This is a genomic window from Dokdonella immobilis (assembly GCF_900115085.1).
GTDB classification, from domain to species: domain Bacteria; phylum Pseudomonadota; class Gammaproteobacteria; order Xanthomonadales; family Rhodanobacteraceae; genus Dokdonella; species Dokdonella immobilis.
The window spans coordinates 57,672-114,464 of record NZ_FOVF01000004.1; the positions used below are offsets into that span (position 1 = coordinate 57,672).

At 66.0% G+C, this 56,793-nt stretch carries 53 protein-coding genes (1 of these 53 cut by a window edge); 19 read left to right on the plus strand and 34 right to left on the minus strand.

The window, feature by feature from the left end:
- From hmgA to hppD, 3 genes are all read right to left on the minus strand, one after another.
- Positions 1–29 carry the beginning of a homogentisate 1,2-dioxygenase gene (gene hmgA, locus BM125_RS04350; RefSeq protein ID WP_092405286.1) on the minus strand. The gene continues 1,279 nt to the left of window position 1, outside the view, so only the first 29 of its 1,308 coding nucleotides appear in the window; its start codon is at positions 27–29; the stop codon falls past the left edge of the window.
- Positions 30–127: 98 nt separating this feature from the next.
- The gene (locus tag BM125_RS04355) at positions 128–439 is read right to left on the minus strand and encodes an endonuclease domain-containing protein (protein ID WP_217647801.1); all 312 of its coding nucleotides are present in this window, start codon (positions 437–439) and stop codon (positions 128–130) included.
- A 136-nt stretch (positions 440–575) separates the two neighbouring features.
- The gene (gene hppD / locus BM125_RS04360) at positions 576–1,673 is read right to left on the minus strand and encodes a 4-hydroxyphenylpyruvate dioxygenase (RefSeq protein WP_092405288.1); all 1,098 of its coding nucleotides are present in this window, start codon (positions 1,671–1,673) and stop codon (positions 576–578) included.
- 85 nt (positions 1,674–1,758) lie between these two features.
- Here hppD and BM125_RS04365 point away from each other — a divergent pair, with 85 nt between their 5' ends.
- Positions 1,759–2,214: a MarR family winged helix-turn-helix transcriptional regulator gene (locus BM125_RS04365; protein WP_175497908.1), complete on the plus strand. Its 456-nt coding sequence runs from the start codon at positions 1,759–1,761 to the stop codon at positions 2,212–2,214.
- Positions 2,215–2,592: 378 nt separating this feature from the next.
- Here BM125_RS04365 and BM125_RS04370 read toward each other — a convergent pair whose 3' ends face one another.
- Positions 2,593–4,107 carry a peptide MFS transporter gene (locus tag BM125_RS04370; protein ID WP_092405290.1) on the minus strand — a complete coding sequence of 505 codons (1,515 nt, stop codon included), beginning with the start codon at positions 4,105–4,107 and terminating at the stop codon, positions 2,593–2,595.
- 111 nt (positions 4,108–4,218) lie between these two features.
- The gene (locus BM125_RS04375) at positions 4,219–5,064 is read right to left on the minus strand and encodes a tryptophan 2,3-dioxygenase (RefSeq protein ID WP_092405292.1); all 846 of its coding nucleotides are present in this window, start codon (positions 5,062–5,064) and stop codon (positions 4,219–4,221) included.
- 348 nt (positions 5,065–5,412) lie between these two features.
- Between BM125_RS04375 and pdhA the strand changes: the two genes are divergently transcribed.
- From pdhA to BM125_RS04390, 3 genes are all read left to right on the plus strand, one after another.
- Positions 5,413–6,489: a pyruvate dehydrogenase (acetyl-transferring) E1 component subunit alpha gene (gene pdhA, locus BM125_RS04380; protein WP_092405580.1), complete on the plus strand. Its 1,077-nt coding sequence runs from the start codon at positions 5,413–5,415 to the stop codon at positions 6,487–6,489.
- 77 nt (positions 6,490–6,566) lie between these two features.
- The gene (locus tag BM125_RS04385; RefSeq protein WP_092405294.1) at positions 6,567–7,547 is read left to right on the plus strand and encodes an alpha-ketoacid dehydrogenase subunit beta; all 981 of its coding nucleotides are present in this window, start codon (positions 6,567–6,569) and stop codon (positions 7,545–7,547) included.
- A 17-nt stretch (positions 7,548–7,564) separates the two neighbouring features.
- Positions 7,565–8,941, plus strand: coding sequence for a dihydrolipoamide acetyltransferase family protein (locus BM125_RS04390; protein WP_092405296.1), 1,377 nt, complete (start codon positions 7,565–7,567; stop codon positions 8,939–8,941).
- Positions 8,942–9,304: 363 nt separating this feature from the next.
- Here the strand turns inward: BM125_RS04390 and ribBA are convergent, their stop codons facing one another.
- The 14 genes from ribBA to pssA form a co-directional block, all read right to left on the minus strand.
- Complete coding sequence (gene ribBA / locus BM125_RS04395) at positions 9,305–10,429, minus strand: bifunctional 3,4-dihydroxy-2-butanone-4-phosphate synthase/GTP cyclohydrolase II (RefSeq protein WP_092405298.1); 1,125 nt, start codon at positions 10,427–10,429, stop codon at positions 9,305–9,307.
- A gap of 134 nt (positions 10,430–10,563) precedes the next feature.
- Positions 10,564–11,178, minus strand: coding sequence for a riboflavin synthase (locus tag BM125_RS04400; RefSeq protein ID WP_092405300.1), 615 nt, complete (start codon positions 11,176–11,178; stop codon positions 10,564–10,566).
- The gene (ribD, locus tag BM125_RS04405) at positions 11,179–12,264 is read right to left on the minus strand and encodes a bifunctional diaminohydroxyphosphoribosylaminopyrimidine deaminase/5-amino-6-(5-phosphoribosylamino)uracil reductase RibD (protein WP_092405582.1); all 1,086 of its coding nucleotides are present in this window, start codon (positions 12,262–12,264) and stop codon (positions 11,179–11,181) included.
- Positions 12,265–12,321: 57 nt separating this feature from the next.
- Entirely contained in the window at positions 12,322–12,840 is a 519-nt protein-coding gene (gene nrdR / locus BM125_RS04410) for a transcriptional regulator NrdR (protein ID WP_092405302.1), read from the minus strand.
- Between the two features lie 174 nt (positions 12,841–13,014).
- On the minus strand, positions 13,015–14,268 hold the full coding sequence (glyA, locus tag BM125_RS04415; protein ID WP_092405304.1) for a serine hydroxymethyltransferase: 1,254 nt from the start codon (positions 14,266–14,268) through the stop codon (positions 13,015–13,017).
- Positions 14,269–14,549: 281 nt separating this feature from the next.
- Complete coding sequence (rimI, locus tag BM125_RS04420; protein ID WP_092405306.1) at positions 14,550–15,014, minus strand: ribosomal protein S18-alanine N-acetyltransferase; 465 nt, start codon at positions 15,012–15,014, stop codon at positions 14,550–14,552.
- A gap of 54 nt (positions 15,015–15,068) precedes the next feature.
- The gene (locus BM125_RS04425) at positions 15,069–15,554 is read right to left on the minus strand and encodes a hypothetical protein (protein ID WP_092405308.1); all 486 of its coding nucleotides are present in this window, start codon (positions 15,552–15,554) and stop codon (positions 15,069–15,071) included.
- Positions 15,544–16,173 carry an ABC-type transport auxiliary lipoprotein family protein gene (locus tag BM125_RS04430; RefSeq protein ID WP_092405310.1) on the minus strand — a complete coding sequence of 210 codons (630 nt, stop codon included), beginning with the start codon at positions 16,171–16,173 and terminating at the stop codon, positions 15,544–15,546. The genes BM125_RS04425 and BM125_RS04430 overlap by 11 nt, the downstream gene beginning before the upstream one ends.
- A complete protein-coding gene (locus tag BM125_RS04435; protein WP_092405312.1) occupies positions 16,170–17,096 on the minus strand; it encodes an MlaD family protein in 927 nt (308 codons plus the stop codon). The genes BM125_RS04430 and BM125_RS04435 overlap by 4 nt, the downstream gene beginning before the upstream one ends.
- Positions 17,097–17,452: 356 nt before the next feature.
- Positions 17,453–18,253: an ABC transporter ATP-binding protein gene (locus tag BM125_RS04440; RefSeq protein ID WP_092405314.1), complete on the minus strand. Its 801-nt coding sequence runs from the start codon at positions 18,251–18,253 to the stop codon at positions 17,453–17,455.
- Positions 18,250–19,047: an MlaE family ABC transporter permease gene (locus BM125_RS04445; RefSeq protein WP_092405316.1), complete on the minus strand. Its 798-nt coding sequence runs from the start codon at positions 19,045–19,047 to the stop codon at positions 18,250–18,252. The genes BM125_RS04440 and BM125_RS04445 overlap by 4 nt, the downstream gene beginning before the upstream one ends.
- The gene (locus tag BM125_RS04450) at positions 19,035–19,388 is read right to left on the minus strand and encodes an STAS domain-containing protein (protein ID WP_092405318.1); all 354 of its coding nucleotides are present in this window, start codon (positions 19,386–19,388) and stop codon (positions 19,035–19,037) included. The genes BM125_RS04445 and BM125_RS04450 overlap by 13 nt, the downstream gene beginning before the upstream one ends.
- Positions 19,385–21,091 (minus strand): ATP-binding SpoIIE family protein phosphatase, encoded by a 1,707-nt coding sequence (locus tag BM125_RS04455; RefSeq protein ID WP_092405320.1) that lies wholly within the window; start codon positions 21,089–21,091, stop codon positions 19,385–19,387. The genes BM125_RS04450 and BM125_RS04455 overlap by 4 nt, the downstream gene beginning before the upstream one ends.
- Positions 21,088–21,879: a CDP-diacylglycerol--serine O-phosphatidyltransferase gene (gene pssA, locus BM125_RS04460; protein WP_092405322.1), complete on the minus strand. Its 792-nt coding sequence runs from the start codon at positions 21,877–21,879 to the stop codon at positions 21,088–21,090. The genes BM125_RS04455 and pssA overlap by 4 nt, the downstream gene beginning before the upstream one ends.
- A 145-nt stretch (positions 21,880–22,024) precedes the next feature.
- Here pssA and BM125_RS04465 point away from each other — a divergent pair, with 145 nt between their 5' ends.
- From BM125_RS04465 to BM125_RS04500, 8 genes are all read left to right on the plus strand, one after another.
- Positions 22,025–22,426 (plus strand): DUF4124 domain-containing protein, encoded by a 402-nt coding sequence (locus BM125_RS04465; protein WP_092405324.1) that lies wholly within the window; start codon positions 22,025–22,027, stop codon positions 22,424–22,426.
- Positions 22,427–22,838: 412 nt separating this feature from the next.
- A complete protein-coding gene (locus BM125_RS04470) occupies positions 22,839–23,507 on the plus strand; it encodes a LemA family protein (protein WP_092405326.1) in 669 nt (222 codons plus the stop codon).
- Between the two features lie 11 nt (positions 23,508–23,518).
- Positions 23,519–24,412, plus strand: a complete 894-nt coding sequence (locus BM125_RS04475) for a TPM domain-containing protein (protein ID WP_092405328.1) — start codon at positions 23,519–23,521, stop codon at positions 24,410–24,412.
- The gene (locus BM125_RS04480) at positions 24,412–24,918 is read left to right on the plus strand and encodes a TPM domain-containing protein (protein WP_092405584.1); all 507 of its coding nucleotides are present in this window, start codon (positions 24,412–24,414) and stop codon (positions 24,916–24,918) included. Before BM125_RS04475 ends, BM125_RS04480 begins: the two co-directional genes overlap by 1 nt.
- Positions 24,918–25,847 (plus strand): TPM domain-containing protein, encoded by a 930-nt coding sequence (locus BM125_RS04485; protein WP_175497909.1) that lies wholly within the window; start codon positions 24,918–24,920, stop codon positions 25,845–25,847. The genes BM125_RS04480 and BM125_RS04485 overlap by 1 nt, the downstream gene beginning before the upstream one ends.
- Positions 25,848–26,386: 539 nt before the next feature.
- Entirely contained in the window at positions 26,387–28,084 is a 1,698-nt protein-coding gene (locus tag BM125_RS04490) for a proline--tRNA ligase (protein WP_092405586.1), read from the plus strand.
- 51 nt (positions 28,085–28,135) lie between these two features.
- A complete protein-coding gene (locus BM125_RS04495; RefSeq protein WP_175497910.1) occupies positions 28,136–28,909 on the plus strand; it encodes a TVP38/TMEM64 family protein in 774 nt (257 codons plus the stop codon).
- Between the two features lie 157 nt (positions 28,910–29,066).
- Positions 29,067–29,282 (plus strand): DUF4287 domain-containing protein, encoded by a 216-nt coding sequence (locus BM125_RS04500; RefSeq protein WP_092405334.1) that lies wholly within the window; start codon positions 29,067–29,069, stop codon positions 29,280–29,282.
- 108 nt (positions 29,283–29,390) lie between these two features.
- Here the strand turns inward: BM125_RS04500 and BM125_RS04505 are convergent, their stop codons facing one another.
- From BM125_RS04505 to BM125_RS04515, 3 genes are all read right to left on the minus strand, one after another.
- Positions 29,391–30,869, minus strand: coding sequence for a dihydrolipoyl dehydrogenase (locus BM125_RS04505; RefSeq protein WP_092405336.1), 1,479 nt, complete (start codon positions 30,867–30,869; stop codon positions 29,391–29,393).
- Between the two features lie 120 nt (positions 30,870–30,989).
- Positions 30,990–33,818: a serine/threonine-protein kinase gene (locus tag BM125_RS04510; RefSeq protein ID WP_092405338.1), complete on the minus strand. Its 2,829-nt coding sequence runs from the start codon at positions 33,816–33,818 to the stop codon at positions 30,990–30,992.
- On the minus strand, positions 33,815–34,390 hold the full coding sequence (locus BM125_RS04515) for an ECF-type sigma factor (RefSeq protein ID WP_092405340.1): 576 nt from the start codon (positions 34,388–34,390) through the stop codon (positions 33,815–33,817). Before BM125_RS04515 ends, BM125_RS04510 begins: the two co-directional genes overlap by 4 nt.
- 330 nt (positions 34,391–34,720) lie before the next feature.
- On the opposite strand from BM125_RS04515, the gene ppa reads away from it, so the two are divergent.
- Positions 34,721–35,257, plus strand: coding sequence for an inorganic diphosphatase (gene ppa, locus BM125_RS04520; RefSeq protein WP_092405342.1), 537 nt, complete (start codon positions 34,721–34,723; stop codon positions 35,255–35,257).
- A 50-nt stretch (positions 35,258–35,307) separates the two neighbouring features.
- Here the strand turns inward: ppa and BM125_RS04525 are convergent, their stop codons facing one another.
- The 5 genes from BM125_RS04525 to BM125_RS04545 form a co-directional block, all read right to left on the minus strand.
- Positions 35,308–35,583 carry a GNAT family N-acetyltransferase gene (locus tag BM125_RS04525; protein ID WP_092405344.1) on the minus strand — a complete coding sequence of 92 codons (276 nt, stop codon included), beginning with the start codon at positions 35,581–35,583 and terminating at the stop codon, positions 35,308–35,310.
- Between the two features lie 138 nt (positions 35,584–35,721).
- Entirely contained in the window at positions 35,722–36,366 is a 645-nt protein-coding gene (locus BM125_RS04530) for a serine/threonine protein kinase (protein ID WP_139224851.1), read from the minus strand.
- Positions 36,367–36,396: 30 nt separating this feature from the next.
- Positions 36,397–36,912, minus strand: a complete 516-nt coding sequence (locus BM125_RS04535) for an RNA polymerase sigma factor (RefSeq protein ID WP_092405588.1) — start codon at positions 36,910–36,912, stop codon at positions 36,397–36,399.
- A gap of 305 nt (positions 36,913–37,217) precedes the next feature.
- Complete coding sequence (locus BM125_RS04540) at positions 37,218–38,234, minus strand: DUF2333 family protein (protein ID WP_092405348.1); 1,017 nt, start codon at positions 38,232–38,234, stop codon at positions 37,218–37,220.
- Between the two features lie 242 nt (positions 38,235–38,476).
- Complete coding sequence (locus BM125_RS04545; protein ID WP_175497911.1) at positions 38,477–41,191, minus strand: TonB-dependent receptor; 2,715 nt, start codon at positions 41,189–41,191, stop codon at positions 38,477–38,479.
- Between the two features lie 309 nt (positions 41,192–41,500).
- Between BM125_RS04545 and BM125_RS04550 the strand changes: the two genes are divergently transcribed.
- Complete coding sequence (locus BM125_RS04550) at positions 41,501–44,137, plus strand: alpha-amylase family glycosyl hydrolase (RefSeq protein WP_092405352.1); 2,637 nt, start codon at positions 41,501–41,503, stop codon at positions 44,135–44,137.
- Between the two features lie 33 nt (positions 44,138–44,170).
- Here the strand turns inward: BM125_RS04550 and BM125_RS04555 are convergent, their stop codons facing one another.
- The gene (locus tag BM125_RS04555; RefSeq protein WP_139224852.1) at positions 44,171–44,899 is read right to left on the minus strand and encodes a DUF6445 family protein; all 729 of its coding nucleotides are present in this window, start codon (positions 44,897–44,899) and stop codon (positions 44,171–44,173) included.
- Positions 44,900–45,284: 385 nt separating this feature from the next.
- On the opposite strand from BM125_RS04555, the gene BM125_RS04560 reads away from it, so the two are divergent.
- Complete coding sequence (locus tag BM125_RS04560; protein ID WP_175497912.1) at positions 45,285–45,878, plus strand: DUF1579 family protein; 594 nt, start codon at positions 45,285–45,287, stop codon at positions 45,876–45,878.
- A gap of 24 nt (positions 45,879–45,902) precedes the next feature.
- Here BM125_RS04560 and BM125_RS04565 read toward each other — a convergent pair whose 3' ends face one another.
- Positions 45,903–46,400, minus strand: coding sequence for a DUF3224 domain-containing protein (locus BM125_RS04565; RefSeq protein ID WP_245778787.1), 498 nt, complete (start codon positions 46,398–46,400; stop codon positions 45,903–45,905).
- A gap of 341 nt (positions 46,401–46,741) precedes the next feature.
- On the opposite strand from BM125_RS04565, the gene BM125_RS04570 reads away from it, so the two are divergent.
- On the plus strand, positions 46,742–46,921 hold the full coding sequence (locus tag BM125_RS04570; RefSeq protein ID WP_139224853.1) for a hypothetical protein: 180 nt from the start codon (positions 46,742–46,744) through the stop codon (positions 46,919–46,921).
- 84 nt (positions 46,922–47,005) lie between these two features.
- Here the strand turns inward: BM125_RS04570 and BM125_RS04575 are convergent, their stop codons facing one another.
- The 4 genes from BM125_RS04575 to BM125_RS04590 all read right to left on the minus strand — a co-directional run bounded on the left by BM125_RS04575 (position 47,006) and on the right by BM125_RS04590 (position 53,796).
- Positions 47,006–48,547 (minus strand): autotransporter outer membrane beta-barrel domain-containing protein, encoded by a 1,542-nt coding sequence (locus BM125_RS04575; protein ID WP_092405362.1) that lies wholly within the window; start codon positions 48,545–48,547, stop codon positions 47,006–47,008.
- Between the two features lie 102 nt (positions 48,548–48,649).
- Positions 48,650–50,050 carry a hypothetical protein gene (locus BM125_RS04580; RefSeq protein ID WP_139224854.1) on the minus strand — a complete coding sequence of 467 codons (1,401 nt, stop codon included), beginning with the start codon at positions 50,048–50,050 and terminating at the stop codon, positions 48,650–48,652.
- 421 nt (positions 50,051–50,471) lie between these two features.
- Positions 50,472–53,126: a serine/threonine-protein kinase gene (locus BM125_RS04585; RefSeq protein ID WP_092405366.1), complete on the minus strand. Its 2,655-nt coding sequence runs from the start codon at positions 53,124–53,126 to the stop codon at positions 50,472–50,474.
- Positions 53,127–53,244: 118 nt separating this feature from the next.
- A complete protein-coding gene (locus BM125_RS04590; protein ID WP_092405368.1) occupies positions 53,245–53,796 on the minus strand; it encodes an ECF-type sigma factor in 552 nt (183 codons plus the stop codon).
- Positions 53,797–54,019: 223 nt separating this feature from the next.
- Between BM125_RS04590 and BM125_RS04595 the strand changes: the two genes are divergently transcribed.
- Positions 54,020–54,199 carry a hypothetical protein gene (locus tag BM125_RS04595; protein ID WP_092405370.1) on the plus strand — a complete coding sequence of 60 codons (180 nt, stop codon included), beginning with the start codon at positions 54,020–54,022 and terminating at the stop codon, positions 54,197–54,199.
- Between the two features lie 110 nt (positions 54,200–54,309).
- Complete coding sequence (locus tag BM125_RS04600; protein WP_092405372.1) at positions 54,310–54,489, plus strand: hypothetical protein; 180 nt, start codon at positions 54,310–54,312, stop codon at positions 54,487–54,489.
- A gap of 210 nt (positions 54,490–54,699) precedes the next feature.
- Here the strand turns inward: BM125_RS04600 and BM125_RS04605 are convergent, their stop codons facing one another.
- On the minus strand, positions 54,700–55,194 hold the full coding sequence (locus tag BM125_RS04605) for a fasciclin domain-containing protein (RefSeq protein WP_092405374.1): 495 nt from the start codon (positions 55,192–55,194) through the stop codon (positions 54,700–54,702).
- A gap of 185 nt (positions 55,195–55,379) precedes the next feature.
- Between BM125_RS04605 and BM125_RS04610 the strand changes: the two genes are divergently transcribed.
- A complete protein-coding gene (locus BM125_RS04610; RefSeq protein WP_092405376.1) occupies positions 55,380–56,348 on the plus strand; it encodes a MerR family transcriptional regulator in 969 nt (322 codons plus the stop codon).
- Positions 56,349–56,793 lie beyond the last annotated feature (445 nt).

The window sequence follows — 56,793 nt, forward strand, 5'->3', positions numbered from 1 at the left end:
TGGTAGGAAGCTGTTTCAGTGATGATCATCGCTTTTGCTCAATAGCCCCTCTCCCGCCGGGAGAGGGGTTTGGGTGAGGGTTCGGACTGGAAAGGTTATGAACAATTGCCTCGAGAACTGCATCTATTCACCAGACTACGTCGTTGTTCCAGAATCGAACGACCGGCCAGCCTTGCTGTTCGAGTAGAGCCGTTCTGCCTGCATCCACTGAATCCGAATGCTGCGAGCCGTCGAGTTCGAAGATCAAGCGACGTTCAAGACAGCAAGAATCCGCGACAAAGGGTGGGATGGGATGCTGACGACGAAACTTGAAGTTCAGGATCTGCCGACCGCGAATTCGAGCCCACAGCTTGCGTTTCGCTTCAGTCAATTCGCTTCGCAAGCGCCTTGCGCTCGCCAACGTATCGGTAGGCAATGGTGGCTTGATCCCTTCCGGCATATCGACTGACCCAGGCTTTCCAACATCTTCGCGCCGAAAATCTTGTCGCTCGAATGGGCTTCCACCAGTGGGCGCCGATTCTCGGCAATCCGTACCCTCACCCCAACCCTCTCCCGGGGGGAGAGGGAGCTCAAGCTCAGAGCACGCCGCGGCGCATCTGGTCGCGTTCGATCGACTCGAACAGGGCCTGGAAGTTGCCTTCGCCGAAACCCGGGTTGCCCTTGCGCTGGATGATCTCGAAGAAGATCGGGCCGATGCAGTTCTGGGTGAAGATCTGCAGCAAGAGCTTCTTCTTGGTTTCGGCATCGGCATCGATCAGGATGCGGTTCTTCGCCATGCGCGCGACGTCTTCGCCGTGGTTCGGGATGCGCTCGTCGATGACCTCGTAATAGGCATCCGGCGTATCGAGGAATTCGACGCCCTGCGCGCGCATGGCCTCGATGGTCGAATAGATGTCGTCGGTGAAGCAGGCGATGTGCTGGATGCCCTCGCCGTGGTACTCGTTGAGATACTCGTTGATCTGCGATTTCTCGTCCGAGGACTCGTTGAGCGGGATGCGGACCATGCCGTCCGGCGCGGTCATCGCCTTGGACACCAGTCCGGTCTTGGCACCCTTGATGTCGAAGTAGCGGATTTCGCGGAAGTTGAACAGGCGCTCGTAATAGTCCGACCACTTCTGCATGTTGCCGAAGTAGAGATTGTGGGTAAGGTGATCGATGAAGGTCAGGCCGAATCCCTTCGGGTTCTGTTCGGCGCCGGCAATCGGCTCATAGTCGGCGGCGTAGATGTCCCCCGCATCGCCGTAGCGATCGACCAGGTACAGCATGCAGTCGCCAATGCCCTTGACCACCGGCGCGTCGACCGCCTTGCTCTCGGCCTTCTCACCGATCGCCTCACCACCATTGGCGATGACCCGGCTGCAGACTTCGTCGGCAGGCTTGCTGACGCGGATCGCGAAACCGCAGGCGCTCGGTCCGTGCGCCCTGGCAAAATCCGCCGCGAACGAGTCCGTATCCTCGTTGATCAGAAAGTTGACCGTACCCTGCCGGTAGACCGTGATCGGCCGGCGCTTGTGCTTGAGCACGGCAGTGAATCCCATCCTGCGGAAATAGGCGTGCAGCTTCATCGGCTCGGGCGAGGCGAACTCGACGAATTCGAATCCGTCGATTCCCATCGGATTCTCGAACGTCGTAACCTGCATGCCGGTGTTCGCGGTCTGAAGCTGGGCGTTCATGGCGGAATCCTCGCTGTTCGTTCGGCTGCCTGGTGAACCTGCCATAATAGTTACACCTGAAACCATCCGCAAGAGGCAAGGCCCCATGCCCGGTCACGCGCTGCTCGAACTCGAGACTTTCCTGCCCTACCGCCTCTCGGTGCTTTCGAACACGCTGAGCCAGGCCATCGCGAAGGTCTACGAGAAGCGTTTCGACCTCTCGGTCACCGAATGGCGGGCCATGGCCGTACTGGGCTACTGCGCCAACCTCTCCGCCCGCGAAGTCGCGGAACGTACGGCCATGGACAAGGTGGCGGTCAGCCGCGCGGTCGCCCGGCTGCTGGCCAAGGGGCATATCGAACGCGGCACGGCCCGCCATGACAAGCGCCAGTCGGTGCTGCGCCTGTCCGAGGAAGGCTGGAAGATCTACGACCAGGTGGCGCCGCTGGCGCTCGAACACGAGCAACGCCTGCTCGCCCACCTGAACGAGGAGGAACGCCAGTGGCTGGCGCGCATCCTCGATACCCTGTGGCAGGCCGAGCTGGTCGAGTCGAAGCGCTGAAGCAACGACGAAGCAGCAACGCGGGAACGGCCATCGAAGCCCGCGTCACGATTCGTGCTCTTCGTAGGAGCGCCTTCAGGCGCGATGCGCTTCGCCGGACCTGAAGAAATGGCATCGCGGCTAAAGCCGCTTCCAACAACGAAGCCGCAACGCAAGGACCGCCATCGAATCCCGCGCCACGCAACGCAAGCTTTTGGCCCCGTAGGAAGAGCCTTCAGGCTCGACGCTTTTCGATAACGTGCGAGAAAAAACATCGCGGCTGAAGCCGCTCCCAACAACGAAGCGACAACGCAGCCGCGGCCAGCGAAGCCCGCGCCTCCCGACGCAGGCTCATGCCAGCAAGCGCACCGATACCCGATGCGCCCTGGAATACGGCCCCTACTTCACCCCATGCATGAGCTTGTTGATCAGCGGTGCGATCAGGAACAGGAAGATGCCGGCGCCGAGCAGCAGCCAGAAGCTGAAGGTGAATCCGCTCAGGGCCGAGGCCACGGTCATGCCGGTTTCACCGCTGACCTCACCGGCGAAGATGCCGGACAGGTTGTTGCCGATGGCCGTGCTGAGGAACCAGCCGCCCATGGCCAGGCCGACGAAACGGATCGGCGCGAGCTTGGTCACCATCGACAGACCGATCGGCGACAGGCAGAGCTCGCCGGCAGTCTGCAGCACATAGACCAGGACCAGCGGCCAGAACGGGATCAGACCATCGGCCCCGACCAGGTTCTTCAGCGCATACATCAGCACGAGAAAGGCGATCGCATTGCCGAGCAGGCCGAGACCAAACTTGCGCGGGATCGATGGCTCCATCTTCTTGCGGCCGAGATAGCCCCAGATCATTGCTGCGATCGGCGCGAGCAGGACGATCGCGACCGGATTGACCGACTGGAACCAGCCGACCGGGAATTCCCAGCCGCCGAACATCTTGCGGTCGACGATGCCTTCGGCAAGGAAGTTGAACGAGCTGCCGGCCTGCTCGAAGAACATCCAGAACAGCACGTTGAACAGGAAGATGATCAGCATGGCGATGACCCGATGGGTCTGCACCTTGCCTTCGCGAATCGCCTCGACCAGCAGCATCACGGCGAGGCCGACGAACAGCGTCGCCAGCAACCAGGCAAGGATTTCGGCGCCGACCCTGTCGATGAGCAGGTAGACGATCGGCACCGAAACGGCGGCACCGACGATCACCCCAATCATGCTCTTCATGCCATTGCGGTCCGCCGGCGGTTCGCCGATGCCCTTGAGCTGGGCGCGACCGAACCAGAACCAGAGGAAGCTGATGATCATGCCGGCGCCGGTGGCGGCAAACACGACCTTGTAGTTCTGCTGCATCGGCGTGTCGGTGATCACGCTGGCCAGCCAGCCGGTGACCAGCGGGGCGACCAGCGCACCGGCGTTGATTCCCATGTAGAAGATCGTGAAGCCGCGGTCGCGACGATCGTCGCCGACGCCATAGAGCTGGCCCACCATGGTCGAAATGTTCGGTTTGAACAGGCCGTTGCCGACGATGACGAGGGACAGACCGAACACGAACAGGTCCTGGTTGGGCAGCATGATCGTGAACAGGCCGGCGGCCATGATCAGGGCGCCGAGCAGGATCGAACGCTGGTAGCCGATGATGCGATCGGCGACATAACCACCGAACAGCGCGGTGGCATAGACCAGGGCCAGGAAGGCGCCATAGGTGCGGCTCGCATACCCTTGCCCGGAGGCATCGCCGTCGAAGAACTGGGCCACGATGTAGAGGGTCAGCGCCCAGCGCATGCCATAGAACGCGAAGCGTTCCCAGAACTCGGTCATGAACAGCATCCACAATGGCCGCGGATGGCCCAGCGCGTCCTTGAACTCGTATGGCGGTGGAGCCGGTGTCGCGGAATCGGTGGCGCCGGTCATGCAGTTCTCCCTCGATGAACAGTGGTTAACCGATTGAGGATTACCGACTGCGCAGGTCCCCGTCAAATCAAAGCGCTCCTGCTGCGCCGCAGCATCCGCAAGATTCCACGTTCAGCTACCGATAACGGTACGCACGTCGAGCAGTTCCGGGAAGAAGGTCAGTTCGAGCGCCTTCTTGAGGAACGCGACGCCCGAAGACCCGCCCGTTCCTCGCTTGTGCCCGATGATGCGCTCGACCGTCTTCATGTGGCGGAAGCGCCAGAGCTGGAACGATTCCTCGACATCGACGAGTTGCTCGCAGAAGTGGTACTCCGCCCAGAATTCATCGGCGTTTTCGTAGATGCGCTTGAACACCGGCACGAGATCGGCGCGGTAGCGATGCGGCTGCGACCAGTCGCGCTCGACGCAACCGGCCGGGATGGCATGGCCGGAACGATGCAGGTAGCGCAGGAATTCGTCATACAGGCTCGGCGATTCGAGGGCCCGGCGCAGTTCGGCCTGGCGCGGTGGATCGTGTTCGAACACGGCGAGCATGTCGGCATTCTTGTTGCCGAGCAGGAACTCGATCATTCGGTACTGGTGCGACTGGAATCCCGAGGCCGGACCGAGCACGTGGCGGAACTCCTGGTATTCGGTCGGCGTCAGCGTTTCGAGGACGGCCCACTGCTCGAACAGCTGGCGCTGGATCTGCTTGACCCGGGCCAGGATCTTCAGGCACGAGTCAGTCTGGTCGATCGCGAGCAGACCGATCGCCGCCTGCAGTTCGTGGATGACCAGCTTCATCCACAGTTCGCTGACGTGGTGCTGGACGATGAACAGCAATTCGTCGTGGTGCGGCGGATTGCTGATCGGACGCTGTGCCGAGAGCAGGGTCTCCAGTTGCAGATAACCGCCGTAGGTCAGGCGATCACGCAGATCGATTTCGATGCCTTGTTCGAGTTCGCGCCGGTTTTCCATGGTTCGAGCGGTTTCCGTGAGGGCAAGGAGCAGGCCAAGCTACCCGAGCCGGAACACCATCGCCAGTCCCGGCCATTCGCCCGCGCAGGGTCGGCCCATTGCTGCGGCGGGCCTTGCGCGTCGACGCAGCGCTTGCTATCAAGTACGGACTCGTCGTGGCGCAGGGCCACGCATCGGCGCAGTCTCGAGCCGTCCGGCACTGGATCCGGATTCCGCACGAAACGTTCGCACCGTTCCCGCAGACCCGTCGGCTGTCCGGACGGTGCGCCGCGACGACACGTCACAGCTCCGGCCGATGCTTGGCCAATTCGCGCCGTCATTGCGAGGCGCGGTCCAGTGGAGAAACCCGTGCCCATAGCCGCCACCTTCGAAATCGAATACCTGCAATACCTCGACGCCGAGGGCAAGCTGGTCCGCGACGACCTGCCCGCATTCGCCCGCGACACCAAGCAACTGGTCAAGCTGTACCAGGAAATGCTCATGGTGCGTGTGTTCGATGCCAAGGCGATCGCCCTGCAGCGCACCGGAAAACTCGGCACCTACGCGCCTTGCCTCGGTCACGAGGCCACCTATCTCGCGATCGGCAGCACCATGCAGGAAGACGACTGCTTCGCGCCAAGCTATCGCGAATACGGCGTGCAGTTCCATCGCGGCGTCAAGCCTCGCGAATTGCTGATGTACTGGGGCGGCGACGAGCGCGGCAGCAATTTTTCCGGCCCGGCCCATGACTTCGCCTGGTGCGTGCCGATCGGCACGCAATGCCTGCACGCGGCCGGTTCCGCACTCGCCTTCAAGATCCGCAAGGAGCCGCGCGTCGCAGTCTGCACGATTGGTGATGGCGGTTCCTCGAAGGCCGATTTCAACAGCGCACTGAACGTCGCCGGCGCAATGTCGCTGCCGCTGGTCGCCGTGATCGTCAACAACGGTTGGGCAATCTCGGTGCCGCGCGACGCGCAGACCGGGGCCCGGACCCTGGCCCAGAAGGGCATCGCCGCCGGCCTCGAATGCCTGCAGGTCGACGGCAACGACCTGATCGCGATGCGCGCGGCCATGGACCACGCGCTCAAGCGCGCCCGCCACGGCCATGGCGGCATGGTCATCGAGGCGGTCACCTACCGCCTGTCCGACCACACCACGGCCGACGATGCGCGTCGCTACCGTTCCGAACAGGAGGTCAAGGACGCCTGGGCGCGCGAACCGCTGCGCCGCATGAAGGCCTACCTGATGTCGCTCAATGCCTGGACCGAGGACGAGGAGACGGCCTGGAAGGCGCAGTGCACGAAATACGTCGATGCCGAGGTCAACGCCTATCTCGAGACGAAGGCGCAACCGGTCGAGGCGATGTTCGACTACACCTATGCCGAACTGCCGGCCGACCTGCTCGCCCAGCGCGAAGAGGCGATCGCCTGGGAGAAGCGCACGTGAACCATACCGTCATGATCCGCAGCGCGCGGCGATCGCCGCAAAACGTCCGTTTGGGCTAGGCAAGAGGGAACGAAACCATGGCCCAAATCACCCTGATCGAAGCAGTCACCCAGGCCCTGGCCTGGGAAATGAAACATGATCCGAGCGTGGTCGTGCTCGGCGAGGATGTCGGCGTCAACGGCGGCGTGTTCCGCGCCACGCTCGGCCTGCTCGACAAGTTCGGCGCCGAGCGCGTGATCGATACGCCGCTCGACGAGACCACGATCGGTGGCATCACGGTCGGTCTCGCCGCGCAGGGCATGAAACCGGTCGCCGAAGCCCAGTTCGAAGGCTTCATCTACGGCATGCTCGAACAGATCATTTGCCACGCCGCGCGCCTGCGCAATCGCACCCGCGGGCGCATGAGCGTGCCGGCTGTGTGGCGCGCGCCCTGGGGCGGCGGCATCCGCGCCCCCGAGCATCATTCCGAAGCAAACGAAGCGCTGTTCACGAACGTGCCGGGCCTGCGCGTGGTCCTGCCATCTTCACCCGGTCGTGCCTATGGCCTGCTGCTCGCTTCGATACGCGATCCCGATCCGGTCATCTTCTTCGAACCCAAGCGTATTTACCGCCAGTACAAGGAAGAAGTGCCCGACGATGGCGAAGCGCTGCCGCTCGATGTCTGTTTCGTTTTGCGCGATGGCAGCGACGTGACCCTGGTGACCTGGGGCGCGCAGGTCAAGGAAACCCTCGAGGCCGCCGATGCTCTGGCCGAGGAAGGCATCAGCGCCGAAGTCATCGACGTGGCCACCCTGAAGCCACTCGACTTCGACACGATCCACGAATCGGTGCGCAAGACCGGGCGCTGCGTGATCGTCCACGAAGCACCGCGCACGGCCGGATTCGGTGCCGAGATTTCCGCCCGCCTGGCCGAGCATGCACTCTACGACCTCGTTGCCCCGGTCGAGCGGGTGACCGGATACGACACCCACATCCCGCTGTTCCGCCTCGAAATGAAATACCTGCCGAGCGTCGAGAAGATCGTCGCCGCGGCGAAACGCACCCTGGCCGTGAGCTGAGCCGACGGAGTCGATGCATGAGCGAGACCAAGACATTCCATCTTCCCGATCTCGGCGAAGGCCTGCCCGACGCGACCATCGTCGAGTGGTTCGTCAAGCCCGGCGACGTGGCCACCCTCGATGAACCGCTGGTCTCGATGGAGACGGCGAAGGCCGTCGTCGAGGTGCCCTCGCCGTTCTCGGGCAAGGTCGTCAAGCAGCACGGCAAGGCCGGCGACGTGATCGAGACCGGCGCAGCGCTGATCGATATCGAACTCGATCCGAACCTGCCGCAGCGCGCCGACGCCGAGTCGACCGGGCATCACCACGGCCCGCCGAAACCGGCCAAGGCCAAGGTGGATGCCGAGAATGCCGCGGAAATATCCGATGCGCCGGCAACCGCCGAAGACGAGCGCGCCGACTCGGGCACCGTGGTCGGGGCCATGGAAGCCGGCGATCGCGTGCATGCCGAGCAGGCCTCGAGCGTCGGTGGCGTCAAGGCCGTGCCGGCCGTGCGCGCACTGGCCAGGAAGCTCGGCGTCGACCTCGGCCGGGTCAGGCCGAGCGGCGCCGACGGCGTCGTCACCCTGAAGGACGTGAAGGCGGCCGCGGAGTCGGGAACGGCGCGGATCGGAACCTCACCTGCGCCAGCGCGGACTTCGCCTGAGCAATCCACGCCGCACGCCGCGGCCGCACCTTCGCGTTCCGCGGGCGAACGCACGGCGCTGTCCGCGTCGGGCAAGCCGATGCGGACCACGCCACCGACGCAGACCGCGAGCGGACAACCGGAACAGCTCAAGGGCGTGCGTCGCAACATGGCCCGCGTCATGGCCGCCGCGCACGCGCAGGTCGTGCCGACAACGCTCTGCGACGACGCCGACATCCACGCCTGGGCGCCGGGCAACGACATCACCGTGCGCCTGATCCGCGCCCTCGTCCGCGCCTGCCAGGCGGTCCCTGCCCTGAACGCCTGGTTCGATGGCGAGAACCTGACCCGCACCCTGCATCCGCAGGTCGACATCGGCATCGCCGTCGACACCGACGACGGGCTGTTCGTACCGGCGCTGCGCAATGCCGACGTGCTCGACGCGAACGGCATCCGCCAGGCCATCAATCGCCTGCGCGACCAGGTCAGCAACCGCAGCATCCCGGCCGAGGAACTCAAGGGCTACACGATTTCGCTGTCGAACTTCGGTATCTTCGCCGGGCGTTATGCGACGCCGATCGTGGTGCCGCCGACCGTGGCCATCGTCGCCGCCGGCAAGGGCCGCCACCAGATGACCCCGGTCATGGGCGGATTCGAATCGCACAAGGTCATCCCGCTGTCGCTGACCTTCGACCATCGCGCTGCGACCGGCGGCGAAGCGGCGCGCTTCCTGCGCGCCATGCTCGACGACCTGGCGCTGCCGAACTAGCGTGCTCCGTCGCGGCGGCAAGCCTGCCTCGCCTCATGGCGGTGGGGGATGCATTGGCGCGAAAGGAATCAAAGACACTGGATCCCTGCCTGCGCAGGGATGACGAGCCAAAGGGCTGAAGGTGCCGTGCAGGTTCGCCGACTCCGACCGTCGCAAACCCCAGCCTGGCGAAATCCGCTGGTCTCCGGATTCGATCCACGCTCGAACGGCTTCTTTTCTACCCATTGCCCCCAAGGCCGTGCGAGGGAAATCCGTTTGTCCCCGGATCGATGTCCGGGGCAGGCTCTGAGCCAGTCGAGGGATGAACGGCAATCTTCGGGAAATCCGTTCGCCGCCGGACCAGGTCCGACGGCGAACGGTTGGTCAGGAATTTTTCCGGGAATCCTGGCGGCTCGCGGCGGCGTCCTCGTAGCCGACGATCTCGAGGTCGAAGCCGGCCAGGCCGACCAGCTTGCGCGGCGTGCCGAGCACGCGCAGATGGCGCACGCCGAGGTCGGCGAGGATCTGCGCGCCAATGCCGTTGCGGCGCCATTCGCGGGCCGGGTCGCCATCCCGGTTCGGCGGCGTTCCGGCCAGGCAGTCGAGCAAGGCTTCGGTCTCGCCCGCTTCGCTGAGTACGACGACCACGCCGCGATCCTCGTCGGCCACGCGGCGCAGGGCCGCGGTCACGGTCAGGCCGAGATCGTCGCGGCGCAGATGCAGCACGTCCGACAGCGTATTGCGCACGTGCACCCGGGTCAGCACGGGCTTGCCATCGGCCACGTCGCCGCGCACGAGGGCGAAGTGCAATGCCTTGTGCAGCAAATCGCGCCACACCACGAGGCGGAATGCACCGAATTCGGTGTCGACTTCGACGTCGCGCACGCGCTCGATCGTGTTTTCCGTTTGCAGGCGATAGCGGATCAGGTCGGCGATCGTGCCGATGCGCAGCCCATGCTTGCGCGCGAATGTCTCGAGGGCCGGACGCCGCGCCATGCTGCCGTCTTCATCCATGATCTCGACGATCACGCCGGCCGGCTCGAGGCCGGCCATGGTGGCGAGGTCGCAGGCCGCCTCGGTGTGTCCGGCGCGCACCAGCACGCCGCCGGTCTGCGCGGCCAGCGGAAAGATGTGGCCGGGCTGGGCCAGGTGCTCGGGGCGCGCGTCCTTCGCCACCGCGGTGCGGATCGTGTGCGCGCGGTCGTAGGCCGATATGCCCGTGGTCACGCCCTCGGCCGCTTCGATCGAGACTGTGAAGTTGGTGTGATGCGAGGAGGTATTGTTGTGCACCATCGGCTTCAGGCCGAGCTGCCGGCAACGCGCCGCGGTCAGGGTCAGGCAGACCAGTCCGCGCGCCTCGCGGACCATGAAGTTGATGTCTTCCGGACGCACCTTTTCGGCCGCCATGACGAGGTCGCCTTCGTTTTCGCGGTCCTCGTCGTCGAGGATCACGACCATGCGGCCGGCGCGGATGTCGTCGAGGATGTCGGGGATCGTGTCGAAGCTCATGGCGGGTGTCCGTCAAATGGCATGAATGGCGCTTGCTACCTGGAAGTATGGCTGCCGGGGTTGTAGGAAGCGGCTTCAGCCGCGATGCTCTTCGTTGGACATCAGCAGCAGGAGCATCGCGGCTGAAGCCGCTCCTACAGGGGTTGTGTCTCGGTGTCGCGGAATTCGATCAGGCGCTCGGCGTAGCGCGCCATGCGATCGACCTCGATATTGACGGCATCGTCGATGTGGCGCTCGCGGAACGTCGTGACCTCTTGCGTGTGCGGTATCAGGTTGACGCCGAAGCGCAGGCCTTCGACCTCGTTGACGGTCAGGCTGACGCCATCGATGCAGATCGAACCCTTGCCCGCGATGTAGCGCGCCAGCGTCGCCGGAACCTCGAAAGTCCAGCGCTGCGAACGCGCATCGGCCTGGATATCGACGACGCGACCGAGGCCGTCGACATGGCCCGAAACGAGGTGGCCGCCGAGGCGGTCGCTCAGGCGCAGCGCCTTTTCGAGATTGACCGCCGCACCGGGTTCGAGCGCGCCGAGCGTGGTCAGCCTGAGGGTCTCCAGCGAGACGTCGGCGGAAAACCGATCGGTCGTGATGTCGAGTGCGGTCAGGCAGACGCCGGCGACGGCAATGCTGTCGCCGCTGCGCACGTCATCGAGCGCCAGCGTTGCGGTCTCGAAAACCATGCGCCGGTCGCCGCCGCGGATTTCGCTGGACGCAAGATGGCCGATGGCCTGGACGATTCCGGTGAACACTCAATTCTCCTCGGGACGCAGCAGCCAGCGGCTGTCCGTCCCCAGCATGCGCTGGTCGACGGTCTTCAGCTTCCAGCGCGCCGACATGTCGGTCAGCTGCGGCAGCCCCAGCAACGGGTTTGCGCGATCGCCCAGCAGCACCGGCGCGATGTACAGCAGAAGTTCGTCGACCAGGCCTGCGGCCAGCAACGCACCGCACAGGGTTGGGCCAGCCTCGACCTGGATCTCGTTGACCTGGCGCCGCGCCAGTTCGCCGAGCACGGCCTTCAGATCGAGACGATCGCCGGTCATTTCAACGCCGACGCGCTCGGCCGGACCGAAGTCGCGCTCGACTGGCGCGCCATCACGGGCATGCACGAGCAGGGTCGGCGCAGTTCCGTCGAGCACGTGGGCATCCGCCGGCAGGCGCAGCCGACTGTCGAGAATCACGCGCAGCGGCGCGACCGCTGCAGCATCGGCGTCGTGTTCCGCGGCGTGTGGCAGGCGCACAGTCAGTCGCGGATTGTCCGCGCGCACGGTGCCGAGCCCGGTCAGGATCGCCGAACTACGCGCACGCCAGCGTTGCACGTCGGCACGCGCCGCCTCGCCGGTGATCCATTTCGATTCGCCATTGGCCAGCGCGGTGCGCCCGTCGAGACTCATCGCGAGCTTGAGCCGGACCCAGGGTCGGCCACGCTCGATGCGCGAGAAGAAACCGCGATTGAGCTCGCGCGCGAGCGGCTTCATCAAACCGGTTTCGACCGCGATAGCCGCAGCGCGAAGGCGTTCGATACCGCGCCCGTCGACCTCGGCAAACGGATCCTCGTGGGCGATCACGACGCGGGAGATGCCGGCGGCGACCAGGGCATCGGCACAGGGCGGCGTGCGGCCGTGGTGGGCGCAGGGTTCGAGCGTCACATAGGCAGTGGCGCCACGCGCCTGCGCCCCTGCTTCGGCCAGCGCGAATACCTCGGCGTGCGGGCCGCCCGCGCGTACATGCCAGCCGCGGCCGACCACATCCTCACCCTGCGCGATGACGCAACCGACGCGCGGATTCGGCTGGGTCGTGAACAGGCCGCGTTCGGCCAGGCGCAATGCCGCGGCCATGTGCGCGTGGTCGATCGCGCTGCAGTCGCTCATCGGATCACCGGCACGATGCGCTTTTCAGCCCTTGCCCTTGCGCGCCATCGAGCCGCCGAGCAGGGGCAACTGCATGCCCTCGAGGGCCGGCAGGTCGCGTTCGAGCTTTTCGATCTCCTCGCGGAAGGCCTGCACGTCCTCGAAGCTGCGATAGACCGAGGCGAAGCGCACATAGGCCACCTGGTCGAGCTTCTTCAGTTCGCGCATGACGAACTCGCCGACCCGCAGCGAGGCTACTTCGCGTTCGCCGCTGCGGCGCAGGTCGTCGATGACGACGCGCACGGCGGCGTCGACCTCGTCGCTGGACACCGGCCGCTTCTGCAGGGCGCGATCGAAACTGGTGCGCAACTTGCGCTCGTCGAAGGCCTCGCGACGGCCGTCGGACTTGACCACCGCCGGCAGCTTCAGTTCGGCCGTCTCGAAGGTGTTGAAGCGCTCCCCGCAATGCTCGCACTCGCGCCGCCGTCGGATCGTCGCGCCATCATCGGAGACGCGCGAATCGATCACCCGGGTGTCTTCATGCTGGCAGAACGGGCAGTGCATCAGTGAGCCGGGATTCGGGATTCGGGATTGGGGATTCGAAACAGCGAGTGAGAGGGAATCTTGAAGGCAGACCGGGAGCATGCGGAGAACGGGCTTCTATCGAATCCCGAATCCCGAATCCCGAATCCCGGCTTCAGCCCGAATCCCGAATCCCGAATCTCGAATCCCGGCCCCCTAGCCATACACCGGATACGCCCTGCACTGCTCGGTGACCTTGTCACGCACGGCGCTGATGACGGTGTCGTCGTTCGGGGCGTCGAGGACGTCGGCGATCCAGCCGGCGAGATCGGCGCAGTCCTTTTCGCCATAGCCGCGCGTGGTCACGGCCGGCGTGCCGATGCGCAGGCCCGAGGTCACGAAGGGCGAGCGCGGATCGTTCGGCACGGCGTTCTTGTTGACCGTGATGTGGGCCTTGCCGAGCGCGGCTTCGGCATCCTTGCCGCTCGACTCGCGGCCGATCAGGTCGATCAGCATCAGGTGGTTCTCGGTGCCGCCCGAGACGATCTTGTAGCCGCGCGCCATCAGCGTCTTCGCCATGGCCTTGGCATTGGCCACGACCTGGGCCTGGTAGGCCTTGAACTCGGGTTGCAGGGCTTCGAGGAAGGCGACCGCCTTGGCCGCGATCACGTGCATCAGCGGGCCACCCTGGATGCCCGGGAAGACGATCGACTGCAGCTTCTTTTCGAGCTCCTCGCCGAGGCCCCTGGCGATGATGAATCCGCCGCGCGGGCCACGCAGGGTCTTGTGCGTGGTTGAGGCGACCACGTGCGCATGCGGCACCGGGCTCGGATAGACACCGGCCGCGATCAGGCCGGCGACGTGGGCCATGTCGACGAAGAAGATCGCCCCGACCTTGTCGGCGATTGCGCGCATGCGCGCCCAGTCGACCACCTGCGAATAGGCGCTGAAGCCGCCGACCAGCATCTTCGGCTTGTGCTCGACGGCCAGGCGCTCGACCTCGTCGTAGTCGATCAGGCCGTGTTCGTTGACGCCATATTGCACGGCGTTGAACAGCTTGCCCGAGATGTTCGGCTTGGCGCCGTGGGTCAGGTGGCCGCCGTGGGCCAGGCTCATGCCGAGGATCGTGTCGCCCGGCTTGAGCAGGGCCAGGTAGACCGCCTGGTTGGCCTGCGAGCCCGAATGCGGCTGCACATTGGCGTAGTCGGCGTCGAACAGCTGCTTGAGGCGGTCGATGGCGAGGCGCTCGGCGATGTCGACGTATTCGCAACCGCCGTAATAGCGCTTGCCCGGGTAGCCCTCGGCGTATTTGTTGGTCATCACCGAACCCTGCGCTTCGAGCACGCGCGGACTGGCGTAGTTCTCCGAGGCGATCAGTTCGACGTGATCTTCCTGGCGGGTAGCTTCGGCCTGGATCGCTGCTGCCAGTTCAGGATCGAAACCCTCTATTCGCAAACCCTTGGAAAACATCGACAAACCCTTGGCGGCCGTGGCGGGATGCGCATGTTACCGCGTTGCAGCAGGGATGTCGGAATCCGCGCCCCTGGGGCCAGATCCGGCGGGCGAAGGAGGGCCTGATCAGGCAGCAAAGGCGTCATGGCGTGCAGAAAACCGTCCACATCTGCACCGTGGCGAAGTGAGGGCTGCTCGCCTGGACGAGCCGCACAACGCATAGGGGGAGCGGTCTGGCCGCTACTTTTTAACGCCGAATCAATCGGTTAGGCGTCATCGCTTTTTGGCCAGATCCTGCCCTAGCGGCCCAGGGAAGGCGGCCAGGTCTCATGCCCGGGCGCCAGCAGTTCCATGGCCATGACGATGGCATCCTCGCGACCGCGCGGCCCCGGGTAGTAGTTCGGGCGCTTGCCGATCTCGTTGAAGCCGGCGCTGTCGTAGAGGGCGATCGCGGTGGTGTTGGAGGGGCGGACCTCGAGGAACACCCGTTCGGCCCGATGCCAGCGGGCCAGGTCGAGCATTCTCGACAGGACACGGCGGCCATGGCCGCGGCCCTGCTCGGCCGGCGCGACGCACAGGTTGAGGATATGCGCCTCGCCGCCGGCCACCGAGAGCACGCCGTAGCCGATGATTTCGGCCGAACGCTCGAGCACCCAGCATTCGTAGCCGGCGGCCAGACAGTCGCGAAAGATCCCGAAGGTCCACGGGAACGGATAGGCGGACAGTTCGATGCGCGAGATCGCTTCGAGGTCCTCGCGCCGCATGGCGCGAAAACTCGAGATCGGCTCCTGCAGGTTGGCAACCACGGCCGCGTCCGCTCAGTCCGGGTGGCGGGCGCGTGGGAACTGCCGTGCGAGGCGCTTGATCTCGCCCCACAGAGCCTGCTTGGCTGCCGCCTCGCCCACCAGAGTCGGCGCGGCGCCGGCAACGACCCAGGCGATTTCATTCTGGCGCTGTGCAGGCAGGGCCGCGCCGAGGTCGCGGGCCAGGCGCTCGCCGAGCACGATCAGACCGCGCGCGTCGGCGATGGCACCGACATCGGCATGACTCGTCTGCACGGCCAGCCCGGCCAGCCGGCAGGCGCGCTGCAGATCGGCCAGGAAGCGTGTGGGGGCACTCTCGTGGCCGATGATCAGGATGTCGGTCGGGGCGTCCGCGCCCTGCCGTGAAGTGGCATCGGACAATGCCGGCGCTGGCGCAGGCGCAGTTGCATCGCTGGCCGGCTGCACGCGCGCAGCCGCGCGCGGCAGATAGACATCGACGCCGATCTCGGCGAGCAGGCGCAGGCCGTACTCATCGAGCATGCTCGAGTTCCTGGCTCTTGATCAGGTCGGCGTGGAACTCGACGAAGATCTGGTCGACCGCCGCGAACATCGCTTCGGTGGCCGAGATCAGGCGCTTGTCGGCCGCCGGCACGTCGGCGTGGTAGATCTCGTTGGTGAGAGGAGTACCGTCGGGCCGGTCGGCGCGCAACCTCAGCACGACACTGGCGATGTGGCCGCCCTCGGGCGTCGGCACGCGCTCGAAGCGCAGGATCTCGCCGCTGATGCGCACCGCACCCTGGCTCGCGGCGAGCGCCTGGATCACCAGCGGTGCCATGTTGGCTTCGCGCAGTTCGATCTGCAGGCGGCGCTGCAAGAGGCGCGTCGGCGGATCGGTCCAGAGCTGGTAGTGGAACTGTCGCAGTTCCTCGGCAGCGGGATCGAGCGCGTAGATCAGGGCGCGGTCGGCATACAGGCCGTTGGCTTCGAACAGGCCGACCACGATCGGATCGACGAACACGGGCTTTTCGCTGCGCGGAAGCTGCTGCGGCTTGCTCATGCGGAAGTAGGTGTGGTCGGGCACGCCCGGCACGTTGCCGCAACCGGCAAGGAAGAGTGCGGCCAGCAGCATCAGCAGGGCCATCGGTCCGGCAGGTCTCATGGCGCGTCTTCCTCCAGCTTGTCCGGTTCCGGCGAACGGATCAGTTGTCCGGGGTTGCGCCGGATCTCGCGACTGAACTCGTCGAGGTTGCGCGTCGCCGACTCGAGATGATGGGTGATCACGTCCATGCGGCTGGACAGGCTGGCCATGACCGTGGCGAGATCGGTGACCGCGCCGCGGATGTCGCCGCGATTCTCACGCGCCATGTCGGCCAGTTCGCCGACGGTATCGTCGAGGGTCTTGCGTGTTTCGCGCAGTTCCTTGCTGAGCCCCTCGACATTGCCGAGGATGCCGGCCACGGCCGCGCGGTTCTGCGGTTTGAGCAGGTCGTCGAGTGCATCCGAAGCGCCATTGAGCTTGCCGAGCAGGGTCTGCGCCTGGCCGAGGATCTCCGGCGCGCTGCTGTCCAGCGTGCCGGTGATCGAATCGACGCGCTGCGACAGCAGGGTGACCAGCGGCGTGATCTTGTCGCGGGTCAGGGTCGAAACCTGACCGGCCAGTTCACCGACCGCGGCGAACACGTCGGCGGTTTCCGCGCCCTTGATCTCGGCGCCGGGCGCGAGCACGGTCCGGCTGCTGCCTTCCTTGATGCCGACCGACATGTCGGCGAGCAGTCCGCTCGACTGCAGGCTGGCGACACTGTCGTCGGGGATGGTCCAGTCGCGGCGAACCGAAAGGGTGACCTGGTAGCGCGTGCCGCTGGTATTGCGCTGCGGCTCCACCTCGCTGACTTCGCCGATGCGGTAGCCCTCGTAGAACACCGGCGCGCCGTAGCGCAGCCCGGTCACGTTGCGGTAGTGCACGATGTAGTCGGTCGAAGCGCCGCTGCGGCCCGTTATCAGGGCCAAGCCGACCAGCAGCAGGACCAGCGCCACGGCAACGACGGCTCCAACCAGGACATAGTTGACGGTGTCGCGTTTCACGGTGCGCTTCCCCCCGAAGGTCGGTGCATTCTAGGGAGGGTCTGACCAAGTAGCAAAGCCGTCATGGCGTTCAGAAGGTTTTCCACATGTGCGGCGCGGCGAAGTGAAGGCTGGTTGCCTTGACGAGGCGCGCGGTGCATGTGGAGAGCCTTCTGGACGCCACCTTTTCAGCCTCCAATCAATCTGTTGGCGCGACGCCTGCCTGCGCGCAGATCTTTGTTGCGCCGCCTTGAAAGACGGCCAGTCCTTCTGCGTCGGCGCGTTGCGACCTGCACACAGGCAGACGTCGTGACGGCTTTGCTACTTGGTCAGACCCTCCCTGGCGTCTGTTGGAAATCCGATGCGTTCGTGGCGTTTCATTCGGTTTCTCCGACCAGCCGCTGCAGGTATTCGTCTGCATCGACGTGGACCTCGCGCGGGCGCCGGTTGAGCAGGTCCTGGATGCGTTCGTTGTCGGCCGCGCGCACGTCCGCCGTGGTCCCCGTCATCAGCACGTTGCCCTGGTCGAGCACGGTGATCGTGTCGGCGATCTTGAACGCGCTGTCGAGTTCGTGGGTGACGACGACGATGGTCATGCGCAAGGCGTCGCGCAGGCGCAGGATCAGTTCGTCGAGCTCGGCCGAGACGACCGGATCGAGGCCGGCCGACGGTTCGTCGAAGAAGAGCAGGCGCGGATCCATGACCACCGCACGCGCCAGCGCGGCGCGCTTGATCATGCCGCCCGAGAGCTGGCTCGGCATGAGGTCCTGGAAGCCGCCGAGATTGACCACCTCGAGCTTGAGCCGGCTCATGATGCGGATGGTCTGCTCGTCGAGGCTGGTGTGCTCGCGCAGCGGCAGGGCGACGTTGTCGCCGACCGTCATCGAGGTCAGCAGCGCGCCGCCCTGGAACGACACGCCGATGCGCTTGCGCACCTCGAGCTTTTCGCGATCGCTTGCCGTGGCCAGATCAGTGCCGAACAGCCGCACCGAGCCCGAGACCGGTCGGTTGAGGCCGAGCATGTGCCGCAGCAGGGTGCTCTTGCCCGAACCCGAGCCGCCCATGATCACGCGGATCTCGCCCGGATGGACGGTGAAGTCGACGCCATTGAGGATGCGCCGCTTGCCATACCAGGCTTCGAGCTTCTCGACTTCGATCAGGGGCGCAGGCGCAGTCATCGGTTGAGGAAATAGGAAAAGATCATGTCGGCAACGATGATCCAGCAGATCGACAGGACCACCGCACGCGTCGTCGCGCGACCGACGCCCTCGGCGCCGCCGACCACCGAGAATCCCGTGCTGACCCCGATCAGGGTGATCAGCAGGGCGAATACGGCGCTCTTGGCGATGCCCTGGCCGAGATCGCCGGGATCGAGCAACGACATCGTCTGCAGCATGTAGGCGCTCGGCGTGATATCGAGCGCCGGCGCGCTGTACAGGGCCGCGCCGTAGATCGCCACGGCGTCGGCGAATACGGTCAACAGCGGCAGCATGATCAGCATCGCGATCAGGGCCGGCGCGACCAGGTAGCGGACCGGGTCGATGCCGATCACGGCCAGCGCATCGACTTCCTGGGAAACCGTCATCGAGCCGATGCGTGCGGCCAGCGCCGACCCGGAACGACCGGCGACGAGGATCGCGGTGATCAGGGCGCCGAACTCGCGCGTCACCGACTTGGCCACGGCAACGACGACTTGTGACTGCGCGCCGAACTCGCCGAGCGCGGAGACGAACTGGATGCCGAGCATGATGCCGACCGTGAAGGCGAGCAGGCAGACGATCGGCAGGGCGTCGACGCCGATCTGGCGCATCTGCTCGAGCACCGCGCGCAGGCGCAGCGGCTGGCCGATGCGCCAGCCAACCATCGAAAGGTACAGCGATTCGACCAGCAACATGGCCGCATAGCCCATGCCGCTCAGGGCCCCAGCGGTGGCCCTGCCGAGCTTGCCAAGCGGTCGGGTCAGGGCTTCCAAGCCGGTGCACCGGAAACGTTGGGAATGGCTTCGATGTCGGCGACGATCGGGAAGACGCGGTCGAGCCGGGCCAGCTCGAGCACGGCGCGCACCGAATCGCTGACCGCGACCAGGGCAAAGCTGCTGCCCTTCGAGCGCGCATTCTGGAAGCCCTCGACGAGGGCCGCGATGCCGGACGAATCGATGTAGCTGACTTCGCTGAGGACCACGCCGACGCGCGTGCTCGTGCTCAACGCCTCGAGCACGGCCTGGCGGACCTGCTGCGACCAGGACAGGTCGACTTCGCCACGCAGCCGGATCAGCGTGCAGCCTTCGGCGGTTTCCTGTTCGATACCGTTCATTCGTGATCTTCCCCGTTCCTTCGCGTGAGGCTGATGCGCTTGTGCATGACCAGCCGGTTGCCCTTGCCGTCGGGCCTTGCCTGCAATGTCCAATCGTCCATTACCGAATCGATCAGCGCCACCCCGAGCCCGCCACTGCGACATTCGCCGAGCGGTTTCGGCCGCACCCGCGCCGGATCGACCGGCGGCGCCGTGTCGAACAGGCGGAATTCGAGGATGCCGCCATCGCTGGTCAGGTGCAGATCGATATCGCCCGAATCGTCCGGACCGTAGGCATGGCGGATGATGTTGCAACAGGCTTCGTCGATGGCGAGGACGAGTTTATCGCGAATGCCGGTTTCGACGCCCGCATCGTCGAGGGTCGTGCGCAGCAGCGAGCGAATCTCGCGCATCTGCTCCGGTCGGGCCGGAAAGCGGCGCGTGAGCAGGACCTCGGGGCCTTGCGGATGGATGCGTTCGATCAGCAGCAGGGTGGTGTCGTCGACCAGGCGCAGGTGCTTGAGCTCCGAGAACATGCCGCGCAGGCGCGGTTCGGCGGATGCACCGGCATGGCGCTGGATCAGCGCACGGACGCCCTCCGAGCCGATGGTCTGGCGTTGCGCATCACGGACGTCGGTGACGCCGTCGGAAAAGCAATACAACGACGCGTCGTCGAGGTCGATCTCGTGGCCGTCGAAGGTCATGCCCGGCAGGATGCCGAGCGGCGCGCCGCCGGACAGGTATTCGGTGAATTCGCCGCGCCGATAAAGCAGGGCCGGCGGAAATCCGGCCGCGGCGATGTGCACATGCCTGGCCAGGCGGTCGCTATGGCCGACCAGGGCACAGACGAAGCGCCCGTCGAGGCTGGTCTGGCAAAGCTCCTCGTTGACCCGCTCGAGCCACAATTCGGGCTCCGTTCCTTCCTTGCCTATCCAGCGCAGCAGCGAGGCGACACGGACCATCAGCAAGGCCGCATCGAGGCCCTTGCCCGAGACATCGCCTATGAAGAAGCCGATACGCCCGTCGGGCAGGTCGAAGTAGTCGTAGAAGTCACCGGAGATCTCGTGCGCCGGCAGGTTCACCCCGAGCAGCGGGAACCCATTGCGCCGGCGCTTCGGCAGCAACGATTTCTGCATGCGCCGGGCCAGGTCGAATTCGCGTTTCATGCGCGCCTGCTGCACGAGTTCGTTGGCCATGCGTGCATTGTTGATGGCCAGCGAGGTCGGCGCGGCGATCAGGCGCAGGATCTCGGCGTCGTCGGCGGTGAAGACTCCACCGCTACGCTTGTTGACCACTTCGAGCGCGCCGATCGGCCCCTTGGCCGTGGCCAGCGGCGCGCAGAGCAGGCTGCGCGTGACGAAGCCGGTATCGCTGTCGGTCGAGTGATCGACCCGCGCGTCGTTGAGTGCATCGGCCACGACCTGGCTGGCATTTTCCGCCACCGCGCGGCCGACCACGCCCTGCCCGGTCGGAATGCGCAGGCCGGCGATATCGATCGGGCCCACGCAGACGCGGCATTCGAGCGTGGTGCCGCTTTCATCGAGCAGGAACAGCGAGGCGGCTTCGGCACCCATGAAGTCGGCGATCCGGTTGACCGCTTCGCTCAAGGTCTGGCGCAGGTCGAGCGAGACCGCCAGGGTTTCCGACAGATCGGCAAGGAAGGCCAGCGCACGCGCCTGATCGGCCGGGGCCGAATCATGCTGCATGGCTGGCACGCTGCTCATTCCTCGCTGCGCTCGCTGTGACGCAAGGCACGCTGTTCGCGCCAGCGGCGCAGGCCCCACAGGGTCATGACCGGTCCCGACAGCACGTACAGCGCTGCGATGCCGAACAGGACCCGGGCCGGGTCGACCGCCAGGGCTACGAAGACCAGCAGTGCGGCCGGAATCCAGATGAACGGCACGCGGTCCGAGGTAGGCCACGCCTTGAAGCTGAAATAGCGCACGTTGCTGACCATCAGCAGGCCGGCCACCACGGCGATGACCGGGGTGATGAACTGCACCTCGAGCCCGCTCATGTCGAACTTCTCGATGGTCCAGACGAAGGACATGCATAGCCCGGCCGCGGCCGGGCTGGCGAGGCCCTGGAAATAGCGCTTGTCGGCCACCCCGACCTGGGTGTTGAAACGGGCCAGGCGCATCGCCGCGCAGGCCGCGTAGATGAAGGCCGCGGCCCAGCCGATCTTGCCCCACAGCGATCCGTATTCGGTCAGCGAAGACAACGACCAGGTGTACATGACCAGGGCCGGGGCGAGGCCGAAACTGACCAGGTCGGAAAGCGAGTCGTACTGCACGCCGAAATCGCTCTGGGTCCCGGTCAGGCGGGCCACGCGGCCGTCCAGCCCATCCAGCACGCCGGCCACGAAAACGGCGAGCGCGGCGTCGGAATAACGCCCGCCGATCGCCGCGATGATGGCGTAGAACCCGGCGAACATGGCCCCCGTCGTGAACAGGTTGGGCAACAGATAGATGCCGCGGGGTCGCTTGCGCGGACTGGTGGGTGTTTCTTCCATGCCGACTGCCGTTCCGGAAAGTGTGTCGAGTTTAGCTTATCGTTGCGATTTATCGGCGAAGTGCTTGTAAGACAACGAAACTAGTGCTATCCAGTGCCCTGATTCCAAGGGCCAACTGTCGGCTCGCACCGACGCGGAGACCATCATGAAGCCCAGCTTGTTCGTTATTGCCCTGCTCTGCCTTGTCGCCGCCCCTGCCGGCGCCCAGCAGGTTTACTCCTGGACCGATGCCAACGGTACCAAGCATTTCTCGGATACGCCGCCACCGCCGAACACCCCGACCGCCAAGAAGCTGGTCGTGCGCAACGGCGTCACCAGCGAGGAAGCCGAAGCGCCGGCGGACGCAGCCCCGAAGGAAGGCCCGACCATGGCCGCCGCGGCCGGCTACAGCCCCGAAGACATCACCCGCAACTGCGCGGCCGCGCGCAAGAATCTCGACGCCTACAATGCCGCCAAGCCCGGCGAAGATGCGGATCCGGAAACGCAGATCCAGTACCAGGAAAACATCAACAAGGCGATGTCGCAGATCAAGCTGTTCTGCGGCTGATTCGCGGTCCGACCACGGCCGACGCGCGCGTCCGGACCTGCCCCGCCGGCGCCTGGAGCGAATCTCGCCCCGCCTGAAGTGCACCCGCATCTCGGCGCCGCCGCGCGCGCAGCGCCATCGATAGCCGGCTGTACGTTCAGGCACGACGCACCGGCAGCCTGGCGCCCTCTCACCTCGAGCCGAATGCCAAGGTCGTAATCCCGGCAGCGTGCGCGCGTGCGGCTTTTTTGCGGCAAGACGTTCGCTTTCGCCCCGTCGCGGCATTTCCCTCCCTGCAAAGCTGGGCGACCGGGATCTCGGTCATTCTATCGGTCGGGATGTCCGCCCCGTGGATTTGCGCGTTGCGCGCCCCGCCGAATGTCGGGCGCCGATCGCGGTCGCCAGGATCGCAGGACAATGAGGGACTGGGGACATGCGCCGTATACAGACGATTTGCTTGTGCATGCTTTTGCCGTTCCTGTTCGGCGGCTGCGGCTACAACAGGATCCAGAGCGCCGATGAGGATGTGAAGGCGCAACTTGCCGAGATGATGAACCAGTACAAGCGCAGGGCGGATCTCGTACCCGCCCTGGTCAACACGGTCACCGGCTACGCGACCCAGGAACAGGAGGTGCTGATCCGCGTGGCCGAGGCACGCGCCCGGGTCGGCAGCATCCAGGCTTCGGAAGAACTCGCCGACGACGCGCCGGCGATGGCCCGTTTCCAGGCCGCCCAAGGCGAACTGTCCTCGGCCCTGTCGCGGCTGTTGATGGTCACGGAGAACTATCCGGTGCTCAAATCCGACGAACGCTTCCGCGACCTGCAGGTGCAACTGGAAGGCACCGAAAACCGCATTGCCGTTGCGCGAACCCGGTACGTGCAGTCGGTGCGCGACTACAACGTGCTGATTCGCGGGTTCCCAGTGAATACGACGGCGAGACTGTTCGGCTACAGCGTCAAGCCGAACTTCGAGGTCGCCAATCCGGACGAGATCGCCAGGCCACCGGAAGTGGACTTCTCCGAGCTGGCATCGCGGCGTTCGCTGTCTCCAGCGCCGACCGCTGCGCGGCAACCGCAAGCCGCACCTGACGCAACTGACTGACGGTCCTCGCGATGAGCACCCCTGTTCGCCATTGGCAGGCCTGGGCCCTGGGTGTGGCCCTCGGCGCCTGCGCCGGGCAAGCCCTTGCCGCGGTTTCCGTGCCCGTGCTCAAAGCCCATGTCACCGACACCACCGCGACCCTGAGCGAACAACAGAAGTCGGCGCTGGAGGACAAGTTGCGCGCCCTCGAACAGCGCAACGGCGCGCAATTGCTGATCCTGATCGTGCCGACCACGCATCCGGAAACCATCGAGCAATTCGCCACGCGCGTTTTCGATGCCTGGAAGCCCGGCCGCAGCGGGATCGACGACGGCGTCTTGTTGCTGTGGGCGAAGAACGACCGCACCCTTCGCATCGAAGTCGGCTACGGACTGGAGGGCGCCCTCCCCGACGTGGAGGCCGGCCGCATCATTGCCGATACGCTGCGACCACGGTTTCGCGAGCAGCTTTACGCCGCCGGTCTCGACCTGGCGACCGATCAGCTGATCGGCCTGATCGACGGCGAAGCGCGTTCGTCGGCTCGCACATCGCGCGGCGGAACACGCTATCCGATCGGCGATTTCATCGATCGCTATTTTCCGGCCGTGTTCGCCTTTCCGTTCGTCATCGGCATCGTTTTCTGCTGGCCGAAGGGACGGGAATTTTCAGCGGCGCTGACCGCCACTGTCATCGGTACCGGCGTGACGTGGAAGATGGACTACCTGCCGCCGGAATTGCTGCCGGGGGCAGCCTTCCTCTACTTCCTTTCCGGACTGGTGTTCGCCTTCAACCTCATTCCGTTCGCTCGCATCGCACGGGGATTCGCAAGCGGGGATGGCATGGGCGGCTGGTCAGGTGGCGGTGGCGGCGGCAGCTGGTCGGGCGGCGGCGGTCGTTCCGGCGGCGGCGCATCGGGGAGTTATTGATGAATCGCTGGCGTCGCCTGGCGGCAAACGCATTGGGTGCCTGGTGGGCGACCGAACGGTATTTCCCGGAAAGCAGCTTCGAGCGCATCGCTGCCCGCATCGCCGAATCGGAAACCGGCCATCGGGGCAATATCGTATTCGCCATCGAGGCACGAATCGGTCTGAAATCCGTTGCACGGGGCTGCACGCCGCGTCAACGCGCCGAGGAAGTATTCGCCCAGCTGGAAGTCTGGAACACTGCCGAAAACGCCGGGATCCTGGTCTACGCGCTGCTCGCCGAACGCGCCATCGAGATCGTGGCCGATCGCGGGATTGCGCGGGTCGTCCCCGACCCGCAATGGAGCAGGATCTGCCTGGATACCGCAGCAGCCTTCGCCCGCGGAGAGTTCCTGGCCGGCGCACTGACCGCAGTCGATGCCCTGTCCGGACTGTTGCGCCAGGCGCTGCCGGCGCTACCGGACATCCCGCGCGAAAACGATTTGATCGACCGCCCGGTGCTGCTGTGATGCAACGGAACGCGCGTCGCGTGGGCCTGGCCGCCTTGCTTGTCGTCGGCGCCCTGCTGGGTTCGCAGGGAAGCTGGCCGGACGCATGGCCACGCGCCCTTCGTCGCGAGACGCTCTGGGCCTCGATGTTGCTCGGGCCGATCGCCCTGATCGCCCTGCTTTTCCCGCAATGGCCGAAACCGGTCAAGCTCGCCGTGTCGCTCTCCGTCACGGTTTCGCTTCTTCATCTGGCAAACGCCCCTTCGATCATGGTCTTTCTCGCCACCCCGCTGCTCGCCTTGCTGGCCATGCGCAGGGAGTGGAGCAAGATGTATCACGGCGGCCGGCGGCCGAAGAGCACGGTTCGCAGCGATGGTGAAACGCGCGCATCGGCCAGCCAGGGCGAGGTGGCAGCCGCGCCGAGCCGAACAACGGCATCTCGCTGGCAGACCATTCGCCGCGTGATCGTGCATTCGTTGCTGGCACCGTTGCTGTCGGGGCGCTGGTACACCCGCACCCTGCAACAGGCCATCGACCAGCGCATCGCCGAATCCGGACGCGGTCATCTCGGCAGGATATTCGTGGCGCTGGAGACGCGCTGGCCCGTCGTCGACATCCGTCGCGGACTTTCTCCGCTCCAGCACGCGCGGAACAGGTTTTCCGAAATGGGCGCATGGAATACCGAGCGGAACAATGGTGTCCTGATACAGATCCAGATGGCCGAGCGTGCAGTCACCGTGGTGGCGGATCGCGGCATTGCCGAGCGCGTCGAACCCAGGCAATGGCAGGTCATTGCCGACGAACTGTCGGCACGGTGCGCGCGCGGCGAATTCCAGGCCGGCCTGCTGGAAGCGATCGACCGCGTGGCTGCGCTGTTGCGCGCCTGTTTTCCGGCGACACTCGCCAGCGCGGACCTCAGCGGACGGGATGACATCCCGGTGCAACCATGAGCGCACGATTCGAATATTTCATGCAGCACTACGTGCCGACGTTTTTTGCCTGGCTGTTCTTCACTACTTTTGCCGCAGGCCTGCTGGGCATGGCCTGCGAAACGTTTCGCCTTCCGATGTGGGCCAGGCCAATCCTTGTCGCGGTGTTTGTCGTCGCCATCTGCTGGTACCTCGAAGCGCCGCCCTGGATGCTGCCCCTGTCCGGTATCTGCAGCGCACTGATCGCGCGGACCATCTCTGACGTCCAGTTCGAGCACTACATCCGTATCGGCAATCGGCCGCCCCTTCACGTCGATTATTCGAGCGTGAACGGTGGCCTGGCCGAGCGCTTTCGCGGCGAACTCGGCGCCATCCGTGAGGCCTCAGGGATGGCTCCCCGGAGCAGGCCACGATGCAGCCGGAACCGGATATTCGTGGGTCCGCTCGGCGCGGGATCGTCCAGGTGTGCTCACGCTGGTAGCGCGGGACGGGGTCGGCGTAGCGGTGAAACGCCGTGCGCTTCTGTAGAATCGCCGGTCCACCCGGACCGAACCGAAGCCATGCGCCTGTCCCGATTCCACCTCGCCACCGTCAAGGAAGTCCCCGCCGACGCCGAAATCATCAGCCACAAGCTGATGCTGCGCGCCGGCATGATTCGCAAGCTCGCCGCCGGCATCTACACCTGGTCGCCGCTCGGCCTGCGCGTGCTGCGTCGGGTCGAGACGATCGTGCGCGAGGAGATGAACCGGGCCGGGGCGGTCGAACTGCTGATGCCCTCGATCCAGCCGCAGGAGCTGTGGGAGGAAACCGGCCGCTGGCAGAAATTCGGCGGCCAGCTGCTCAAGATCAAGGACCGCAAGGAAGCCGGCTACTGCTATGGGCCGACCCACGAGGAAGTGGTCACCGACTTCGCCCGCCACGAGCTGAAGTCCTACAAGCAGCTGCCGATCAACTTCTACCAGATCCAGACCAAGTTCCGCGATGAGATCCGGCCGCGCTTCGGCATCATGCGCGCGCGCGAATTCCTCATGAAGGACGCCTACTCCTTCCATGTCGATGCGGAAAGCCTGGCGGCCGAATACCGCAACATGTACGACACCTACACCCGCATCTTCACGCGCCTCGGCCTGCGCTTCCGCGCCGTCGACGCCGACACCGGCGCCATCGGCGGCAGCGCCTCGCACGAGTTCCACGTGCTGGCCGATTCGGGCGAGGACGCGATCGCCTTCTCGAACGGATCGGACTTTGCGGCCAATGTCGAGAAGGCCGAGGCGCTGGCGCCCGCGGGCGATCGTCCGGCGCCCGCTGCGGCGATGCAGAGCGTCGACACGCCAACGCAGAAATCGATCGACGAAGTGTCGGCGTTTCTGGGCGTCGCGCCGGCACAGTGCATCAAGACCATCATCGTGCGCGGCAACGAGGGCCTGGTCGCCCTGTGCCTGCGCGGCGACCACGAGATCAACGAGGTCAAGGCCGCGCGCCTGGACGAGCTGCCCGGCGAATCGGTGCTCGCCGACGAGGCCGAGCTGGTCCGCGCCATCGGCTGCAAGCCGGGCTTCATCGGCCCGGTCGGCCTGCCCGATTCGATCCCGGTGATCGTCGACCGCGCCGCTGCCGCGCTCGCCGATTTCGTCTGCGGTGCGAACGCCGAAGGCAAGCACCTGCGCAATGCCAACTGGGAACGCGACGCGCGCGTCACGCGCGTCGCCGACCTGCGCAAGGTGGTCGAGGGCGACCCCTCGCCGGACGGCCAGGGCAGCCTGTCGATCGCCCGCGGCATCGAGGTCGGCCACGTCTTCCAGCTCGGCAGCAAGTACGCCGAAGCGCTCGGCGCGACCGTGCTCGACGACCAGGGCAAGGCACGCGTCATGTCGATGGGCTGCTACGGCATCGGCGTCAGCCGCATCGTCGCCGCCGCGATCGAGCAGAACAACGACGAGGCCGGCATCCTCTGGCCCGAGGCGATGGCGCCCTGGCAGGTCGTGATCTGCCCGATCAACATGGCCCAGAGCGCGGCCGTGCGCGAGGAAGCCGAACGCCTCTACGAGCAACTCGGCGCGCGCGGCATCGAGGTCGCCCTCGACGACCGCGGCCTGCGTCCGGGCCCGATGTTCGCCGACGCCGAGCTGATCGGCATTCCGCACCGGATCGTCATCGGCGATCGCGGGCTGGCCGCAGGCACCTATGAATACCGGCGGCGTGGCGAGGCGGAGAACCGTTCGCTCTCGCGCGATGAACTGCTCGCCCTGTTCGATTGAGCCCGGGTGCCACGGCGTACCGTGGCGCCCCACCTCCGCAAGGGGACTCGCGTGAATCCCGGTGACCAGGGACCGCCACCCCCGGGCCCACACGCACGCCGTCTGCTCAGGCGCGAGCTGCGCTCGATCCTCGCGCCGGCACTCGTGGTCGTCCTCGTCATCATCGTGCTGGCCGTGGTCGGGCATGAGGCCGAACTGCATCTGCAGGCGATCGAGGACGGGATCGCCGCGCTCGGGCCCTGGGGTCGGCTGGCCTTCGTCGGCGTGCTCGTGCTTGGCACCTCGGCCTTGCTCCCCGAATCGGTGTTCGGCCTCGCCGCGGGGGCCCTGTTCGGGCTGGCATGGGGATTCGGCCTGACCCTGCTCGGCAACATCCTCGCCGCCGCGCTGCAGTACGGCCTGGCGGGCTGGCTGCTGCATGATCCTATCCAGGACGCCCTGCAAAGGCGCCCGCTGCTGCGCGCCCTGCAGGGCGCCGTCGTCCGCGAAGGCATGCGCTTGCAGGTCCTGCTACGCCTGACACCGCTGAATCCGGCCCTGATCAGCTACCTGCTCGGCGCTGCCGGTGTCCGCTTCGGCGGCTTCGTGCTGGCCAGCCTCGTGCTTGGCCTGCATTCGATCATCGAGGTCTGGCTCGGGCATGCCGGCAAGCAACTGGTGGCCAGAGGCCTGTCCGGGACTGCGGACCCCTGGCAGCACAACCTGCCGATGCTGGCCGGTGCCATCATTGGCATGGTGGCCATCGTCCTCGTGTCGAAGGCGGCACACCGCGCGGTGCTGCGATCGCTCGGCGAAGCACGCGAAAGCACCAGCGACGGGCGCTGAGCGGCCGGCAGTTTCTCGCCCTTGGTTCGGGTCGCTGAGATCGCGCCATCCCTGACGCGTGTCGATCCCGTTCGGTCTCGTTCGTCGGATAGGCAGGGCAGATCAGGCGGGCCGAGTTGGCTCTCTGCCTGCCTCATCCCCACGGCGAGAGACATTCATGACTACTGACACAAAGGTTCAAGGGCCGGCTTCGTATTTTCCATCCATCGAGAAGAACTACGGGAGACCCGTGGCGCACTGGTTCGAGGTGCTCGATTCCGTGAAAGACAGGAAGCACATGGAGCAGGTGGCTCTCCTCAAGTCCGAGCACAAGATTGGCCACGGCCACGCAAATGCACTTGTCGCTTATTACAGAGCAAGGCAAGGGGCCTGAGAAGCGCACTCAAGCCGGGGCTGCATCTCGGCTACTCGGTTTGACGTGGGTGTTGGACGACGAGAGCCGGTTGCCGTGGCGCATCCGCCGTTGCGCCAACCGGCCGATTCAGCCACCCGGCCCGCAGTCGATGCAGCGCAGCGGCGGTTTCGGTCCCATGCCGAGGGCGCGATTGAGTTCACGCAGGCCGGTGCGCAGGCCTTCCTCGATGACCGGATGGTAGAACGGCAGTTCGAGGATGTCGGTGACGGTCATGCGCATCTGGATGACCCAGGCGAGCAGATGGGCCAGGTGCTCGTGCTCCGGTCCGATCATTTCCGCACCTAGGAGCAGGCCGGTCCCGGCTTCGCCGTACAGACGCATCAGGCCCTGGTTGACCATCATCACGCGCGAACGGCCCTGGTCCTCGAACGAAACCTGGCCGATCGCGAAGTCCACGCCCTCGGCGACCAGCTGCGCGTGCCGCTTGCCGACAAAGGCGATCTGCGGATCGCTGAAGACGACGCCCATCGGCGTGCGCCGCACGTGCTTGAAGACTCCTGGATAGCGCGCCGCGTTGTGGCCGGCCAGATGGCCCTCGTCGGCGGCTTCGTGCAACACGGGTCGATCGGCGGCGGAATCGCCGGCGACGAAGATGTGGCTGGCGCCGCATTGCATGGTCAGCGGACCGAACAGCGGAATGCCGCGTGCATCGAGGACCAGGCCGGTTTTCTCGAGACCGAGGCGGTCGAGATTCGAGGTGCGCCCGGTCGCCGCCAGCAGCCAGTCGTAGCGCTCGCTGCGGGCATTGCCGTCGTCGTCGACGAAGTCGATGACAACGGCATCGCCGTCGCGGTGAACACGAACCTCGCGGGCATCAAGGCTGGCCGGCAATTCGGCGGTGATCGTGCGTGCGGCATAGGCACGCACCTCGGGATCGGAAATGGAGGCGAGGCCTCCACCGCGACCGAACAGGCGCACGCGCACGCCGAGCCGATGCAGGGCCTGACCGAGTTCGAGGCCGATCACGCCGGCGCCGAAGACCGCAACGGACCTGGGCAGGTCCTGCCATTCGAAGACATCGTCGTTGACGATCAGGCGGTCGCCGGCCGCATGCAGCATGGCCGGGATAAAAGGTCGCGATCCCGTGGCGAGAACGATCCGGTCGGCACGCAGACGCTGGATTCCGTCGGCCGCCGCCTCCGTTACATCGGCGTCGGTGGCCCGGTCGAGGCGCAGGCTGTGCGCGTCCTCGAAGCGCGCGTGGGCGCGGATGATGTGACTGGGGTCGAATCCCTGCATCGACTCGATGACAAAGCCGACGAAGCGATCACGCTCGCTCCTGACCCGGCGCATCAGGGCCACGCCATCGACGCGGCCGACCTCCGCGGCAATGCCGAACGCCGGCAGTCGTTCGAGCCGGTGACGGGCCTCGGCCGGAGCGATCAGCAGTTTCGACGGCATGCAGCCGACACGTGCGCAGGTCGTACCGAACGGACCGCTCTCGATCAGGGCAATGCTGTCGGTATAGCGGCGCACTTCGCGGTAGGCCGACAATCCGGCCGTGCCGGCGCCGATGATCGCCACATCCACGTTGCTGGGGTTCACGACTCGGGCACCTCGAGATCTGGCCTGGCCCAAGCATAGCGCCTCGATTCGACCTGAGGCGCCGAAACGATTCTGTTGGCCGATGCACGTTGCGGCCAACGGGTCCTGTTGTCAGCCGGCTCAACCCTCGCTGGGCGACGCCGCGGACGTGGCGACACCGACGCGCGCACCGAGCCGATCGAACAGCACGGAAGTGGGCGATCCCGGCACAAATTTCGAGCGCACGCTGGACTGGCTGGCCTGGAGGTTTTCCGCTGCCGGCCCCTGCTTGCCCTGGCGCAACTGGAGGTCGGCCAGCTCGACACGGATCTCCACGACCGGATTGGACTCGGGCCCGAAACCGGTTTCGGCCAGTTGCAAGGCCCGCCGCATGCTGACTTCGGCGGCGGCAAGATCGCCGCGGTCGCGTTCGACGAGGGCGCGCTCGCGGGCCACGCTGGAGGCGCGCAAGTGACCCGGTCCGAATACCGCGGTGACATTGGCTTCGGCCTGGCGAACGAAATCCTCGGCCGCCTCGAGACGGCCGCCGAGCCGATTCCATTCGGCCAGATGGATCAGGCGGCGCAGGCGCGCGATGCGCCGGTCGTCCGAACCGTCGTCGACGATTTCCGGCTCGAGCAGCGGCAACGCCTCGGCCTGCTTGCCGGCCAGCATCAGGACGCGGCCGAGGCTCTGCCGGTAGATGTCCGGGCGCGCGCTGGCCGGGTCGTGTTCGGCCAGCGCCAGGCGCAGGGCCTCGCGCAGATTCGGCTCGGCCGCTGCGTAGTCGCCGATCTGGTCCTGCATCGAGCCGAGGTTGTTCAGCGCAATCATGTACGACGGCGTGTCGGTTTCGCCACGCTGCTCCATCGCGAGCAGGTTCTGGCGCAACAACTCGGTGGTCTCGAGCGGCTTGCCTTGGACGCGCAGCACGGTGGCGAGCTGGTTGCGCAGGGTGATCAGCCAGTCGCTCGAGGCATCCAGCGTCTTCAGGCGCTCGGCTATGACGTCGCGCAACAGGCTCTCGGCGCGATCGCGCTCTCCCTGGTCGACCAGGATGGCGGCCAGGTAGGTCTCGGCCAGCAGCACGGCATTGCCCGAGCTGCCCTCGGCGACAAGGCGACGGATGTTGCGCTCTGCGATCTGTTGCGCGATGGCCAGATCACCGTTGCGCCAGTGCGCTTCGCTGAGCGCGTTGTTGGCTTCGCCAAGGCGTTCGCCTCCGCCGCCATCGGCTTTGGTGGCCCAGCGCGCCGATTCCTCGGCGTCGGCAATGGCCGCGGCGATCTGACCGGTGCGGGCCTGGGCCAGGGAAAGCGACGTCAGCACTTCAGATCGCAGTCCGGGGTCGCCTTCCGCTTCGGCCTCGAGCAGGCCACGCGCTTCGCGCAGGGCTGCAATGGCCGCGCCGTGCCGCTCGGAGGCATTCAGCACGGTGCCGAGCCCAGCCAGGTAGCGCGCCAGCTGCGCCGGCTCGCTCAGGTCGCGCTCGGTCGCCACGGCTTCCTCGATCACCGCGATCGCCTGCTCGCCCTTGCCGAGCTTCGAATAGATTTCGCCGAGCGCGAACAGCAAGCGCGCGCGCGGCTGCGGCTGCTCGGCAAGCTTGCGACGCGCTTCGCGAACACCCGTATCGACAAGCTCGATCGGTGAGATCATGCGCTTGCCGATCTTGTCGGGAGAGGCAGCATCGAACAGCGAGACGAGATATTCGACGACGCTGCCGGCGGTTGCCGACTCGACATGCGCCCGCGCCTCGGCCCGACGCGCGCGCTCGTTTTCGATGGCGAGGCGGGCGAACATGACGACCGCCATGACCAGCATGGCGGCCACTGCGGCCAGCGCCCAGCGATGGCGGCGCGCGAACTTTCCGATGCGATAGACCGCGCTGTCGGGGGCGGCCTGGATCGGTCGTCCGCGCAGGTAGCGCTCGATGTCGTTGGCCAGGGCCTCGGCCGAGGCATAGCGTCGATCGGGTTCGGGATGACTGGCCTTGGCCACGATGATGTCGAGTTCGCGGTCGCTGCCGACCGCGCCTTCCGACTTCCCGGTGCTGGGCATTGGCAGCCGCCCATCGGCGTCCGTGCGCGGCACCGCGTCGGTCAGCAACTGATACAGCAGCGTACCCAGGGCATAGATGTCGGTGGCCGTACTGATGGTGCGGCCGGTACGTTGCTCCGGGCTGGCATAGGCCGGTGTGAACCAGGGCACGCCGGTCTGTGTCTGCTGGCCCGAGGCCTCGCTGTCGAGCAGCTTGGCGATGCCGAAATCGAGCAGCACCGGCGTGCCGTCGCTGCGCACGAGCACGTTGGCCGGCTTGAGGTCGCGATGGATGACCAGGCGCTGGTGGGCGTAGTGCACGGCCCGGCAGACCTGCTGCAGCAGTTGCAGACGCTTGCGCAATGGCAATGCGTGCGCACTGCAGTACTCGCTGATGGTCGGCGCCCGTGCCGGAGTGTCGCCGGCCGGTCCGTCCGGCGCCGGGCCCTCGATGAACTCCATGACCAGATAGGGCTGGCCGGCGTCGCTGGTGCCGCCATCGAGCAGCGGGGCAATATTCGGATGGCTGAGGTTGGCCAGGATCTGCCGCTCGCGGCGCAGGCGCTGGGTTGCTTCGCTGGTCGGAATGCCGCGAATCAGCTTGATCGCGACCTTGCGATCGTATTCGGCGTCGACACGCTCGGCCAGGAACACCGTGCCCATGCCGCCGCTGCCGATTTCGCGGATCAGGACATACGGACCCAGACGCATGCCGCTCGCCGGTTGCGGCACGACCGCATCGGCCACTTCGCGCAGACGCTGGGTCAGCACCGGTTCGGCGGCGTCGTGGTTGGCGGCCAGGGCCAGCGCTTCGGCCCGCAGCGCCGGGTCGGATTCATGGGCGGCAAGCCAGGCCTCGCGCTCGGCCGGCGCTTGCTCGAGCAGCGCTTCGAAGAGCTCCTGCAATCGCTTCCAGCGCGCCGGATTCATGCTTCGAGGCGCTCCTTGAGCCAGGCTTTCGAAAAACGAAGCTCGCGATCGACGGTGGGTACGGAGACGCCGATCGCCTCGGCGATTTCCTCGCGCTTGAGCCCGAGCAGGTAGTGGAACTCGATGATCTCGTGCTTGCGCGGATCGAGCTCGCGCAGTTCGAGCAGGGCATCGTGCAGGGCGCTGGCCTCGCCGCTGTCGGAAACGACATGACCGGCCCCGGAAAGCGTCACGTGGAGCAGGCCGCCGCCGCGCTTGGCGCTGCCCGCGGCGCGGGCCGAGTCGATCAGGATGTTGCGCAGGGCGGCGCTGACGACACCGAAGAAATGCCGGCGGTCGCGCCAGTCGACGTTGGCTTCGAGCAGGCGGATGAACATCTCATGGGCCAGCTCGGTGGCCTGCATCGGACCGCCGGCGCCGTTCGCGCGCAGATGCTTGCCGGCCATGGCGCGGATCTGCGCATAGACCAGTTCGGTCAGGTTTTCCGCGGCCTTGGCGTCGCCGCGACTCCAGCCCTGGAGCATCCGGGTGACATCGCGGCGTGTGGTTTCGGGGCTGTTCTCGTCGTTCATGCATGACCCGCCTTGACTGCAACGGCACGCGCCCGACAGCGGCCAGCCGACAGACCGGGTCCAGCGCGATGGCTGCGGCGCTCCGACGGCGCAGCCACGTTGGCGCGCAGCGCAGGATCATACGACTTTTTCCCGAAGCCTCCCGCCTGGCGGCGCCGCCCCGGCGGGGTTGCGCGGCGCCCCCGACGCTGCGGGTTCCTGAACGTCCGCTGCCCGGCCGATGCACGGCTAGGCACTCGATGCTGCACCGCACCACCCGGTGCCGTATGATGACGGCCCCGTTTTCGCGGCCGCGGTTTTTCGCGTGCTCTTTTTCCTCCAGGAGTCACCATGGCTTTGCAGCTCGTTTCCACCGGCAAGGACGTGCCGAACGAAATCAACGTGATCATCGAGATTCCTAAGGACGCCGAACCGGTCAAGTACGAGGTCGACAAGGCCACCGGCGCGATCTTCGTCGACCGCGTGCTGTCGACGCCGATGCGCTATCCGTGCAACTACGGCTACATACCGCAGACCCTGGGCGGCGACGGCGACCCGCTCGACGTACTCGTGATCCTGCCGCTGCCCCTGGTTCCCGGATCGGCGATCCGCTGCCGCCCGGTCGGCGTGCTGCGCATGACCGACGAGGCCGGCGCCGATGAAAAGCTGGTCGCCGTGCCGGTGCCGAAGGTGTTCGAGGGCTACTCACACATCAACGACATCGAGCAGGTCTCGCGCCACTGGCTCGACCGCATCGGCCACTTCTTCGAGCACTACAAGGATCTCGAAAAGGGCAAGTGGGTCAAGCTCGAAGGCTGGGGCAATGCCGACGACGCCAAGTCCGAGATCCTTGCCGGCGTCGAGCGCCACCGCAAGAGCGCATCCTGAACATCGAAAGGCGCCCGCGCTGAGCCCGGCGCGTTCCGGCCTGCCGCGCCTCAGGCCAGCAGGTCGGCGTATTCCGGGTGCTTCCTGAAGAACGCTTCGGCGTAGGAACAGGCCGGAACCACTTTCCAGCCGGCCTTGCGCGCCGTCGCCAGGGCGAACCGGGTCAACTCCCCGGCGATGCCGCGGCCACCGAGGCTGGCCGGCACGCCGGTGTGGGCGATCGTCATGGTGTTGCCTGACAGGCGGTATTCGAGGACGCAGTCCTGTCCCTCGACCACCGCGACAAAGCGCTGCGCGGATGACTCATGGGTGATTTTCAGGCTCATTGGTCGTTTCCTTCGGGCGCACAGCGCGGAGCCCCGAGAGTTTCTGAGCCGTCGCAAGGAGTCAAGGGCCCGGTGGGCGGACGGCGGCATCCGCCGGCTGCGGCAGTCGGTTTGCCGCCCCAAGGCGCCAGCTATCGATTACTCGCTCTCGAAGCGCCGGATTTCCTCGAGCGCCGCCTGCGCGCGGACCAGGCTGCCGCCGGCCATGGCCTCGTGCATGGCCCGCACGAGTCGCGGGCGACCACTGCGCAATGCCCAGCGATGGAACATCCAGGTCGCCACCAGGCCGGCGAGCCCGACCGGCACCCAGACCGCGAGCAGCAGTGGGACACGAACGTAGAAGTCGCCTCCCGACAGCCAGGCGAAAAACACGACGGCGAACGGAATCCAGAACAGCCACCAGGACAATCCGACGATCATGCCGGCGCCGATGTAGAACGACCGGAGCCAGGCCAGGCGCCTCTGGATCGCCAGTACCGGCTCCGAATAGTCGAGCCGGCCGAGCATGCCGAGGGTGATGCCGGCCAGCGCTATCGCGAGCACCCCGTAGACATGCACGATGATGCCGCTGACCAGCAGGTGGGTTGGTGGATCGACCCTGTTCCATGCCGAAACGCCGAGCAGGATCATCGCTAGCCCGAGTGCGATTTGACTGACCTGGCCCCAGAACAGCGGGCGCAATTCGCTGCGCGCCTTGTCCGATCGCGAGTCACGGAAAAGCCGCAGGTTCAGCGCATGCTGCTGTTCAAGGCGTCGATCGAGTGTCTGCCAGGCGGCTTTCATGTCGTCAAATTCCATCGTTGCCATTTCTGATTACCCGTTGAATGAAGTGTCGTTGCGGATGCGTTGTTTGAGGCGCGATATGCGCGTGGCGACGTTGGTTTCGCTCAAGCCGAGGATCTCGGCGATTTCGCGATACGCGCGCTCTTCCAGTACAAGCAGGAACAGGGCACGATTGAGAGGTTCAAGCCGTTCCATGAACGCCTCGAGCGCACGCACGCGCTCATCGGGCCCGGCGATAATGCCGACAAGGGCTCCTTCGTGCGCGGATTCGTCGAGAGGCAGGGTGTGCAGGGCGCGATGCCCGGTTCTGCGCAGATGTGAAATCGCGACGTTCAACGCGATCCGATACATCCACGTCGAAAATGGGCGCGATCCGTCGTAAGCGGGAAAGGCCCGCCACAACTGCGCGCTGATTTCCTGAGCCAGATCAGCGCGATCTTCGGCCAGGTTCGCATAGCTGTTGGCGACCTTGAAGACGATCTTGCGATGCCGCTCAAGCAGCTCCCCAAAGCGTTCGCGTTGCGATCCAACTGCCGTGAATGCCATCGTTCGCGTCATCCCCTTGCCTGTCTGATTGTGGCCGTGTGCCTGCGTGATTCGCAGTGGAGCAGGAAAAATCACAGGGAGTCGGATAGCCGATGTTTTCCGCCAGTTTCGGGCCGCAAGCGGTTGACCCGGCCGGCCGATCCGAACGGGACCGCGGATGCTCTCCTGCCTGGAATGCGCACCACGTTTCTGTGCAGGAGCCCCCTTCAGGGGCGAAGCTTCTGTCCGGAATGGCGAAGGGCATCGCCCCTGGAGGGAGCTCCTACAAGGGCAGCGCAGGTTTGCCTGTTGCCCTTTGCGCTCGCTCAGCCGCGCCTGAGCAGCTCGCGCAATTCGATCAGCGCCGCGTTCGCGCGCGAGATGTAGTTGGCCAGGACCAGCGAATGGTTGCCGAAGAAGCCGAACGGCGAGCCGTTCAGCACGATCGGGCTGCCGAGCGGCTTCTGCGCCTCCTCGATCTCGCGCACCACCTGATCGAGGCTGACCATCGCGTTCTTGTCGCGCAGCACCGGGCCGAAATCGACGCGGATCGCCTCGAGCTGCTCGCGCAGGGCCCAGGTGTAACCACGGGCCTCGTAGAAGTTGTCGTCGATTTTCGTCCAGGGTGTCTTCACCACGCGCGAGCTCGCCGTCGGCTTGGACTGCTGCGCATTCGGATCGTTGGCCAGGTCGGTGTCGATGCGCATCTGGCCGACACTGGCCGAGAGCCGTTGCGAAAGAGAGCCGAGCCGGGTCGACACGACCGAGAGGAAGTCGACCAGGTTGTCGGCACGTGCGTAGAACTGGGCATCGTCGGTGTCGTTGTCGGCGAGGCGCGTGGCGTAGCTGTCGATACGTTCGATCGCCTTGCGGTACTGGCTCTCCGAACTCGGCAGCAGCCAGCGGTCGTTTGGGGAACTGATCAGCGGTTCGGCCTCTTGCAGATCCTTGTCCTCGACGGACTGGGTCTGAGAACGGCTGAACTCGTTGCGCAACGCGCGGGTCAGGTCACGCGAGGCCGTGACCACGCCGAATTCCCAGTTCGGGATATTGTCCATGAGCAGGCCGGGCGGCAGCTTGTCATTGCTCAGGTAACCGCCGCGCTTGTCGAGCATGACCTGGATCGTGTCGATCAGCGCACTGGTCGTCGCCGAGCCGACCACGACCGGCTGCTGTCTGGCCGTCGCCCGCGCCTGGGTCGCCTTGATCGGATCGAAATGATCGGGCTCGGTATCCCACCACCACATCATTGCCAGCACGAACAGCGCATAGGCAAGAATCAGCACCAGCGCGCCACGAAAAATCCATGACGGGCGTGGGCCAGCTCGGTCCGGGGTATCCATGGGACTCTCCTGCGTTGACGGCTTCGATCCGGTTGCTGCCGCTGCCCGCGCTGACGCTCGCGGCCACCCGGATCGGTAGCGTTCATCATCGCATGAACCGCCTGAATCGCCGATATGGGCAGCCGCCCGGTTGCGGTGCAGCCCGCCATTCCTGTTGACTCCGCAACACCGGGCCAAATGTCACGCAAAAAAAAGACCCTGCCGCCATTGAGGGCCGGCAGGGTGTCGTGGAGAGGCGGAAATCAGAACTTGTAGGTCACGCCGAGCAGGTACTGGCGGCCGTATTTTTCGGTGCGCTGGGTCAACAGGCTGTCCGGGAAGATCTCGCGGTACGGCTCGTTGGTCAGGTTGTTGATCTGGAACAGGATGGTCATTCCATGCAACGCCGAATCGTCGCTGAAGGTGTAACCGGTCTGGAAATCGAGTACCGAATCGCCGTCGATCAGGCGGGGCGCACGGTCCGCACCGAAACCCTGCACCTCGCCGAGGAAGTTCGACCGCGAGCGCTGGCTGATACGAGCCTGGAATCCGTAGTTCTCGTAGTACAACGAAACGTTGCGGACGACCCTGGACAGACCCGGCACCGAAATGTTCGGACCGTCTTCAATCAGCTTGATGGCACTGCGCGTATTGGAATAATTCGCTACAAGGCCGAAACCTTCGAGCCTGGGCGAGAACATGTCGAATGGAATGGACAGCGCGAACTCGATGCCGCTGATCATGCCGCCATTGCCGTTGACAGGGCGCGTGTAGTAACCGACCGGCAAGACTTCACCGTCGTAGCCATCGGGAACGGGCAAGCTCGAGGCGTCGAATGTGCCCTGTTCCGGCTTAACGTAGGTCTTGAGATCCTTGTAGAAGTAGGCCGCACTGAAGTAGCCACGCTTGCCGAAATAGTGCTCCCACGAAAGATCCAGTGCGTTGGCGATCCACGGCTTCAGCTCCGGGTTGCCGCCGTCACGAGTCCACAAACCCGCATTCTGTCCGTCCAGGGTCAGACTGGTGTTGTTGTTGGCACGGAGCTGGTCGAGGCGGGGGCGAGCGGCCTGGCGACCGAGGCTGAATCGCAAGGTATTGTCCGCGGGCAACTCGAACGCCAGGTTCAGGCTGGGCAGGTAGTCGGTGTAGGTGTCTCCGCCTGAGAATGGCACCGCATTGGCGGCATCACCTTGCAGGACCTCGAATCCGTCCGAGGTCTGGTCGACCGAAACCGCCTGCACGCCGATGTTGCCGCGTACCGGAATGGAACCCAGATCGGTGCTCAGGTTGAACTGCACATAGCCCGTGGTCACCTTCTCGTTGATCTTCCACTGCTTGTTGACGATGTCGGCGTTGATGTTGTCGCGGAAGTTGTAGAACTGCGCGAGCACCGGATTGATCTGATAGCTGAGGCTGCCAGGAACGCCGGCAAAGCCGAGGTCGACCGGCGCAATCAGGAAGTTCCCCGGCACCGTCGTCTCGTCGTTGATCAAGTCAAGGAAGGCTTCCGGAACGCTGCGCTGTTTCTCGCGATCCGAGTAGTTGACGCCGAACTCCATGCTCGAGAACGCGCCACCGCTGAAGGCACGCTCCGCGCTGGCCCGGAACGAGGTCAACTGGTCCTTGATCTGCGGCGTCTTGATGTACCCGTCCTGGCCCCAGCCTCCCGGATCGGTCAACACGATGACGTTCGGGTCCGTGTAGTCGAGGCCATAGTCAAACGTGGGAAAGCCGGTCCGATCCCACTGGAAGTCAACGGTATCCGTCACTCCGGCGCGTGTACCGGCGTACATTTCAAGAATGCTCTCGTCTCGGTCGGCCTTTGAATGGCTTACGTCGATCTCAGCTGTCCAGTCGTAAGACAGCGTGAACTTGTTGTTCCAGCCGATCGCAAAGAGCTTGTCATTGCCTTCGTTCAGATCGTTGCGCAGGACCGGTCGGACATTGGTGAATGTTCCGGATGTGATCACGCCATTCTGGGCGTTTGCGTTTTGCAGAGAAGCGCCTGACCAGCCGAGCGGCGTTTCCATGAAGCGTGTCGTCTCGGCCTTGTCAAATTTCGAGTAGTAGACATCGAGCATTGTCGAGTAGCGATCGCTGGCGTTGAACTCGAGCACACCCATCAGGCCCTGGCGCACATTGCTGGTGGACGTTCCCTGCACCTTGGCACCGCCGAGAACATAATTGCCGTTGGCGCCGCCCACATCAGACGGGTAGCCCCAGGATTCCCAGCGCTGAGCCTGGCCAGGCGAATCGAGACGGGCATAGCCGAGCGCGATGCCGAGCTTGTCGTCCATGAACTGGTCGACGTAGAAGGCGCTGACGCGGCTGCCGATGTCGTCGGAATCGCTGTTGACCTTGCCGAGCGAGTTCTTTTCGCCGCGTGCGTTGAGCGAAACCACACGCTCCTGGAAGCTCAGCGGGCGGATCGTACGCAGGTCGATCGTGCCGGAAAGACCCTGGCCGACCAGCGAGGCATCCGGGGTCTTGTAGACGACCACCTGGTTGATCAGCTCGGAGGGGAACTGGTCGAACTCGACCGTGCGGTTGTCGCCGACGCTGACCTGCTCGCGTCCATTCATCAGCGTCGTGCCGAAGTCACCGGACAGGCCGCGGATGCTGACCGTCGAAGCGCGCCCTGCAACACGTTGCGCCGCGAGTCCGGTCAATCGCGCCAGCGAGTCGGCGATCGACACATCGGGCAGCTTGCCGAGATCCTCGGCCGAAATCACTTCGACGATCTTGTCGGAATCGCGCTTGACCTCGATCGCGCTTTCGATGCCGGCGCGGATGCCGGAGACCTTCACGGTTTCCAGCGTGTTGGATTTTTCTTCTTCTGCCTTGCTGGCCGCCGCGTCGACATCGGCAGCGGACGAATCCGGCGTGTCGCTGGCGTCCTGGGCCCGGGCCGGGACCGACATGGCCATGATCGCCGAGACCAGGGCGACGCTCAGCATGTTGCGCTTCAGATACACCATTTCCAACCCCCAAGAACTGCGAACCCCGAATACTGTCAGGCGGGGTGGAACCACCCTCCGCCTGGTCGATTGCGCTCTCGTAACCTGCTTCCCCCGAGCGCCGGATGATGGTATCCCCAGCGTTTCCGGCGTGACCGTTCTTGCATACGTATTCATGGCCGTTTGCCGCGCAGAGGTCATAAAAGAAGGACGTGATCAGGCAGCGTCGCGCTTGCTGCGTTGCCGCAAGGCGCAGGCGGTCGCGCTTTCGCAAGTACGCGCACCCGCCGCGCCTGGCCATTTTGCGCTGGAACCAAGAAGGGACATCCGATGCAACCGATCCTTGCCCTGCTTCGCCTGATCGCGCTGACACTGCTGATCGCACCGGGTTTCACATCCGTTGCCGCGGAGCCCGCGTACGCTGCGCACGACTGCGATCGCGGCTCGTTGCAGATGCCATCGCCGGACTGGCGCGACCAGATCATCTACTTCGCCATGATCGACCGCTTCGACGATGGTGATGCGCGCAACAATGACCAGGGCGCCGGCGAGTACGACCCGGCCGACGGTGCGCGCTTCAGTGGCGGCGACCTCGCCGGCCTGAGCCGCCGCCTCGACTACATCCGGGACCTCGGCGCAACCGCATTGTGGATAACGCCGCCCGTCGCCAACCAGTGGTGGGATGCGCGGGTCGGCTATGGCGGCTACCACGGCTACTGGGCCGAGAATTTCGAGAAGGTCGACGCGCACTTCGGCACGCTCGAGGACTACCGCACGCTCGCACGCTGCCTGCATGCGCGGAAGATGGCCCTGGTCCAGGACATCGTGGTCAATCACGTCGGCAACTTCTTCCGCTACGACGGCGCCGTGGATGCGCTGGATCCGACTCGCCACTTCGCCATCAACATCGATGCGAAGCCGCACAGCGCGCCGACCCAGTTCCCGTTCTCGCTGAACGACGTGCGCCGCAAGGCCGACCGCGAGGCGGCGATCTACCACTGGACGCCTCGCATCGTCGATTTCAGCGACCGCAATCAGGAACTGAACGGGCAACTGGCCGATCTCGACGACCTCAATACCGAAAGCCCTGCCGTGCGCACGGCCCTGCGCAAGAGCTATGACTACTGGATCCGCGAGGTCGGCGTCGATGCGTACCGGGTCGACACGGCCTTCTATGTGCCGCCGGCCTTCTTCGCCGATTTTCTCCACGCCGACGAGCCCGGCGCGCCGGGCATCCTGCGCGCCGCGCGTGCCAGCGGGCGCAGGGACTTCCTGCTATTCGGCGAGGGCTTTGGCCTCGATTCGCCCTATTCCGAGGATATCGCCCGGCGCATCGACCGCTACATGCGCGACGAAACGGGCAAGCCGCTGCTGCCGGCGATGATCAACTTTCCGCTGTACGGCAGCACGCTCGATGTATTCGCGCGCGGCCGGCCCAGTGCCGTGCTTGGCCACCGCATCCGCAGCATGATGCGCGTGCATGCCGATCCGCATCGCATGCCGAGCTTCGTCGACAACCACGATGTCGAGCGCTTTCTTGCCAGCGGCAGCGAGGCCGGACTCAGGCAGGCGCTGTTGACGATCATGTCCCTGCCCGGGATTCCGGTCATCTACTACGGCACCGAACAGGGCTTCCGCGAGCAGCGCGCAGCGATGTTCAAGGGCGGCTTCGGCGCCAACGGTCGCGATCACTTCGATCGCGATGCGCCGATGTACCGCTATATCCAGCGCTTGAGCGCACTGCGCCGCACGCATCCGGTGCTCGCGCGCGGCCGGCCGAAGGTACTCGCCGAGAATGCCGCGGGGCCGGGCGCTTTGGCCTGGTCGACGGGTGAAGGCGAACAGACCGTGCTGGTCGTGCTCAATTCCGCCGACCACGAAACGTTGCTGGCCGACTTCGACAGCGGGCTCGCCGCCGGCACGCGGCTCGAACCGCTGTTCGCGATCGACGGCGAAGCCGAGGCGCTCACGGCAGGGGCCCATGGGCGCCTGACCCTGCGCCTGCCGGCACGCAGCGGCACGGTCTGGCGCATCAGCGGCTACGGCAGCAGCACCCAACAAACCGTCGCCGCCCTGACTCTCGACGGGCCAGGGCAGCGCAGAGTCGACGGCGATCTCGTCCTGTCCGGCAGCGCAGGCCGGCTGCGCGAACTGCGCCTCGTCGTCGACGGCAATCTCGACAGCGCAGCGCGCGTCGAGGTCGGTGCCAAGGGCCATTGGCAAGCCCGACTCGACACGGCCGAGTTCATCGATCCGGCGATCGAACACACGGTCGTCGCCTGGTCCGGGCAACCGACGGCGCTCTCGAAGCCCGTGCGCTTCACCGTACGACGCACCTGGCAGGAACGGATCGCCGTTGCGGACCCGGCCGACGACGACCACGGCCCGCGCGGCCGCTACGTCTACCCAACCGATCCGGACTGGACCCGCAACCGGCCGCTCGACCTGCGCGGCGTGCGCATTGCGACATCGGGCGGATCGCTGCGCATCACCCTCGAGATGCGTACCCTGATGGCCGCATGGAATCCGGCCAACGGCTTCGATCATCTGGCGCCGACCCTGTTTCTCGAAATGCCCAGCCGCGCCGGTGGTGCGACGGTCATGCCCCTGCAGAACGCCCGCCTTCCGGAGGGCATGCGCTGGCACTACCGGCTGCGTGCCGGCGGCTGGAGCAATGCGCTGTTCGGCGCGGACGGGGCCTCGGCCTCGAACGAGGGCACGCCTCTCGGCCCTGGCGCCGACCTGCGCGTCGATCGCGAGCGGAACACGCTGACCTTCACCCTTTCTTCCGCCGCCCTGGGTCGACCGATGTCGCTTGCCGGCGCAAGACTCCATATTGCCAGCTGGGACTACGACGGCGGCTATCGTCCGCTCGCAGCGACGGCCGACAATCATCGATTCGGCGGAGCGCAGTCGGCCAGCGACCCGCTGGTCATGGACGAGATCGGGCCGATCACGATTCCGTGACGCGCGGTTTTCCGGCGCGCAGGCAGGATTCGCTCAGCCTGCGTCGCTTCCCGCCGCCGCTGCGCGACGACAGACGAAGAAGCCGTTCCAGGTCAGGCGTCCTCTGGCCGGATCGACGCACAGGCGTTCGGGCGCCTCGATGTCGCTGGAATGGAAGAGCGCGCCACCGTCATAGAAGATCATCCGGTTCCACTTTGCTTCGACCGTGCCGACTTTCTCGAACCAGTCATTCGATGCCACCGGATAGGACGGCGGAATACCGTACTTGCGCGTGAACTCGGCCGGCGCGAGCTGGCCCGATTCGTGGATCAGCATCGCCGTTTCATGCGCATCGCGGCGCGGCACGAAGAAGGCCGTGCCGCCCTGCGCGGCATCCTTGAACAGATAGGCGACCGACGCGGCGATGACGCGGTCGGGACCGACCTCGAGGCGATCGCGATGGCAGATCCACTGGCGCGGTTCGAGTTCGTCGACGGGCCGCGTCGCCATTGCCAGCCGGCTGTACATGCGCATGGTCCGCCGCGCACCGAGGCGAGCGCGGATGTGTTCGGCAAAAAACGCATCGAGCCTGGCCGACAGCTCGTCGGGCATGCGCAACTCGAGCCCCGGATAGGCATTGAATGGCGCCGACTCGAAGGCATCGCGATGTTCCGCGGCCAGCGCGACCCAGCGTCCGGGATCACTCAGTGCGTCGTCGATCACGTGGACGCGCACGCCCGCCGTGAGCGCAACGGTCTGGATGGTCGGCCGGGAATTGAACATCGCCACTGCCCTCGTCGATCCGGTCAGCATGCATGCCTGCAATCGCAATTGCCATGGAAGCCCCGGTCCGGTTCGACGACGCGTGCCTGCGGCGCACCCGATTTCGGGAATCGAGGTCCGATGCTGTCCCTGATCGCTCCCGCCGTCAGCGCCGGACGACACCGTCGACGCGGCCGCCCGCGGTTCCCGGTCGCCGTGCCCGGTCTGTGCGTGTACGGCCTGCCGCTCGTCCATGCCGGGCTGTTCGCGCCGGACTCGCAGGGCTGGCCGATGGCCATTGCGGCAGCCGGACTTGTGTCATCGAGGCAGGGTGACTTTGGCCATGCGCCGTGGTGCGGTGGATGCGTCAGACTCCGCGCGCCCCGCCACCCCAAGGAATTCCCGAATGACACTTGCGCTCCCCGGTCCCCGTTTGCTGCTGGCTTTCACCAGCGCCCTATTGCCGCTCGCGGCGCTTGCCGCGTCTCCGGCGCCCGAACAGGCCCCCACGATCCCGGCCGAGGTCTATGCACCGATCGCGATGGAAGCGGGCACCTGGGACGCCGAGATCACGTTCTACGAGAAGGACAAGCCGTCCGGCACGGCCACCGGCGTGCAGGTCAATACCTTGCTGCTCAATGGCCACTGGATCACCAACGATTTCACGATACCCGCCAACGGCAAGTTTCCGGCCTACCAGGGCCACGGCGTCTGGGGCTACGACCCGGTCGCCAAGACCTATGTCGATACCTGGGTCGACACCAATGACGGCGCCGTGCGCACCGACTATGGCTACTGGCAGCCGGACGAGAAGATCATGACCTGGTCGTCCAAGCAGAACGACGGCAAGGGCCATTTCGTCGACTACCGCATCGTCGAGGAATTCAAGGGCGACACGCGCATCTTCACGTTCACCCAGCTGGGCATCGTCACGCCGAATCCGCACCCCCTGGTGCGCATCGTGTTTACGCGGCGCGCCGAGGACAAGGCGGCCGGCTGAAGCCGGCGCCATCGACCCGGGTGCTCAATCCGTGGGCAGGGTGTATTCGAGATCGTAGCTGTGCTTGCCGGCTGCCATGGTGATGCGCAGCCGGCCTTCGATACCGGTGAGCTGGCCTGTTCCCGAGTCGGGTACGACGCGGATGCTCCAGTCGCGCGGCACGCCGTCGACCATGACCGCGCTGTGCAACAGGGCGAAGCTGCCCTCGCGACCGTCAAGCGTTCCGCTGACCTTTTCCAGAGCCACGTACGCACCGGATTTCGAGCCGTCGCCCGCTGCCAGCATTTCGCCGCGGCCGCTGCCCTCGATGGCTCCGTGGTAACGCTTGTCGAGCGCGATGCGGGCGAAACCAGCCGCCTCGGCATCGGGGTTGTCGGCCCTCTGCGGGGTGATCTTGACGTCGAAATCGCCGTGGGCCTGCATGGTTCCTGACTCCTTGGGTGCGCAATACGATGGGGTCGATGCGGACATCCAGACGATAGCGCAGACCAGCGACCCGAGCGGAACCTGGGGAAATCTCATGCGAATCTCCGGATGGACCTGGGGCGCGCATGAGACACCGGATCGCCGCGCGTTGATTGGATAAACGCGACAATCGGCCGGTATCGGCGCGGGCCCGGTCAAGCTCGCCGCACTTCGGCACATCGTGCCGCGCTGCGCGCTGGCGCCTGCGGGCCAGGCCCAACGGCAAACGGTCGTGCCAGGCGCGAAATCGATGCTTTCCTACACGCCGTGTAGGAAATCTCCTACACGCCAACGCGGCAAAACCCCGACGACGGGCCTGACACGTTTCTTCACACTGTCGATCCGGCTCGTTCGCAATGGCGATCCGGACCGGCAACCGCACCACCACGAGAACGCCCATGCGACAGGAAGCACGCGAGACCTTGACCGCGATCAGGACCCTCACCCGGCTGGAGGCGTGGATCCGTTGCGCCAGGGCCGAACTGGCCAGCACCCCCGGTGACGAACTGCTTGCCGAGTTCATCCGCGTCAATGAAAGGCTGCTGGCCGAAGAGCGGCGCAAACTGCTCGCGGCGTGAGCCGCGCCGGGCCAAGCCGGCGCCGCGCCGATCGTCCTGTCCGGCCCTGGGCCGATCCCGAATTTGTGCCCTGCCCTGTTCCCCTCAATCGAAGTCGGTCTCGAAGACCACGTCGAATGCCGGCGAGAATTCGCTCGTATGCCCGTCCGCATCGGTCGCCGTGGCGACGAACGGTAACGCGCGAGCGCCTGCGGGCACGGTCAGCACGACTGACCGCGGCGCCTGCGCACTCGACTCGGGATAGCTGTCCTGCGCCAGCCATGTGCCGGATCCGCCTTGTGCGTCAAGATAGAAATCGATGCGCAGCGGATACGGCGCGTTGGCGGGGCTCGTGTCGACCCGATAGGTCACCGACAACTGGTCGCCGACCTGGCTCGCCGCTACCACCTCGGGCCAGTTCTGCCCATTGTTCGCACCGCCGTCGGCATCCTCGGGATCGTTCGGTGTCGGGCCATTCGCGCCGATGTCGATGTTGGCGCGACCCGGGCCGTGGTTGCCATGGATCGCATTGGCGCGGCTGTCGAACGACTCGCTCGCGCCATTCGCCGACGCGATGATGCCGACCCCGCTGTTGAAGGCGATCAGGTTGGCCTGGCCGGGCCCGAATCCGCCGATGATCGCCGCGGTCGAATCCGCCAATGCACCCGACACCTGGATGCCGCCGCCGAATATCGCCGCATTGGCCTGGCTGAATCCGTTCGGGACCGGATGCAGGCCACTCCAGTCGGTGCCGATGTAGTTGCCCTGGATCTCCAGCCCGACATATTGGCTGGCGCCGCTCTGGCGCGCGATGTTGATCGCGAACGAGCGATTGCCGGAAATCACGTTGCGCGAATCGGGCGATGCGCCACCGATACGGATGTTGGCGCGGTTGCTCGGGATGCGAATGGCCGGGCCGTTGCCGGACGCTCCGTTCGGGATCGCTGTCGTGCCGCTCGCATCGGTGCCGATCAGGTTGCCTTCGACGATGGCCGGACCATCGATCAGGACGCCGAAGTTCGCCCCACCCGACAGCAGATTGCGCTGCCATGGCTGGATGCCACCGACCTGCGCCGAACTCTGGCCCGTGCGCAGCGTGCTGCTGCTGTTGCCGGTGCCGGCCAGGGCCTGGCCGGTTATCGTGGTGCCAATGAAGTTGCCGTAGACATTCACCTGCGAATTGCCGGCGAGATTGCTGTTGCCGGCGATCGGCTGGGAGAAACCGTGCAGGGCGAGCCCTTGCACGGTCACCGTGTAGAACGCCGCACCGTTGGCAAGAAGGAAACCGTTGCCACCGGATCCGACGAGCTCGATCGCGAGGACGGTATCGAGTCCGCCCTGGTCGGGCGTGCGCGTATTCATCTGGCTGCCGGCCTGGCTGTAGCCGTCCACGATGAGGCTGCAGGTGATCGATGGCAGGCTGCCGGTCACGGCGATGGCGTGCGGGCCGCTGCCGGGAATCGCGAACTCGACGCGGTTGCTGCCGCAGGCGCCGTTGGCATCGAGCATCGCCTGGCGCAGGGAACCGACGCCGGAATCGTTCGTGTTGACGACCGTGAAGGTGCTTGCCTCGGCGCCAGACCAAAGGACCCACAGCAGCATGGCGAAGGCCGCGCGCGAGGGCAGGAACGGGAAGGATCGAATCATCGCTCTGGGCACTCCGGCCATCTGGGGTTTGCCTGGCGGGATTCGCAGCGCCAGGTCGAACGCGCGTTCCTGCGTCGACCCTCGCCGCGGATCCCTCTGCGCCTACTGGAAGCCGTTCCGGAAGATCACGTCCGGCTGGAACTCCTTCCACACGCCGTTGCCGGTTTGCGGGGGCGGGAAATTCGCATCGGGCGCGCCGACGAACGCGTGGTCTCCCGACATCACGACACTCCTTCCGAGCCCGTCGCCACCGTGCGCGAGCTGGCCGAAACCCAGCACGCTGTCGGTCCAGACCGTCTGGCCGAGAAATTCGAACTGTCGATAGACGCGAGCGGTGCCTTCATGGGCGACCGTGCCGGTGCTGTTCGGGCAGCCCATAATGAACTGGCCGTAGACTTCATCGACACTGAGGCTGGCTCCGCACAGTCCGCCGACCGTCGCCGGCGGACTCGGAAAATACTCGGCGAGGTAATCGTATCCAATGATGAAGGCCGGCTTGAAGATCGTGACCGAGCCGACCCGACCGGCGCCATTGTCGCGCCCTGTCGCGCCGACGTAGACAAAGTTGGCGTCGATACCGACGCTCGTGCCGAACACCTCGAACGCGCCCGGCGGCTGCGCCGCAAGGGTGCCGACCTCGATCAGGCCGCCATCCGTCGTCTGCGACGTGCTCGGAGCGTAGACGTGCGCGGCACCGGCGAGCAGGTTGGCGCCCTGCGATTCACCGGGCGCGCCGGCGATCACGAGGAAGGCCTGGTCCGTGATCTGCTTGATCGCCACCGACGCTCCGAGCGCGGCCCCGCTGCTACCGCAGCGCAGCGACGGAACATTCGGAAAGTTCTCCCAGGTCGTATTCGACGCGTTGTACCGGTAGGTCGCGATGCAGCCGCTGCCGCCGCCGGCATTCGGTACCGATGCGACGGCCATGATGCCGTCGATCGCGACGTCACTGCCGAAGTTGCCGCCGTTGCCGGTTCGCGCTCCTCGGAAGGTCAGGGTCGGGGTGCCGCTGTCGACCCAGAATTCGATGCGGCCGGCACCGCTTGTTGCGCCGTTTGTGTAGTCCGGCGCACCGACGAGAACGGTCCCATCATCCACCGCGATGCTCGCACCGAAATGCGCACCGGCCTGCGACACGTTCGAGAACAGCGAGCCGACATATTCCCAGCCATTCGGCGCCGGATCGAAGATCTGCACTTCTCCCGCATCGGCCATGGCGCCCACGTCGCGATCGGGAACACCGACATAGACGCGCGTGACGACGCGCGTATTGTTGCTCCCGAGTACCGTGCGAATCGCAATGCTGGTGCCGAGATGATCGCCCTGCAGACCGAAGAATCCCTGGGCGCGGGGAATCCACGTCTCGGCATCGGCCCGCTGCGGCAAGCCCGCGCCGGCGGCGAGCCACACAGTGGCGATCAGCGCCAGCCGCGCCGTGCTTCGCATGTGGCGAAGGCCCCGGCAGGCTGACGTCTGCAGGCACGTTCCTTGTTCACGAATCATCTCGGTACTCCTTCCACGCGGAATGGGGTTGTGATGGGCGCTCGCGCCGGAAAGTCGGATCGAACCCATCGCCATGGCGATGGATGCGCCGGATGGATTTCCAGCGAAGCTGCTCAGGCAGACGTCGAAACGCAGGCGTTCGGATCATGCGGCGTATCGCCAGCCGTAAAGTCCGGGTCGGCCGGCAGCGGGATCGATCACGCCGCCCGGCACGCCGAGGCTCATCGATCGGCCGCAGGCCACGCTCTGCCTCACCCAATCACGACCCGAGGAAAGCTCCGCCAGCGAAAGCCGCCCGCACCGCGGAGCCGCGGCGCGTTCGATCCGGGATCAGCGATGCAGAGGTGTCACGCGCACGGCGCGACGGAAAGCAGGGTTGGAACGGATCACCCCGGAAACAGCATCCGCGGCGATCGAGCGCTCAGCGCTTGCTGTCGGCGTGCGTCGCCGAGACGACTGCCGCCAGCTCGTGCGTGCGCGGGTGTTCGGTGCCATAGACACGCCGGTAGACCGCCAGCGCATCGTGACGAAACGCGAGCGCGCGCTCCGTCGCGCCGCCCGCGTCCTCGATGTCGGCGAGCAGGCGGTCGATCTCGGCGAGCGTGACGCTGGCGGCGGACTTGCCGGCGAGCAATCGGGCCCGGGCCGCCCGGGCCTCGGCCTCGCCCTCGTCGCGACGGCCGCTGCGTGCCAGTGCCGCGCCGTGCGCGGCCCCGGCCAGATCGAGATGGCCGTCCGCGCCGGCCGGTCCAGCCAGCTCGCCAATCGCCGCCTGCAGGGTTGCGAGGGCCTGAGGACGATCGAGCGCGAGTTCGACGCGACCGAGCATGAGGGTCACCTGGCCGCGCATCGGATGCGCGGCCGCGTCCATGATCCGGTGCGCCTCCTCAAGCGCGGCGAGCGCCGCGTCATCGTCGCCGCCCTCGTGCAGCGCCACCCCGAGCGAGGTCAGCACGATGCCGAGCATCGGCGCATCGGGTGCAAGCGTCGCTCGCGCGCGCTGGACCGCATCGCGGAGCGTGGCGATTCCGGCCTCGGCGTGTCCGGCGAAGGCCTGGGCCAGGCCGAGCGTGTTCTCGATGTAGATGCGACGCGCATGATCGGGCCCGAGCCTGCGCACGAGCAGGTCGTCCGCGCGCATGGCCAACGATTCGGCTTCCGCATAACGCTCGAGTGCGCCGTCGTCGGTGGCGATGTTCATGAGATCGGTGGCGACATCCGGACCGTCGGCGCCCTGCAGGGCCTCGCGCTCTCCGAGGATGCGCCGGTGCAGTTCGAGCGCATGCGCATGATCGCCGACCTGGTTGTCGAGCCGGGCCAGCGCGACCAGCAGTTCGATGCGCGCGTTGCGATAGTCCGGCCCGGCGTCGCGCAAGAGCGGCTCGGCCTCGGTGAAGTCTGCGCGCGCAGCGGCGATGTCGCCGAGTTCACGCTTGACGTAGCCGAGTTCGACCAGCGCGTTGCCGAGTATCGGCGAACGATCGCCGAAGTTGCGTCGCAGCTCGGCGACGTTGGTCTCGAGGATGGCCACCGATTTCGCGTTGTCGCCGATCTGGCGCAAGCCGAGCGCGATCACGCTGCGCAGTTCGGCCTGCATGTCGGGCGCGTCGGCGAAATCGTGCTCGACACGATCGAGTGCGGCGGCCAGCAGGTTGCCGGTCTGGCCCTGCCCGCCACGACTGGCCGAGAACGGATTGACGTCGCGGATCAGGTTGACGAGGAACGTGCGGCTGCGCTCGGAGCGCTCCGCTTCGAGGCGTGCGACATGCGCCTGCCATGAGACGAGCAGGATACCGGCGGCGAGGCCGAGGATCGCCAGGATCGAAACCGCGACGCCGACGCGGTGACGACGGGCGAACTTGCGGCTGCGGTAGGCCAGCGAATCGGGTCGTGCGAGGATCGGACGGTTCTCGCGGTAGCGGTGGATGTCCTCGGCCAGCGCGGCCACCGAGGCATAGCGCTCGGTTGGCTGCTTCTTCAGTGCGCGCGCGACGATCGTCTCCAGTTCGCCGCGCAGGGCGCGTCGCCATTCGGCCGGCGTGGACGAACGCGCCTCGGCACGCGCCGTGGCGACCTCGCCGGCGCCGCCGGTCGCGCCCGACAGTCGCCGAGGTTCGCCCTCGAGGATCGCGCGCGCCCACTGCGCCGGCGACGAGCCACGATCGGCATACGGCCCTTCCCCGGCCAGCAGGACGTAGAGCAGCACGCCAAGCGAATAGACGTCGCTGGCCACCGTGATCGCCGCATTCTCGATCTGTTCGGGCGACGCGTATTCGGGTGTCAGGGCGACACCGTCGGCGAGCGTCAGCTCGGTCTGCTCGGGTGCATCGCGATCGTCCTCGAGCAGCTTGGCCACGCCGAAGTCGAGAAGCTTGACCTCGCCGTCGTCCTGCACGAGCACGTTCGACGGCTTGAGATCGCGGTGCACGACGAGGTGCGAGTGCGCATAGGAGACCGCGGCACAGACCTGCTCGAACAGGCCGAGCCGTCTGTCGATCGACAGCCGGTGGCGATCGGCCCAGGCATCGATGCGCTCGCCCTCGATCCATTCGAGGACCAGATAGCGTTGCCCGCGTTCGCTCTCGCCGGCATCGAGCAGGCGTGCGATGTGATCGTGTGCGAGCCGGGCAAGGATGCGCCCTTCGCGCTGGAATCGTCGGCGTGCCGGCGCACCCTCGTTCGAACCCCGCAGCAGCTTGATAGCCGCATGGGCGTGGTACTGCCCGTCGACGCGTTCAGCCAGCCAGACCTCGCCCATGCCGCCGCGCCCGAGCAGGCTCACGAGTCGCCACGGCCCCATGTGCTCGCCAGCACGATCCACGCCCTGGCCCTCGTTTGGCTCCGCATGCAGGCGCCGGATCGCGGTCCCTTCCATGAACTGCGCCGCGGCGCCGCCACGGTCGGCGCGCACGAGCGCGTCGACGCGTTCGTACAGCTGCGGATCGATCGCGCGCAGGCGCTCCATGAAGCCGGCGCGCGCGCCCGTGTCCTCGATCTGCATCCATGCCTCGAATTGGCGCATCGCCTCGCGCGTGCGGTCCAGCCGCTCGCCATCCCTGTTCCGCTCTTCGCCCATGCGTGGATCCTCCCCGATCACGAGCGACCTGGCGCGCCCGACACCCGCGCATCGGCATCGATGCGCCTCCCTGCAGCGACAGACGGATTCGAGGGTCGCGTCCGGATCATGATCCTGCTCAGGCCGAGACGATGTAGTCGAAGAGGAATGCTCGCGCACGCCGCCAGTCGCGCTTCACCGTGGCGATCGAAATCTCCAGCACATCAGCGACCGTCTCCTCGGTCAGTCCGCCGAAATAACGGAGTTCCACGACCTGGTGGGCGCGCGGGTCCGCCGATTCCAGCGCCAGCATGGCCTCGTCGATGGCAGGCAGCAGGCTTTCATCGGCGAGCAGGTCGGCCAGGGTGTCGCCCAGCGGCTGCAACGCTTCGCCCCCGCCGCGCTTCTGCGCGCCGCGCTCGCGCACATGGTCGACAATGACGCTGCGCATGACCTTGGATGCGTACGCATAGAACACGCGCCGGTTCCGGTCCGGCAGGTTCGAACCCTCGGGCAGACGCAGATAGGCTTCATGCAACAGGCCGCCGGGGTCGAGCGAAATCGTTCCGGCCTGGGCCAGGTGACTTCTGGCCAGGCGCATCAGCTCCGGGTAGAGAAGCCGGAACAGCGGTTCGCGCGCCGCATCATCGCCGGCGGCCGCACGCTGCAGCAACTGGGTGACCTCATGCATCGCGTACTACCTTCCGGACCACGGACTCCGTGCCGATGATCGCACTCCGCGGGCCCGAATGCAGGCACTGCGAGCACCACGCGCTGACCTGCCCGACCACGTTCCGCCATGGCTGGGCCGCACCGGCGCGACTTCCGCCTCGGGCCTGCAGCGCAGGCACGGGAAAAATAGTGCACAATGAACCATCGGGATGGCAGGACCCGCCCGTGCAGGGAGCCGTTTCATGCGCACCGAAGCCCGCAGTATACTGAGCCAGATCCGGGCCCTGACCCGTCTGGAAGCCTGGATCCGCAGTGCCAAGGCGGAACTGGACCACGCACCCGACGACGCATTGCTCGCCGAATTCATCCGGCTCAACGAGCAATTGCTGATTGAGGAACGCGAGAAGCTGCTCGCGGCCTGAAAGGCATGTCGGGCATGCGGTGCCGGCGGAGAGATCCGATCGCCGCGCCTGTGCACGGGCAAAGGAGCTCCCACCAGACTCGTGAAACCGCCCTTCCGGGATCGATAGCCATGCGACAAGAAGCGATACAGACCCTCAATCAGATTCGGCGCCTGACCCGGCTCGAAGCCCTGATCCGCTGCGCCCGCGCCGAACTGGCCAGCATCCCCAGCGACGAGCGCCTGGCCGATTTCATCCGCACCAATGAAGCGCTTCTGAAGGCCGAGCGCGAAAAGCTGCTCGCCGCCTGAATTCCCCGCCGCGGCCTGCTCTGGAGCGCCGCTTCCTGCAGAGGCTTCGCAGGACGAAGCAGGCCGACGCATGCGCCTCTGCCCCCAACCGAACGGGGCTGACGCCGAAGCCGATTTCCGCAGACCGGAAATACGAACGCCCCCGCCGAGGGAGGGGCGGCGGGGGCGTAAGGTCGAGCCTGTGATCAATCCGCTCGACAGGACCTGGGCTTACTCCTTCGGGAGCAGCACGGTATCGATGACGTGGATGACGCCGTTGGAGGCTTCGACGTCGGCCGTGGTGACCGTGGCGTTGTCGACCATGACCTTGCCGTCGACGACCTTGATCGCGACGGACTGGCCGTTGACCGTCTTGGCGCTGTCGAGCTTGACCACGTCGGCCGCCTTCACGTTACCGGCGACGACGTGGTAGGTCAGGATCGCGGTCAGCTTGGGCTTGTCCTTGAGCAGGCCCTCGACCGTGCCGGCCGGCAACTTGGCGAACGCCGCGTCGGTCGGCGCAAACACGGTGAACGGGCCGGGGCCCTTGAGCGTGTCGACCAGGCCGGCCGCTTCGAGCGCGGTGGCGAGGGTCTTGAACGAACCGGCAGCGACGGCGGTGTCGACGATGTCCTTCTTGGTGTCCATTTTGTTCATGTCTCCAGCGAATGCAGTCATTGGCGCAGCGGCGACCGCCGCGGCGAGGATCAGGGAGGTGAGATTCATGGTCGTACTCCAGTGGGGGTGGGGAAGAGAGCAATGAACGGTGTCTAGCGTTTGTCCATGTATTGGGGAGCGTTCATGGAGCCTGTACACTACATGTCCAACTATTTGGTGTCAACATCGCCAATTTACTTGGACAAGTTTCGTTAATATCTGGACAAGAACCCGTCGGCTGCCTACCATTAGCCATGCCTGATCCAATACCCGCCTTTCATTCGGTCCGCGTCGCGTCGCGTCGCACCGGCCTCAGCCCGGACCTGCTGCGGGCCTGGGAAAAGCGGTATCACGCCGTGGCGCCAGCGCGCACGGCAGGCGGACAGCGCAACTACACCGATGCGGACATCGAGCGCCTGAAGCTGCTGGCCCAGGCGGTCGCGGCCGGCCGCCAGATCGGCCAGGTGGCCGGACTCTCCGAAACCGAATTGCGCAGCCTGGTCGCCGCCGATGCGCCGCAAGGCAACTCGCCCGAACCGGCCGATTCGAACGACGCGGTCGCCACCGCCCTGCTCTCCGGTGCATTGGCGGCGGCCGAGGATTTCAATGCCTCGACGCTCGAGGCGGCCTTGCGCACCGCGGCGCTGCGCCTGCCTTCCGACCAGGTGCTCGACCGCGTGTTCGGCCCCCTGCTGCTGGCCATCGGCACGCGCTGGCACGAGGGCACGTTTCCCCCGGCGAACGGGCATCTGGCCACCACCGTCATCCGCCGCGTGCTCAACTGGATGACCGATTTCCCGCTCGTCGCCGACGATGCGCCGCGCATCGTGGTCGGCACACCGGCCTTCCAGATGCACGATCTCGGCGCGATGCTGGCGGCCACGGCGGCGGCCAGCAATGGCTGGCGCGTGACTTTTCTCGGTGCCAGCCTGCCGGCGGAAGAACTGATCCGGGCCGCGCGCATGGCCGACGCCGATGCGGTGGCCCTCTCGATCGTGCATCCGACCGACGACGTCCGCGTCGCCAGCGAGATGCGCGCGCTGCGCGCCGGCTTGCCCGATCGGGTCGCGCTGGTCGTCGGCGGTGCCGGCGCTGGCGCCTATGCCGGGGTGCTCGACGAAATCGGTGCGCGGCGACTGCCTTCGATCGCCTCCCTGCGCAGCTGGCTACGCGAGCGCCAGCAGCAGCCGGATACCGCGCTCGTTGCGGGGCATCCGGCCTGACCGGGTCATCGCAGCCGGCCGGATTTCCGCCAGCGGTTCCTCAGCCTGCGCCGGCTGATCGCTCCAGGGTCTGCCTGGCCACGGCGAGTCCCTGTGCTCGATCATGCCGGCCACGGTCCCGGCCATCGTGTCGGGCAGCAGGTCGGCGATCCAGACGAACCGGCAGACATTTCGCCCGGCGCCGAAGATCTGCGCCGATGCACTGTAATGGCGCAACGGCGGATCGACGATGGCCCAGGCCAGGCGGCGCTCCTCGTCGTCGATATCGAGAATCAGCTCGCGTCTGACCTGCCGAAGGTGACTATCCGGGCACCCGGTTCAAGTCGCGTATCGACGACGAACCCGGGCACGAGTCGGCTATGCAAGGCCCCGACATCCCGCACCGCATCCCAGACCCGAGCGGCCGGCGCCCGGATCAGGACTTCCCTGCGGACGGACGCCATGC

Bases quoted from the DNA above. Each gene is read 5' to 3' on its own strand.
- BM125_RS04355 (WP_217647801.1), bottom strand. From the start codon at position 439: ATGCCGGAAGGGATCAAGCCACCATTGCCTACCGATACGTTGGCGAGC.
- hppD (WP_092405288.1), bottom strand. From the start codon at position 1,673: ATGAACGCCCAGCTTCAGACCGCGAACACCGGCATGCAGGTTACGACG.
- BM125_RS04365 (WP_175497908.1), top strand. From the start codon at position 1,759: ATGCCCGGTCACGCGCTGCTCGAACTCGAGACTTTCCTGCCCTACCGC.
- BM125_RS04370 (WP_092405290.1), bottom strand. From the start codon at position 4,107: ATGACCGGCGCCACCGATTCCGCGACACCGGCTCCACCGCCATACGAG.
- BM125_RS04375 (WP_092405292.1), bottom strand. From the start codon at position 5,064: ATGGAAAACCGGCGCGAACTCGAACAAGGCATCGAAATCGATCTGCGT.
- BM125_RS04385 (WP_092405294.1), top strand. From the start codon at position 6,567: ATGGCCCAAATCACCCTGATCGAAGCAGTCACCCAGGCCCTGGCCTGG.
- BM125_RS04390 (WP_092405296.1), top strand. From the start codon at position 7,565: ATGAGCGAGACCAAGACATTCCATCTTCCCGATCTCGGCGAAGGCCTG.
- ribBA (WP_092405298.1), bottom strand. From the start codon at position 10,429: ATGAGCTTCGACACGATCCCCGACATCCTCGACGACATCCGCGCCGGC.
- ribD (WP_092405582.1), bottom strand. From the start codon at position 12,264: ATGGCCGCGGCATTGCGCCTGGCCGAACGCGGCCTGTTCACGACCCAG.
- nrdR (WP_092405302.1), bottom strand. From the start codon at position 12,840: ATGCACTGCCCGTTCTGCCAGCATGAAGACACCCGGGTGATCGATTCG.
- glyA (WP_092405304.1), bottom strand. From the start codon at position 14,268: ATGTTTTCCAAGGGTTTGCGAATAGAGGGTTTCGATCCTGAACTGGCA.
- rimI (WP_092405306.1), bottom strand. From the start codon at position 15,014: ATGCGGCGCGAGGACCTCGAAGCGATCTCGCGCATCGAACTGTCCGCC.
- BM125_RS04425 (WP_092405308.1), bottom strand. From the start codon at position 15,554: ATGCTCGATGAGTACGGCCTGCGCCTGCTCGCCGAGATCGGCGTCGAT.
- BM125_RS04430 (WP_092405310.1), bottom strand. From the start codon at position 16,173: ATGAGACCTGCCGGACCGATGGCCCTGCTGATGCTGCTGGCCGCACTC.
- BM125_RS04440 (WP_092405314.1), bottom strand. From the start codon at position 18,253: ATGACTGCGCCTGCGCCCCTGATCGAAGTCGAGAAGCTCGAAGCCTGG.
- BM125_RS04450 (WP_092405318.1), bottom strand. From the start codon at position 19,388: ATGAACGGTATCGAACAGGAAACCGCCGAAGGCTGCACGCTGATCCGG.
- BM125_RS04455 (WP_092405320.1), bottom strand. From the start codon at position 21,091: ATGAGCAGCGTGCCAGCCATGCAGCATGATTCGGCCCCGGCCGATCAG.
- pssA (WP_092405322.1), bottom strand. From the start codon at position 21,879: ATGGAAGAAACACCCACCAGTCCGCGCAAGCGACCCCGCGGCATCTAT.
- BM125_RS04465 (WP_092405324.1), top strand. From the start codon at position 22,025: ATGAAGCCCAGCTTGTTCGTTATTGCCCTGCTCTGCCTTGTCGCCGCC.
- BM125_RS04470 (WP_092405326.1), top strand. From the start codon at position 22,839: ATGCGCCGTATACAGACGATTTGCTTGTGCATGCTTTTGCCGTTCCTG.
- BM125_RS04475 (WP_092405328.1), top strand. From the start codon at position 23,519: ATGAGCACCCCTGTTCGCCATTGGCAGGCCTGGGCCCTGGGTGTGGCC.
- BM125_RS04480 (WP_092405584.1), top strand. From the start codon at position 24,412: ATGAATCGCTGGCGTCGCCTGGCGGCAAACGCATTGGGTGCCTGGTGG.
- BM125_RS04485 (WP_175497909.1), top strand. From the start codon at position 24,918: ATGCAACGGAACGCGCGTCGCGTGGGCCTGGCCGCCTTGCTTGTCGTC.
- BM125_RS04490 (WP_092405586.1), top strand. From the start codon at position 26,387: ATGCGCCTGTCCCGATTCCACCTCGCCACCGTCAAGGAAGTCCCCGCC.
- BM125_RS04500 (WP_092405334.1), top strand. From the start codon at position 29,067: ATGACTACTGACACAAAGGTTCAAGGGCCGGCTTCGTATTTTCCATCC.
- BM125_RS04510 (WP_092405338.1), bottom strand. From the start codon at position 33,818: ATGAATCCGGCGCGCTGGAAGCGATTGCAGGAGCTCTTCGAAGCGCTG.
- BM125_RS04515 (WP_092405340.1), bottom strand. From the start codon at position 34,390: ATGAACGACGAGAACAGCCCCGAAACCACACGCCGCGATGTCACCCGG.
- ppa (WP_092405342.1), top strand. From the start codon at position 34,721: ATGGCTTTGCAGCTCGTTTCCACCGGCAAGGACGTGCCGAACGAAATC.
- BM125_RS04525 (WP_092405344.1), bottom strand. From the start codon at position 35,583: ATGAGCCTGAAAATCACCCATGAGTCATCCGCGCAGCGCTTTGTCGCG.
- BM125_RS04530 (WP_139224851.1), bottom strand. From the start codon at position 36,366: ATGAAAGCCGCCTGGCAGACACTCGATCGACGCCTTGAACAGCAGCAT.
- BM125_RS04535 (WP_092405588.1), bottom strand. From the start codon at position 36,912: ATGGCATTCACGGCAGTTGGATCGCAACGCGAACGCTTTGGGGAGCTG.
- BM125_RS04540 (WP_092405348.1), bottom strand. From the start codon at position 38,234: ATGGATACCCCGGACCGAGCTGGCCCACGCCCGTCATGGATTTTTCGT.
- BM125_RS04545 (WP_175497911.1), bottom strand. From the start codon at position 41,191: ATGGTGTATCTGAAGCGCAACATGCTGAGCGTCGCCCTGGTCTCGGCG.
- BM125_RS04550 (WP_092405352.1), top strand. From the start codon at position 41,501: ATGCAACCGATCCTTGCCCTGCTTCGCCTGATCGCGCTGACACTGCTG.
- BM125_RS04555 (WP_139224852.1), bottom strand. From the start codon at position 44,899: ATGTTCAATTCCCGGCCGACCATCCAGACCGTTGCGCTCACGGCGGGC.
- BM125_RS04560 (WP_175497912.1), top strand. From the start codon at position 45,285: ATGACACTTGCGCTCCCCGGTCCCCGTTTGCTGCTGGCTTTCACCAGC.
- BM125_RS04565 (WP_245778787.1), bottom strand. From the start codon at position 46,400: ATGAGATTTCCCCAGGTTCCGCTCGGGTCGCTGGTCTGCGCTATCGTC.
- BM125_RS04570 (WP_139224853.1), top strand. From the start codon at position 46,742: ATGCGACAGGAAGCACGCGAGACCTTGACCGCGATCAGGACCCTCACC.
- BM125_RS04575 (WP_092405362.1), bottom strand. From the start codon at position 48,547: ATGATTCGATCCTTCCCGTTCCTGCCCTCGCGCGCGGCCTTCGCCATG.
- BM125_RS04580 (WP_139224854.1), bottom strand. From the start codon at position 50,050: ATGATTCGTGAACAAGGAACGTGCCTGCAGACGTCAGCCTGCCGGGGC.
- BM125_RS04585 (WP_092405366.1), bottom strand. From the start codon at position 53,126: ATGGGCGAAGAGCGGAACAGGGATGGCGAGCGGCTGGACCGCACGCGC.
- BM125_RS04590 (WP_092405368.1), bottom strand. From the start codon at position 53,796: ATGCATGAGGTCACCCAGTTGCTGCAGCGTGCGGCCGCCGGCGATGAT.
- BM125_RS04595 (WP_092405370.1), top strand. From the start codon at position 54,020: ATGCGCACCGAAGCCCGCAGTATACTGAGCCAGATCCGGGCCCTGACC.
- BM125_RS04600 (WP_092405372.1), top strand. From the start codon at position 54,310: ATGCGACAAGAAGCGATACAGACCCTCAATCAGATTCGGCGCCTGACC.
- BM125_RS04605 (WP_092405374.1), bottom strand. From the start codon at position 55,194: ATGAATCTCACCTCCCTGATCCTCGCCGCGGCGGTCGCCGCTGCGCCA.
- BM125_RS04610 (WP_092405376.1), top strand. From the start codon at position 55,380: ATGCCTGATCCAATACCCGCCTTTCATTCGGTCCGCGTCGCGTCGCGT.